Source organism: Gordonia sp. N1V, assembly GCF_029269935.1.
Lineage (GTDB): Bacteria > Actinomycetota > Actinomycetes > Mycobacteriales > Mycobacteriaceae > Gordonia > Gordonia polyisoprenivorans.
The window spans coordinates 1-56,447 of the sequence record NZ_JARJDD010000028.1; the positions used below are offsets into that span (position 1 = coordinate 1).

Annotated in this window: 57 protein-coding genes, 1 tRNA gene and 1 pseudogene; 25 read left to right on the top strand and 34 right to left on the bottom strand. The window is 67.0% G+C overall.

Annotation, left to right across the window (positions count from 1 at the left end; genetic code table 11):
* Positions 1–231: 231 nt before the first annotated feature.
* From P3L18_RS24775 to P3L18_RS24790, 4 genes are all read right to left on the bottom strand, one after another.
* Positions 232–1,797: an APC family permease gene (locus tag P3L18_RS24775; protein WP_276115561.1), complete on the bottom strand. Its 1,566-nt coding sequence runs from the start codon at positions 1,795–1,797 to the stop codon at positions 232–234.
* Positions 1,797–2,684 (bottom strand): universal stress protein, encoded by an 888-nt coding sequence (locus P3L18_RS24780; protein ID WP_035728497.1) that lies wholly within the window; start codon positions 2,682–2,684, stop codon positions 1,797–1,799. Before P3L18_RS24780 ends, P3L18_RS24775 begins: the two co-directional genes overlap by 1 nt.
* A 163-nt stretch (positions 2,685–2,847) precedes the next feature.
* Positions 2,848–3,750 (bottom strand): universal stress protein, encoded by a 903-nt coding sequence (locus tag P3L18_RS24785; protein WP_006371595.1) that lies wholly within the window; start codon positions 3,748–3,750, stop codon positions 2,848–2,850.
* 165 nt (positions 3,751–3,915) lie between these two features.
* Entirely contained in the window at positions 3,916–5,766 is a 1,851-nt protein-coding gene (locus tag P3L18_RS24790) for an NAD(P)/FAD-dependent oxidoreductase (protein WP_276115563.1), read from the bottom strand.
* Positions 5,767–5,950: 184 nt separating this feature from the next.
* On the opposite strand from P3L18_RS24790, the gene P3L18_RS24795 reads away from it, so the two are divergent.
* The 3 genes from P3L18_RS24795 to nucS all read left to right on the top strand — a co-directional run bounded on the left by P3L18_RS24795 (position 5,951) and on the right by nucS (position 9,501).
* The gene (locus tag P3L18_RS24795; RefSeq protein WP_035728495.1) at positions 5,951–7,180 is read left to right on the top strand and encodes a GAF domain-containing protein; all 1,230 of its coding nucleotides are present in this window, start codon (positions 5,951–5,953) and stop codon (positions 7,178–7,180) included.
* Positions 7,181–7,265: 85 nt separating this feature from the next.
* The gene (gene glsA, locus P3L18_RS24800) at positions 7,266–8,702 is read left to right on the top strand and encodes a glutaminase A (RefSeq protein ID WP_006371592.1); all 1,437 of its coding nucleotides are present in this window, start codon (positions 7,266–7,268) and stop codon (positions 8,700–8,702) included.
* A gap of 100 nt (positions 8,703–8,802) precedes the next feature.
* Positions 8,803–9,501, top strand: a complete 699-nt coding sequence (nucS, locus tag P3L18_RS24805) for an endonuclease NucS (protein ID WP_265077847.1) — start codon at positions 8,803–8,805, stop codon at positions 9,499–9,501.
* Positions 9,502–9,519: 18 nt separating this feature from the next.
* On the opposite strand, the gene P3L18_RS24810 is transcribed toward nucS, so the two are convergent.
* Positions 9,520–10,599, bottom strand: coding sequence for a hypothetical protein (locus tag P3L18_RS24810; protein WP_276115564.1), 1,080 nt, complete (start codon positions 10,597–10,599; stop codon positions 9,520–9,522).
* Between the two features lie 81 nt (positions 10,600–10,680).
* Positions 10,681–11,166 (bottom strand): methylmalonyl-CoA epimerase, encoded by a 486-nt coding sequence (mce, locus tag P3L18_RS24815; RefSeq protein WP_020171638.1) that lies wholly within the window; start codon positions 11,164–11,166, stop codon positions 10,681–10,683.
* An 80-nt stretch (positions 11,167–11,246) separates the two neighbouring features.
* On the opposite strand from mce, the gene P3L18_RS24820 reads away from it, so the two are divergent.
* From P3L18_RS24820 to P3L18_RS24840, 5 genes are all read left to right on the top strand, one after another.
* Positions 11,247–12,476, top strand: coding sequence for an acetyl-CoA C-acetyltransferase (locus P3L18_RS24820; protein ID WP_079929362.1), 1,230 nt, complete (start codon positions 11,247–11,249; stop codon positions 12,474–12,476).
* A 184-nt stretch (positions 12,477–12,660) separates the two neighbouring features.
* Complete coding sequence (locus P3L18_RS24825; RefSeq protein ID WP_014359651.1) at positions 12,661–13,026, top strand: DUF3817 domain-containing protein; 366 nt, start codon at positions 12,661–12,663, stop codon at positions 13,024–13,026.
* Between the two features lie 43 nt (positions 13,027–13,069).
* Positions 13,070–13,378, top strand: coding sequence for a thiamine-binding protein (locus tag P3L18_RS24830; protein ID WP_276115565.1), 309 nt, complete (start codon positions 13,070–13,072; stop codon positions 13,376–13,378).
* Entirely contained in the window at positions 13,375–14,661 is a 1,287-nt protein-coding gene (locus P3L18_RS24835; protein WP_276115567.1) for an MFS transporter, read from the top strand. Before P3L18_RS24830 ends, P3L18_RS24835 begins: the two co-directional genes overlap by 4 nt.
* 94 nt (positions 14,662–14,755) lie before the next feature.
* Positions 14,756–15,673, top strand: a complete 918-nt coding sequence (locus P3L18_RS24840; protein ID WP_020171635.1) for a tetratricopeptide repeat protein — start codon at positions 14,756–14,758, stop codon at positions 15,671–15,673.
* Between the two features lie 64 nt (positions 15,674–15,737).
* Here P3L18_RS24840 and P3L18_RS24845 read toward each other — a convergent pair whose 3' ends face one another.
* The 9 genes from P3L18_RS24845 to P3L18_RS24885 form a co-directional block, all read right to left on the bottom strand.
* Positions 15,738–16,499, bottom strand: coding sequence for an ABC transporter permease (locus tag P3L18_RS24845; protein WP_276115568.1), 762 nt, complete (start codon positions 16,497–16,499; stop codon positions 15,738–15,740).
* Complete coding sequence (locus P3L18_RS24850) at positions 16,499–17,278, bottom strand: ATP-binding cassette domain-containing protein (RefSeq protein ID WP_006371582.1); 780 nt, start codon at positions 17,276–17,278, stop codon at positions 16,499–16,501. The genes P3L18_RS24845 and P3L18_RS24850 overlap by 1 nt, the downstream gene beginning before the upstream one ends.
* Positions 17,275–17,652, bottom strand: coding sequence for a DUF1048 domain-containing protein (locus tag P3L18_RS24855; RefSeq protein WP_006371581.1), 378 nt, complete (start codon positions 17,650–17,652; stop codon positions 17,275–17,277). Before P3L18_RS24855 ends, P3L18_RS24850 begins: the two co-directional genes overlap by 4 nt.
* Positions 17,652–17,987: a PadR family transcriptional regulator gene (locus P3L18_RS24860; RefSeq protein ID WP_276115569.1), complete on the bottom strand. Its 336-nt coding sequence runs from the start codon at positions 17,985–17,987 to the stop codon at positions 17,652–17,654. Before P3L18_RS24860 ends, P3L18_RS24855 begins: the two co-directional genes overlap by 1 nt.
* A gap of 167 nt (positions 17,988–18,154) precedes the next feature.
* Positions 18,155–20,449 (bottom strand): 1,4-alpha-glucan branching protein GlgB, encoded by a 2,295-nt coding sequence (glgB, locus tag P3L18_RS24865; protein WP_020171631.1) that lies wholly within the window; start codon positions 20,447–20,449, stop codon positions 18,155–18,157.
* 22 nt (positions 20,450–20,471) lie between these two features.
* Entirely contained in the window at positions 20,472–22,472 is a 2,001-nt protein-coding gene (locus tag P3L18_RS24870; protein WP_006371578.1) for a maltotransferase domain-containing protein, read from the bottom strand.
* Positions 22,473–22,593: 121 nt separating this feature from the next.
* Positions 22,594–24,762 (bottom strand): ATP-dependent DNA helicase, encoded by a 2,169-nt coding sequence (locus P3L18_RS24875; protein ID WP_020171629.1) that lies wholly within the window; start codon positions 24,760–24,762, stop codon positions 22,594–22,596.
* 9 nt (positions 24,763–24,771) lie between these two features.
* The gene (locus tag P3L18_RS24880; RefSeq protein ID WP_006371576.1) at positions 24,772–25,386 is read right to left on the bottom strand and encodes an isochorismatase family protein; all 615 of its coding nucleotides are present in this window, start codon (positions 25,384–25,386) and stop codon (positions 24,772–24,774) included.
* A gap of 66 nt (positions 25,387–25,452) precedes the next feature.
* Positions 25,453–26,709, bottom strand: coding sequence for a nicotinate phosphoribosyltransferase (locus P3L18_RS24885; protein WP_210739326.1), 1,257 nt, complete (start codon positions 26,707–26,709; stop codon positions 25,453–25,455).
* A 68-nt stretch (positions 26,710–26,777) separates the two neighbouring features.
* On the opposite strand from P3L18_RS24885, the gene clpS reads away from it, so the two are divergent.
* Genes clpS through P3L18_RS24900 form a run of 3 tightly spaced genes read left to right on the top strand, consistent with a single transcriptional unit; the run spans position 26,778 to position 28,789 of the window.
* Positions 26,778–27,101 carry an ATP-dependent Clp protease adapter ClpS gene (clpS, locus tag P3L18_RS24890; protein WP_026920197.1) on the top strand — a complete coding sequence of 108 codons (324 nt, stop codon included), beginning with the start codon at positions 26,778–26,780 and terminating at the stop codon, positions 27,099–27,101.
* Between the two features lie 6 nt (positions 27,102–27,107).
* Positions 27,108–27,683 (top strand): DUF2017 domain-containing protein, encoded by a 576-nt coding sequence (locus P3L18_RS24895; protein WP_276115570.1) that lies wholly within the window; start codon positions 27,108–27,110, stop codon positions 27,681–27,683.
* Between the two features lie 20 nt (positions 27,684–27,703).
* Complete coding sequence (locus tag P3L18_RS24900) at positions 27,704–28,789, top strand: P1 family peptidase (RefSeq protein ID WP_276115571.1); 1,086 nt, start codon at positions 27,704–27,706, stop codon at positions 28,787–28,789.
* Positions 28,790–28,835: 46 nt separating this feature from the next.
* On the opposite strand, the gene P3L18_RS24905 is transcribed toward P3L18_RS24900, so the two are convergent.
* Both P3L18_RS24905 and P3L18_RS24910 read right to left on the bottom strand, forming a co-directional pair.
* A complete protein-coding gene (locus P3L18_RS24905) occupies positions 28,836–29,228 on the bottom strand; it encodes a DUF4189 domain-containing protein (RefSeq protein ID WP_276115572.1) in 393 nt (130 codons plus the stop codon).
* Between the two features lie 27 nt (positions 29,229–29,255).
* The gene (locus tag P3L18_RS24910; RefSeq protein ID WP_014359663.1) at positions 29,256–30,047 is read right to left on the bottom strand and encodes an LppX_LprAFG lipoprotein; all 792 of its coding nucleotides are present in this window, start codon (positions 30,045–30,047) and stop codon (positions 29,256–29,258) included.
* Positions 30,048–30,338: 291 nt separating this feature from the next.
* Here P3L18_RS24910 and P3L18_RS24915 point away from each other — a divergent pair, with 291 nt between their 5' ends.
* The 10 genes from P3L18_RS24915 to P3L18_RS24960 all read left to right on the top strand — a co-directional run bounded on the left by P3L18_RS24915 (position 30,339) and on the right by P3L18_RS24960 (position 37,817).
* Positions 30,339–30,746 (top strand): M67 family metallopeptidase, encoded by a 408-nt coding sequence (locus P3L18_RS24915; RefSeq protein ID WP_006371569.1) that lies wholly within the window; start codon positions 30,339–30,341, stop codon positions 30,744–30,746.
* Positions 30,747–30,752: 6 nt separating this feature from the next.
* Positions 30,753–31,037 carry a MoaD/ThiS family protein gene (locus P3L18_RS24920; protein WP_006371568.1) on the top strand — a complete coding sequence of 95 codons (285 nt, stop codon included), beginning with the start codon at positions 30,753–30,755 and terminating at the stop codon, positions 31,035–31,037.
* Positions 31,034–32,008: a cysteine synthase gene (locus tag P3L18_RS24925; protein WP_006371567.1), complete on the top strand. Its 975-nt coding sequence runs from the start codon at positions 31,034–31,036 to the stop codon at positions 32,006–32,008. Before P3L18_RS24920 ends, P3L18_RS24925 begins: the two co-directional genes overlap by 4 nt.
* Positions 32,009–32,172: 164 nt before the next feature.
* Positions 32,173–32,748, top strand: coding sequence for a rhomboid family intramembrane serine protease (locus P3L18_RS24930; protein WP_276115573.1), 576 nt, complete (start codon positions 32,173–32,175; stop codon positions 32,746–32,748).
* Complete coding sequence (gene murI, locus P3L18_RS24935; protein WP_276115608.1) at positions 32,745–33,551, top strand: glutamate racemase; 807 nt, start codon at positions 32,745–32,747, stop codon at positions 33,549–33,551. Before P3L18_RS24930 ends, murI begins: the two co-directional genes overlap by 4 nt.
* 83 nt (positions 33,552–33,634) lie before the next feature.
* Positions 33,635–34,399, top strand: a complete 765-nt coding sequence (locus P3L18_RS24940) for a cyclic nucleotide-degrading phosphodiesterase (RefSeq protein ID WP_276115574.1) — start codon at positions 33,635–33,637, stop codon at positions 34,397–34,399.
* A gap of 43 nt (positions 34,400–34,442) precedes the next feature.
* On the top strand, positions 34,443–35,195 hold the full coding sequence (gene rph / locus P3L18_RS24945; protein WP_006371563.1) for a ribonuclease PH: 753 nt from the start codon (positions 34,443–34,445) through the stop codon (positions 35,193–35,195).
* Entirely contained in the window at positions 35,192–35,833 is a 642-nt protein-coding gene (gene rdgB / locus P3L18_RS24950) for an RdgB/HAM1 family non-canonical purine NTP pyrophosphatase (RefSeq protein ID WP_276115575.1), read from the top strand. Before rph ends, rdgB begins: the two co-directional genes overlap by 4 nt.
* Before the next feature lie 7 nt (positions 35,834–35,840).
* Complete coding sequence (locus P3L18_RS24955) at positions 35,841–36,449, top strand: TetR/AcrR family transcriptional regulator (protein ID WP_014359666.1); 609 nt, start codon at positions 35,841–35,843, stop codon at positions 36,447–36,449.
* 66 nt (positions 36,450–36,515) lie between these two features.
* Positions 36,516–37,817, top strand: coding sequence for an NAD(P)/FAD-dependent oxidoreductase (locus tag P3L18_RS24960; RefSeq protein WP_276115576.1), 1,302 nt, complete (start codon positions 36,516–36,518; stop codon positions 37,815–37,817).
* A gap of 51 nt (positions 37,818–37,868) precedes the next feature.
* Here P3L18_RS24960 and P3L18_RS24965 read toward each other — a convergent pair whose 3' ends face one another.
* From P3L18_RS24965 to P3L18_RS24985, 5 genes are all read right to left on the bottom strand, one after another.
* A complete protein-coding gene (locus P3L18_RS24965; RefSeq protein WP_020171620.1) occupies positions 37,869–38,225 on the bottom strand; it encodes a DUF3817 domain-containing protein in 357 nt (118 codons plus the stop codon).
* Positions 38,222–38,683 carry a hypothetical protein gene (locus P3L18_RS24970; RefSeq protein ID WP_006371555.1) on the bottom strand — a complete coding sequence of 154 codons (462 nt, stop codon included), beginning with the start codon at positions 38,681–38,683 and terminating at the stop codon, positions 38,222–38,224. The genes P3L18_RS24965 and P3L18_RS24970 overlap by 4 nt, the downstream gene beginning before the upstream one ends.
* Positions 38,684–38,763: 80 nt before the next feature.
* Positions 38,764–39,738: an NAD(P)H-quinone oxidoreductase gene (locus tag P3L18_RS24975; RefSeq protein WP_020171619.1), complete on the bottom strand. Its 975-nt coding sequence runs from the start codon at positions 39,736–39,738 to the stop codon at positions 38,764–38,766.
* A 47-nt stretch (positions 39,739–39,785) separates the two neighbouring features.
* Positions 39,786–40,709: an acetoacetate decarboxylase family protein gene (locus P3L18_RS24980; RefSeq protein ID WP_020171618.1), complete on the bottom strand. Its 924-nt coding sequence runs from the start codon at positions 40,707–40,709 to the stop codon at positions 39,786–39,788.
* Between the two features lie 101 nt (positions 40,710–40,810).
* The gene (locus P3L18_RS24985; protein ID WP_276115577.1) at positions 40,811–41,383 is read right to left on the bottom strand and encodes a TetR/AcrR family transcriptional regulator; all 573 of its coding nucleotides are present in this window, start codon (positions 41,381–41,383) and stop codon (positions 40,811–40,813) included.
* Between the two features lie 158 nt (positions 41,384–41,541).
* Between P3L18_RS24985 and P3L18_RS24990 the strand changes: the two genes are divergently transcribed.
* The 4 genes from P3L18_RS24990 (at position 41,542) to P3L18_RS25005 (ending at position 43,094) form a co-directional block, all read left to right on the top strand.
* Positions 41,542–42,225 carry a type 1 glutamine amidotransferase domain-containing protein gene (locus P3L18_RS24990; protein ID WP_006371547.1) on the top strand — a complete coding sequence of 228 codons (684 nt, stop codon included), beginning with the start codon at positions 41,542–41,544 and terminating at the stop codon, positions 42,223–42,225.
* A gap of 51 nt (positions 42,226–42,276) precedes the next feature.
* A tRNA-Leu gene (locus tag P3L18_RS24995) sits at positions 42,277–42,361 on the top strand.
* A gap of 151 nt (positions 42,362–42,512) precedes the next feature.
* Positions 42,513–42,695 (top strand): hypothetical protein, encoded by a 183-nt coding sequence (locus P3L18_RS25000; protein WP_276115578.1) that lies wholly within the window; start codon positions 42,513–42,515, stop codon positions 42,693–42,695.
* A 30-nt stretch (positions 42,696–42,725) separates the two neighbouring features.
* Positions 42,726–43,094, top strand: coding sequence for a hypothetical protein (locus P3L18_RS25005; RefSeq protein ID WP_276115580.1), 369 nt, complete (start codon positions 42,726–42,728; stop codon positions 43,092–43,094).
* Positions 43,095–43,283: 189 nt separating this feature from the next.
* Here P3L18_RS25005 and P3L18_RS25010 read toward each other — a convergent pair.
* From P3L18_RS25010 to P3L18_RS25065, 12 genes and pseudogenes are all read right to left on the bottom strand, one after another.
* Positions 43,284–44,183, bottom strand: a pseudogene (locus P3L18_RS25010) (recombinase family protein); the annotation flags it as partial.
* A gap of 558 nt (positions 44,184–44,741) precedes the next feature.
* Positions 44,742–45,437: a hypothetical protein gene (locus tag P3L18_RS25015; protein ID WP_276115581.1), complete on the bottom strand. Its 696-nt coding sequence runs from the start codon at positions 45,435–45,437 to the stop codon at positions 44,742–44,744.
* A gap of 33 nt (positions 45,438–45,470) precedes the next feature.
* Positions 45,471–46,307: a replication-relaxation family protein gene (locus tag P3L18_RS25020; protein ID WP_276115582.1), complete on the bottom strand. Its 837-nt coding sequence runs from the start codon at positions 46,305–46,307 to the stop codon at positions 45,471–45,473.
* Between the two features lie 223 nt (positions 46,308–46,530).
* Positions 46,531–48,645 (bottom strand): type IV secretory system conjugative DNA transfer family protein, encoded by a 2,115-nt coding sequence (locus P3L18_RS25025; RefSeq protein WP_276115583.1) that lies wholly within the window; start codon positions 48,643–48,645, stop codon positions 46,531–46,533.
* A 119-nt stretch (positions 48,646–48,764) separates the two neighbouring features.
* The gene (locus tag P3L18_RS25030) at positions 48,765–49,022 is read right to left on the bottom strand and encodes a hypothetical protein (RefSeq protein WP_006372116.1); all 258 of its coding nucleotides are present in this window, start codon (positions 49,020–49,022) and stop codon (positions 48,765–48,767) included.
* Positions 49,023–49,221: 199 nt separating this feature from the next.
* A complete protein-coding gene (locus P3L18_RS25035; RefSeq protein ID WP_276115584.1) occupies positions 49,222–49,422 on the bottom strand; it encodes a hypothetical protein in 201 nt (66 codons plus the stop codon).
* Complete coding sequence (locus P3L18_RS25040; protein WP_276115585.1) at positions 49,419–50,003, bottom strand: MT-A70 family methyltransferase; 585 nt, start codon at positions 50,001–50,003, stop codon at positions 49,419–49,421. Before P3L18_RS25040 ends, P3L18_RS25035 begins: the two co-directional genes overlap by 4 nt.
* Positions 50,000–51,034 (bottom strand): DNA cytosine methyltransferase, encoded by a 1,035-nt coding sequence (locus P3L18_RS25045; protein ID WP_276115586.1) that lies wholly within the window; start codon positions 51,032–51,034, stop codon positions 50,000–50,002. The genes P3L18_RS25040 and P3L18_RS25045 overlap by 4 nt, the downstream gene beginning before the upstream one ends.
* 275 nt (positions 51,035–51,309) lie before the next feature.
* Positions 51,310–52,044, bottom strand: coding sequence for a VWA domain-containing protein (locus P3L18_RS25050; protein ID WP_276115587.1), 735 nt, complete (start codon positions 52,042–52,044; stop codon positions 51,310–51,312).
* Positions 52,041–53,114, bottom strand: coding sequence for a hypothetical protein (locus tag P3L18_RS25055; protein WP_276115588.1), 1,074 nt, complete (start codon positions 53,112–53,114; stop codon positions 52,041–52,043). Before P3L18_RS25055 ends, P3L18_RS25050 begins: the two co-directional genes overlap by 4 nt.
* Positions 53,111–53,674: a hypothetical protein gene (locus tag P3L18_RS25060; protein ID WP_276115590.1), complete on the bottom strand. Its 564-nt coding sequence runs from the start codon at positions 53,672–53,674 to the stop codon at positions 53,111–53,113. The genes P3L18_RS25055 and P3L18_RS25060 overlap by 4 nt, the downstream gene beginning before the upstream one ends.
* 799 nt (positions 53,675–54,473) lie before the next feature.
* Complete coding sequence (locus P3L18_RS25065) at positions 54,474–54,923, bottom strand: hypothetical protein (RefSeq protein ID WP_276115591.1); 450 nt, start codon at positions 54,921–54,923, stop codon at positions 54,474–54,476.
* Positions 54,924–56,447: the final 1,524 nt, after the last annotated feature.

A 56,447-nucleotide genomic window follows, 5' to 3' on the forward strand; every position in this document is an offset into this window, starting at 1 on the left:
AGCGCCAATGGTACTGCACCCTAATCAGTGTGGGAGAGTAGGACACCGCCGAACATTACTTTCAGGGATGCCCCGCAACACCTAGTGTTGCGGGGCATCACCCATTCAACCCTTATTACTCGACGCCCGGTCGCACACAGCTCGACCACACATGTGTATGTGTGCCGGCTCCGACGTTGTGTGCCCTGCAGGACACACAACGTCGAAGTCGACACACAAACTCCCACCGACTTACTGCGCTGGTACCGATTCCTCGGGCGTCGTGTGTGGCAGTGTCTCACCGCGGAAGAACGCAGGATGGCGTGCGCGAAGATAGATCATCACCACAGCACCGACGGCGAGCAGTCCGAATCCGATGTAGAAGACCAGGCCGATACCGAAAATGGACGCGCCACTGCCATTGTCGGGATTCATGCTCTCGCCGACCGAGATGACGAACACGACGATGAGTGCGAGTCCACCGAGAAACGGGAACAGCAAGCGGTAGACGAAGTTCCGTGCGGACGAGAACAGCGTGCGCCGGAAGTACCACACGCAGGCGAATGCGGTGATGCTGTAGTACCAGCAGATCATGATGCCCAAGGCGGCGATCGTGTCGATCAATGTGCGTTCGGACAGCACCGTCACCACCGTGTAGAACACTGCCGTCACGATCCCGGCCACCAGTGCGGCGAACGCCGGCGACAGGAATCGCGGATGGATCTCGGCGACCTTCTTCGGGAATGCGCCGTACGTGCCCATCGCGAGCATGGTGCGGGCGACGGGGAGAAACGTCGTTTGCAAGCTCGCGATCGATGACACCAGGATCGCGGCGAAGAGCAACAATCCGCCCCATCGACCGAGGATCGGTGTGGCCAGGGCACCGAAGACGTTCTCGGCGTTGGCCTCCGAACCCAGACCGACCCCGTCGGTGCCGACGCCGGCGTACATCATCACCGCGACCGCGACCAGCAGATAGGTGAGCAGGATCGACAGGACACAGAGGATTCCGGCGCGCCCCGGGGTGCGTTGCGGGTCCTTGCACTCCTCACCGAGGGTGAGACAGGTGTCCCACCCCCAGAACGCAAAGATCGAGCCGGTGAGTCCGACGGCGAATGCCGAGATCGTCAAACCGGTGAACGGGTTGAACCAATCGATGTCGAAGGACAAGCCGGCGGGGGCGTCGCCGGCGCCGACCTTGACGAAAGCGATGATCGCGAAGGCGAATAGCACGATGATCTGAAAGCCCACGAGCACGTACTGGATACGTTCGCTGGTGGTGATCCCGTGCATCGACACCCAGGTGGCGATTGCCAGGAGAACAAGCGTGGTGAGGATGTTGACGAGCTTGTTCGTTCCGAGATCGGCGATCGAGGGGCGGTCGGCGATCTGGGCGATGATCAGGTAGAAGAATTGCACGCCGATCGCCGCCAGATTCGAGAGCACGATGATCGTCGCCACCACCATGCCCCATCCACACATCCAGCCGACGTAGGGCCCGAAGGCCTTGGTCGACCAGGTGAACGAGGCGCCACAGTCCGGGGTGTCGGAGTTGAGCTCACGGTAGGCGTAGGCGGTCAGGAACATCGGGATGAACCCGGCGATGAAGATCGCCGGCATCTTCAGACCGACCGCTGCGACGATCAAACCGATGCTGGCGGTGAGGGTGTAGCCGGGAGCCACCGTCGAGATCCCGAGGATCGCCCCGGAGAGCACACCCACCTTGCCGGTGGCGAGTCCCTTCTCGTTGGCGAGGTGGGAGTCGGGAATCGTCGGGGTGGCAGCGGGGCGAGACACGGCGGGATCGTTGGGTTTCATCAGGCGTCCTTCGGAACGACGATCATCGGAACCGACAACGCGCGCAACATCTTTGCTGCAGTCGAGCCGAGGAACAGGTGGCGGGGCTGGGCGAGTCGGCTCGAACCGACGAAGATCAGGTCGCCGTCCTCCCAGTGCAGCGAGGTGATGGCGTCCTCGGTGGTGCGGGCGGGTACGACGGCCGAGGTGATCGGATGGTCGTCACCGAGCTCGGCGCGTGCCTGGGCGAGGACGTCGGCGAGGTGGGCAGCTGCGGCAGCGCGCGCGGCATCGTCGTCGGCGTCGCGGCGCCAGGGGGTCACGTGGTCGTCATCGGTGACCAGGGAGACCAGCCGCAACGGCAATCCGGTACGGGCGCACGCGTCGACGGCGGCACGCACCAATGGTGCGGTACCCGGCCGTCGGCCGATGGCACAGGTGATCCGACGCGGTGCGCACGCCATGTCCCGGCTACCGCGTGGCGTCAGCACCACCGGTGTCGTCGACGCGTGCAAGACGTCGTTGACGACCGACCCGAGTGAGTGGCGTCCGACCAGTCCGCCTCCGGATCCGCCCACCACGATCGCCGCGCAGTCGGTCGCCTGTGCTTCGGCCACCAGTCCTTCGGCGGCATTGTCGTGGAAGGCGACCCGGGTGGTGGCGGTGACGTCGTCGGGAACCCGGTCGGTGGCTTCAGTGAGCCATCGTGTTGCCTGTTCGTCGAGGATTTCCGCGAAGTCGGCGTTGCCGGTGGCTGCGATCTGTGCCGTCGCAGACGGCGGCGGCAGGACCATGCAGACGTCGAGGTCGGCGTGCAGGGATCGTGCGAGGACGACGCCGAGTGCCAGTGCGTCCTGTCCGCCCGGCGTGGACAGGTAGGCGACCAGCAGTGTGCGGCCGGTGGTCATGATGTGGGCTCCCATCGGTCAGGGTTCGTTACGTCGGATCCGCCCGTTTCGGATCACGAACCCCACTGTGCGCCGCATCACGTCCGGAACGCACCAGCCACCGTGTCGAATCGACGCCCCTGCCGCTGGACATCATGGTGAAGCCACTCGGGAGGGTGTCCGCTCAGTCGGGATCCTTGGGTACCACGACCATGGGAATGGCCAACGCACGCAGCATCTTCGACGCCGTCGCCCCGAAGAACAGTTGCTGTGGGCGAGCGAGGCGGCTGGAGCCGACGAAAATGATGTCCTCGGCGGTCCACTCCAGCGATGCGACGGCATCCTCGATGGTGTCGCCCGTGATCACCTCGGAGGTGATCTCCTGACCGTCGGGCAGTTGTGCGCCGATGGTCGCCACATGCTCGGCGAGCTGTTCGGTGGCGTGGGCCACTGCTTGTTTCTCGTCATCTCCTGTCTTGTCACCGTCGCGATGGGCCGTGGCATCGTCGCTGGTGACCAACGAGACCAGACGCAAAGGGAGACCGGACCGCGAACACGCGTCGACCGCGGCGCGCAGCAGTGGTGTCGCCCCGGGCCGGCGGCCGATGGCACAGGTGATCCGACGCGGCGGGCGGGCGGTTTCCTGTGCCCCGAGCGGCGTGATCACCACCGGCTTCGTCGAGATGTGCAGCAGGTCGTTGACCACCGATCCGAGTGCGTGACGTCCTCGGATGCCCCCTCCCGAACCGCCGACGATGATGGCCGCGCTTCCGGTCGACTCGGCCTCGGCCACCAGGCCCTCGGCGGCGTTCTCGTGAAAGGCGATGTGCCCCTCGGCGACCACCTCGTCGGGAATGCGGCCGACCGCCTCCGACAACCAGTCGGCGGCTTGGGCGTCCAACATCTCCGTGGTCTTCCGGACCGGGTCGGCGTCGGCGCCGCCGTCGCCGCCCTGCGGTGGTGGGGGCAGGACCATGCAGACGTCGAGTGCTGCATGGAACGGACCGGCGAGAGCGATCCCGAGGGCCAGCGCGTCCTCGCCGCCCGGCGTCGGGAGATAGGCGGCGAGCAGTTTGCGGGAGGGCATGGCGGCTCCGATCGGCGGTGTTCGGGGTGTGCGCTTCGATGCTCTCACTCTCGCGCGCCCGGCACACGCGTCTGGCACACGCGTGTGGGTTCCGAATACGGACACGACGCGAGCCGGGCCGCCGCGGGGATTCCCGAAGCGTCCCGGCTCGGCGTCGGCGGCAACTCAGCTCAGATGATGGACCTCTTGCAAGCCGTACACCGGGGTGGGAATTCCCTCATACCGCGCCTTGAGCTGCAGCGCCAGATACAGCGAATAGTGCCGCGACTGATGCAGATTGCCGCCGTGGAACCACAGACCGGGCTGCTGCGTCGGCTTCCACATGTTGCGCTGTTCGCCTTCCCACGGCCCGGGATCCTTGGTGGTCTCGGACCCCAGTCCCCACACCTTGCCGACCTTGTCGGCGATCTCCTGGCCCATCAGGTCCGCGGCCCACCCGTTCATCGAGCCGTAGCCGGTCGCGTAGACCACGACGTCGGCCGGCAACTCGGTGCCGTCGGCGAGAACGACACTGTTCTCGGTGAGATGGTCGACGTCGCCGTGCTCGAGTGTGATGGTGCCGTCGGCAACGAGTTCGCAGGCGCCGACGTCGATGTAGTAGCCCGAGCCGCGCCGCAGGTACTTCATGAACAGGCCCGAGTCGTCGTCACCGAAGTCCAGGTCGAAGCCTGCCGCCTCGAGGCGAGCGTAGAAATCCTTGTCGCGTTCGCGGATCTGGTCGTACAGCGGGATCTGGAACTCGTGCATGATCCGGTAGGGCAACGAGGCGAAGGTCAGGTCGGCCTTCTTGGTGGTCATCCCGCCCGCCACCGCCTGCTCGCTGTACAGGGCGCCGAGACCGATCTCCATCAGCGAGTCGGATTTCACGATGTGCGTCGAGGACCGCTGCACCATGGTCGTATCGATGCCGTTGTCCACCAAAGCTTTACAGATGTCGTGCGCGGAGTTGTTGGAGCCGATCACCACCACCTTCTTGCCGACGTAGCCGTCGGGCCCGGGGTGTTGACTGGAATGGTGCTGCTCACCGGTGAACACGTCCTGGCCGGGGAAGGTGGGCACGTTGGCCTTGCCCGACATACCGGTCGCCAGGACCAGCTGATCGGGGTGCAGGGTCAGATGCTCGCCGTCGCGATCGATCTCGACGGTCCAGCGGCCCTCGTCCTCGTCGTAGGTCGCCGATTCGCACGTCGTCTTCGACCAGTAGGGCACCTCCATGACCCGCGTGTAGAACTCGAGCCAGTCGCCGATCTTGTCCTTGGGTGCGAAGACCGGCCAGTTCCCCGGGAAGGGGAGATACGGCAGGTGGTCGTACCAGACCGGATCGTGCAGGCACAGCGACTTGTAGCGGTTGCGCCACTGATCGCCGGGGCGATCATGACGGTCGATGACGATCGACGGAACGCCGAGCTGGCGTAGTCGGGCGCCGAGTGCGATGCCGCCCTGACCGCCACCGACGACGAGGACATACGGCTGACGCGTGCGCCCCAACTCGGCCTCCTCGTCGGCCTTGCGCTCCGCCCAGGATCGGGTGTCGGGGTCGGATCCGTGAACCGCTCCCATGACCCGGGTCGGGCCGCTGTGTTCCTCGTGGCCCTTGAGTTCCTGCAGGGTCGTCAGCAGGGTCCACGCCTGGTCCTCGCCGGAGTCGGCGTCGGGTCGTAGACGCAGATGCCCGACGCCCCGGCCGGTCGCCGTCTCGAACTCGATGAACGCCGAGACCACCCCCTCGTCGTCGGTGGCCGGTTCGCTGGTGGCAAAGCCCGACGGGGCGGTGTCGGAAAGGCGCTCGCCGAGCATGTCGGCAATCTGCTCGCGGCCCTCGACCGTCTTCAGATTCCAGGTGAACGACACCAGGTCGCGCCAGAACGAGTCCGTCGCGAACATCGAGGTCACTGCCGGGATGTCGCGTGCGGCGAGTGCGGTCTCGAATCGATCGAGCCACCGGGTGGCGCGCTGTTGTGGTGTGGGCGGTTGGTCTGCGGCGGTCGCCACATCGGGTTCGAGTGTCTGGGTCATGCCAGCTCCCTTCGGTCATCTCTGATGTGACTCACAGCACACGCGCCGGCAGTGCGTGACGGCAAGGGTTGCATCCCGTTGCGACGTGCGGGGCAGTTGCGACGTGCGGGGCACGGGACTGCAACCCGATGCAACCCCGGTGGGGTCTTTGCGAATTGGCTGTGACCGAGCGCACAATCGTGAGGTGTCGACACTGCCAGCCGGACTCGAGCCCGCCGTCGCCGCCGGCGACGATCCGCGCCAGTTCGCGGCTGTCCTCTCGGCGGTGTACGACGCAGCGATGGCGGGCGACAAGCCGCCGGCCCGTCCCCGGCAGGTCATCAGCGAATCGTGGGGACGTGTCCTCGGCGCCGGGGTCGACCCCGACCACGGTCCGGATGCGGCAACTCTCGACGTGGCCGAGATCGAGGTGCGTCGAAACGAGTCGGGACTGCACGAGGTCCTCGACGACCTGACCTTCGGCCTCGATGCGGTGATCTCCGACGGCCACAACATTCTCGTCGTCGCCGACGCGGCCGGGCATGTGCTCTGGCGCAGCGGTGCCAACCAGGTGCTGCATCGGGCCGACCGGCTCGGTTTCGTCGAGGGTGCGTGCTGGGCGGAATCGTCGGTGGGTACCAACGCAATCGGCACCGCCCTCGAGTCGGGGCGGGCGGTTCAGGTGTTCTCCGCGGAGCACTTCGTGCGCACCCATCACACATGGACCTGTGCGGGTGCGCCCATCCGCAATCCACGCAGCGGCGACGTGCTCGGGGTGGTCGACGTCAGTGGTCCGGCGGCCACGATCCACCCGACCACGCTGGCCCTGGTCGACACCGTTGCCCGGCTCGCCGAATCCCGGCTGCGCGAACACCATCGACGCGTTCTCGACCAGCTCCGGGCGGTCGCCGCGCCCATACTCGCGCGGACCGAGGGTCCGGCCATGGCCGTCGACCGCGACGGCTGGGTGGCCGCAGTGGGATCGGTGGCACCGCGGGCGCGACTGAGCATCCCGACGGGACTCGCACCCGGCCGCACGGCCGTACCCGACCTCGGCCTGTGCGAGATCGAACCACTGCCCGGAGGATGGCTGCTCCGGACGGTTGAGGCCACCGATCCGAGCCGGCCCACCGAGGTGGTGATCGGCGCCGACGGCACCGGCGTGGTGGTGCGCGTCGAGGGATTCGCCGGCAGCTGGACCCAACGCCTCTCGCCTCGGCATGCGCAGATTCTCGGTATGCTCGCCGCCGCGCAACCCGGTGGGCTTCGCGCGGCCGAACTGTCGCAGAACCTCTTCGGCGTCGCCGACCGCACGATTACCGTGAGAGCCGAGATCTCCCGTCTCCGTAAGCATTTCGGCGGTCTGCTGTGTGCCAACCCGTACCGCTTCGCTGACGGTGTGGTGGTGCGTGACACGCGTTTCGCCCCGAACTGATGGGCGGCGCCCGCCGTCGATGTCAGCGGTCCGCCTCGCCGCGGGATCGGCGCGGGATGACTGCCGCACCGGATAGATTGGTGCCGTGCCGATCTCCCATGTCCACGGATACCTGCGCCACATCATGGATGAATGCGCGCCCGATCGTTCCGGAGCGGTTGCCGACTACATCCCCGAACTCGCCGCCGTCGACGCCGATGGCTACGCCCTGTCGATGTGCATGCACGACGGCAACACCTATTCGCTCGGTGACGTCGGCGTCGAGTTCACCATCCAATCGGTGTCCAAGCCGCTCACCTATGCGCTCGCGCTGACCCGCCTCGATGTGGCGGAGGTGGATGCGAAGATCGGCGTCGAGCCGTCGGGCGAGGCGTTCAACGAGATCAGCGTGGACGAGCGGCGCCGTCCGCGTAATCCGATGATCAATGCCGGCGCGATCCTGGCGTCGTCGATGCTGTTGCCGCCGGTCCGGTCGCTGCCGGCCGGTGCCGTGGACAAGGCGTTCGACGAACTCGTCGAGTTCTACTCCGGTTGCGCCGGGCGACATCTGACGATCGATGAGCAGGTCTACGCCTCCGAGGCCGCCACCGGTTCCCGTAATCGCGCCATCGTCTACATGCTCGACAGTTTCGGCGCGGTCGACACCGACCCCGAGGCGGCCCTCGACCTCTACTTCCGTCAATGTTCGCTGCGGGTGACCAGCGACGACCTCGCCGCGATCGCCGCGACGATCGCCGCGGGCGGGGTCAATCCGCGCACCGGTCGGCGGGTGCTGAGCAACGAGGTGGCCCAGCGGCTGTTGAGTGTGATGACCACGTGCGGCATGTACGACGGCGCAGGGGACTGGGTCACCTCGGTGGGTCTGCCGGCCAAGAGTGGGGTCGGTGGCGGCATCCTGGCGGTGCTCCCCGGCCAACTCGGGATCGGTGTGTACTCACCGCGCCTCGATCAGCACGGCAACAGCGTCCGCGGTGTCGATACCTGTCGCCGGTTGTCCCGCGACCTGGGCCTGCACATGTTCAATGTGACGCGCGAGAGCCGGGTGTCCATCCGGTCGGTGTACTCGATCGGTGAGTTCGAGGTCGGCGCGGACTGGGACGAACTGCAGCGCAGTTACCTGCGAACCTGTCGCGACCGGGTACGGGTATATGAACTGCAGGGGGATCTGACCTTCGCCGGCGCCGAGCGTGCCCTGCGTCGCATCGAGTCCGATCTCGACGACCTCGATGTCGCAATCGTCGAGATCTCGCGCGTCGGGGTGATCGATCCGGTCGCCCGGACGATGCTGCTCGGTATCAAACACACCACCGATGTGCGCGGGCAGCGCGCCATGCTCGTCGATCCCGATGGCGTGGTACGGGAGAGCGTGGACAGTCATCGCTCCGACTTCGTGGTGCCGAATCTGAATGCGCCCGAACAACTCCGGGGTCTCGATCCCACCCTGCCGCACGTGCACTCGACGATGGAGGCCGCGGTCCGCGACGCCGAGGAATTCCAGCTGGAGTCCTTTCGGCGCCCGTGACGTGTGCGTGTTTCGGCCGCGGATCACCGGACGGGATTTCCGCCGCCGCACTCGGAGTGGGGTTCTTCGAGACGTAGGGCGAGCAGTTAAGCTGCCGACTGTGCGTCTGGTGATCGCGGAATGCCAAGTGGACTATGTCGGACGGCTCACGGCCCATCTGCCGATGGCGCGTCGGTTGCTGCTCATCAAGTCCGACGGGTCGTTGAGCGTGCACGCCGACGACCGCGCCTACAAGCCGCTGAACTGGATGAGTCCGCCCTGCTGGCTGGCCGAGGAGCCGGTGCCCGAAGAGGTCGCCTGCGCGCACGACGAGGTGGTCGCCTACTGGGTGGTGACCAACAAGGCCGGTGAGGAGTTGCGGATCACCATCACCTCGATCGAACACGATTCGACCCACGAACTCGGCGTCGATCCGGGGCTGGTGAAGGACGGCGTCGAGGCCCATCTGCAGGAGTTGCTCGCCGAACATGTCGAGACCCTGGGCCCCGGCCACACCCTCATCCGCCGGGAGTACATGACGGCGATCGGCCCGGTCGACATCCTTGCGCGCGACGCCGACGGCGCGACCGTCGCAGTGGAGATCAAGCGGCGCGGCGAGATCGATGGTGTCGAGCAGCTCACGCGGTATCTCGAATTGCTGAACCGCGATCCGCTCCTCGCCCCGGTGAGCGGGGTCTTCGCCGCGCAGCAGATCAAGCCGCAGGCGCGCACCCTGGCCCAGGACCGCGGAATCCGTTGTCTCGTACTCGATTACGACGCACTCCGCGGGGCCGAGAGCACGGAGTTCCGACTGTTCTGATCGGTTGTGCTCAGCCGATCAGTTCTGCTCGACCTCGAGTGGGGCGGTATGGATCGGTGCGGTATCGGCGCGCTTGCCTGCGTGGCGGCCGTTGTGGCCGGTGGCCTTCTGGAACGGCTCGGTGTCGATTTGCGCGTCGCGTGACAACAGGGTGTTGAGCAGTTCGGCGTCGCTGTGTTCGGACGCGGTGGTCAGCTCGGCATCGACCTCGGTGTTCAACAACGCCGGGAGTTCGGCGAGACGCTCGGAGATCCGCGAGAACTCGGAGACGATCTCGTCGCGTGCCTTCGTGACGCGGTCGCCGAGTTCGCGCGAGCGCGCCACCCGTTCGGTGGCGATGGCCCGCGCGGTGCTCTCGATGTCGGCGGCGAGGGCGTTCGCCTCAGATCGCTGGGCGGACAGTTCCGCGTCGTGTTGAGTCCGCGCGTCCTGCAACTCCTGTGCCGTGCGGCGCCGGAGATCCTCGGTCTCGGTGCGCGCCTTGGTGAGGATCCGTTGCGCCTCGGCCTTGGCTGCGGCCATCGTCTTCTCGTGTTCGGACTCCATTGCGGCGGCGCGGTCGGCGCGTTCGGCGGCAGCGCGTTCGGCGTCCGCGGCGGCCTCGGCCTTGATGGCGTCGGCCTCGTTGCGCGTCTTCGCCGAGTACTCGTCGGCGTCACCGACGATCTTGCTCGCCCGGGCGCGCGCGTCGGCGACGATCCGCTGGGCCTCCTCGGCGGCGTTGCGCTGGGTGTCCTCGGCCTCCTGGCGAGCCACGGACACCGTCTCGGCCGCTTCGGCACTCGCCTCGGCACGCATCTCCGAGGCCTCGTCGGAGGCCAGCTGCAACATCCGTGAGAGGCGTTCACTCATGCCGGTGACCGACGTCGGCGGCACCGACAGCTTGTCGACCTCGCGGCGCAACTCCTCGATCTCGTCGCGGGCATCGGCCAGGTGCGCCGCGAGTTCGCGGGCATGCGCGGTGGCCGCGTCGCGATCCGCGGCCAGCACCCGCATGTCGGCGTCGATGCGCCGGAGGCGGTCGGCGACCTGTTCTCGGTCGTACCCGCGCATCACGATCGCGAACGGTAACTGCTGCTTGGGTGCAGGGGCTGACATGCGGGCCAGTCTAATCGCAGCACCCGCACGTGCCGAGGAGGACGAAGGTCCCTCCCCGGCCACGCAGACGACCCGGTGGTCTCAGTGGGCAGACGCCGCGGGCTCGACCAGTTCGAGGAGCACCCCGCCGGCGTCCTTGGGGTGTACGAAGTTGATCCGGGAGCCGGCGGTGCCGCGACGCGGCTGTGGGTACAGCACGCGGACGCCGTTCGCGGTCAAGCGGTCCATCACCGCCACGACGTCGGTGACCCGTACCGCGAGCTGCTGCAGGCCGGGGCCGTTGCGATCGAGGAATTTCGCGATGGTCGACTCCGGGGTCAGCGGCGCGAGGAGTTGGATGACGGCACCGTCACCTCCTTGCGGGCCGATCATCGCCTCACGCACGCCCTGCTCGTCGTTGGTCTCCTCGTGGAGCTCGACGAATCCCAGATTGTCGGCGTACCACTGCTTGGCGGCGTCGAGATCGGGCACGGCGATGCCGACGTGATCGATCGCGAGGACGAGATCGGAGATCAGTGCGGCCGGGGATTGGGCGGTGGTGGCGGGGTCAGCTGCGGAAGTACTCATGGCCTAACGGTAGCGTTAGAGGCGACAAAATACAGAGCGACCGCTCGGTTGGTGCCGCGGTCAGAGTCGTGGAGGTCCCCATGTCCCCAGATCAGACGACGTCGGTGATCGTCGCCGGCGCACGCACGCCGTTCGGCCGGATGCTCGGCTCTCTCAAGGGTTTCAGTGCCGTCGACCTCGGTGCCATCGCCATCAAGGGTGCGCTCGAGCGCTCGGGGGTGGCCGCCTCGGAGGTTCAGTACGTGATCATGGGTCAGGTCCTGACCGCCGGTGCCGGACAGATGCCGGCACGCCAGACCTCGGTCAAGGCCGGCATCGGGTGGGACGTACCCGCGCTGACGATCAACAAGATGTGCCTGTCGGGAATCGACTCGATTGCACTCGCCGACCAGCTGATCCGCGCCGGGGAGTTCGACGTGGTGGTCGCCGGCGGTCAGGAATCGATGACCCAGGCGCCGCACCTACTGCCGGGCAGCCGTAGCGGCTTCAAGTACGGCAATACCGAACTCGTCGACCACATGGCCTACGACGGCCTGTTCGACGCGTTCACCGACCAGCCGATGGGTGCGCTGACCGAGCAGGGCAACGACCTCGGGGCGAGCGGAGCGACGGGGAATGAATATCGTGGGTTCTCCCGCGCCGAGCAGGACGAGTTCGCTGCGCGCAGCCATCAGCTCGCCGCCACGGCCTGGAAGAACGGTGTCTTCGCCGACGAGGTGGTTCCGGTGTCGATCCCGCAGCGCAAGGGCGATCCGATCGAGTTCGCCGAGGACGAGGGCATCCGTGCCGACACCACCGCCGATTCGCTGGCCGGCCTGCAACCTGCCTTCCGCAAGGACGGCACCATCACCGCGGGCAACTCCTCGCAGATCTCCGACGGGGCGGCCGCGGTCGTCGTGATGAGCAAGGCCAAGGCCACCGAACTCGGCGTCGACTGGCTCGCCGAGATCGGTCCGCACGGCGTCGTCGCCGGTCCGGATTCGTCGCTGCAGCAGCAGCCCGCGAATGCCATCCGCAAGGCCTGTGACCGCGCCGGGATCGCGCCGACCGACCTCGACCTCATCGAGATCAACGAGGCGTTCGCGGCCGTCGGGCTGGCCTCGACGAAGTCCCTGGGCGTCGATGAGTCGATCGTCAACGTCAACGGCGGGGCGATCGCCGTCGGCCACCCGATCGGCACCTCCGGAGCACGCATCACCCTGCACCTGGCGCTGGAACTGCAACGGCGCGGTGGCGGCGTCGGCGCCGCGGCGCTCTGTGGCGCCGGTGGACAGGGCGATGCGCTGATCGTCCGGGTTCCCAAGGCCTGATCTCCAGAGCCTGATCTCCAGAGCCTGATCGCCGGAGGTCTGAGCGCCGGAGTCTGATCTCCCCGGGTCTGACCTCCAGGGCCTGATCGACACCGCAACCATCCCGTGGTGCCCGTGATGTGGGTCACGTCGGATCGCGTACGGCTACTACGGGATGTCGTAGGTTGTCCGCGGCTCCGGCACAATGGAGCGCATGAGGCAATTCTTCGACCTGTCCACGCCCGCCAAACGATTCCGCTTCGTCGCCGTGCTCGAAGCCATCACGTGGGCGGCGCTGCTCGTGGCGATGTTCTTCAAATGGGTGCTCGGCCACGACGAGGCCGTGCAGATCCCCGGCATGACGCATGGGATCGTGTTCATGGTGTTCGTCGTGGTCTCGCTGCTGACCGCGTTCTCCCTGCGCTGGAGCGTGAAGGTCACCGGGCTGGCCCTGTTCTCGAGTATCCCGCCGTTCGGGACCCTGGTCTTCGAGTGGTGGGCCCGGCGCAACGGACACCTCGCCGAGCTGTCGGTGTCGGAGTCGACGAGCAACGCAGCGGCCGCTGCCTGAGATACTCGGCTGCCTGAGATACTCCGCTGATGGGGACGCAACGATGATCGTCGCATTCAGCATCACGCCGTCGGGCGGCGACGCGGTCGAGGACGACGGCGGCATGAGCGCCGCGGTGGCGCAGGCGGTGCGCGTGGTTCGCCACTCCGGACTGCCGCACCAGACGACCGCGATGTTCACCTACATCGAGGGTGACTGGGACGAGGTGATGGCCGTGGTCAAGCAGGCCACCGAAGCTGTCGCGGCGCTCGCCCCGCGCGTCGGGCTCGTGCTCAAGGCCGACATCCGGCCGGGGCACACCGGCGAACTGGCGGGCAAGGTCGCCCGGGTCGACGCCCATCTGGAGAATTGACCGATTCCGGGCGGTCGACGGCGCCCGAGCATCTGGGTCGATCTCGTGCCGGTGTGACCGCGATCTTCTGCCTCAACGGCTTTCTGGCCGCGCTCTGGGTGGCCCACATCCCGGTCATCACCGAACGCACCGGCACCTCGCACGAGTTGTTGGGCGGGTTGCTGTTGCTCGTGGGCGCGGCGGCCTTCGTCGGGATGCAGGTGTGCGGGCATCTGATCGACCGCGTCGGCTCGCGAACTACCACGATCGCCGCAGCGGTCGTCCTGTGCCCGGCCATGCTGGGTCCGGTCCTGGCCACCGACCCGGTCGGCCTCGCCTGCGCGCTCGCCCTCTTCGGGTTCGCCAACGGTTCTCTCGACGTGTCGATGAACGCGCAGGCCGTCGTCGTCGAACGGATCTATCGACGCCCGATCATGTCGGCGTTTCACGGTTTCTTCTCCGTCGGTGGACTTCTCGGTTCCGGTGCGGTGGCCCTGGGGCTGTGGATTCAATGGCCGGTGGTGGCGACGGTGGCGGTGCTCGCCGGCATCGGGCTGGTCGTGGTTGCCGTCGCGGCACGGGGAATCGTCGCCCGGGGTGGTGCCCCGGTCTCGGTTTCGGCGCAGGGCGCCCCCGGCGGTGACGCCGACACGGAGTCGCCCCAACCAGGTGTCCCGGCCTCGCCGGATGCCCCACGTGTTCGCTGGTGGCGCGAGGTGGACCTGCGACGCCTGTCGGTGATGGCGGCATTGGCGTTCGTGCTGATGCTCGCCGAGGGCACGTCGTACGACTGGAGTGCGTTGCACGTCGTCGAGACCTTCGGCACCCGGGAGGCGGTCGGCGCCATCGCATTCGCGAGTTTCAGCGCGGCGATGATGGTCGCCCGGTTCGTCGTCGATCCCATCGCGGCACGTGTGGGACCGGTGTCGGTGGTGCGTGGGGGTGCGGTCATCGGAGCCGTCGGGATGGTCATCGTGTTCGTCCCGTCGACGCCGACCACCTCCTCGGCGATCGTCGCGATCATCGGATGGACGATCTTCGGCATCGGGTTGGCCGGGCTCATCCCGCAGATCTTCACCGCCGCGGGCAATCTCACCGAGCACTCGAGCGGGCGGGCGATCTCGATGGTGGTGGGCTGTGGCTATCTCGGCATGCTCGCCGGGCCCGCGATCGTCGGCGTGATCAGCGGCCACTCGAGTCTGCGTCTCGGCCTCACACCGGTGTTGGTCGCCCTCGCTTTCGCGGTCGTGGCCGCCGGGGTGGTCGCCGCGCCCGACAGAGGTGAGCGCACCTCACGCGTGTGAGCGCGACGCGCGGTCATGACACACTGTAGGGGTGAGCAGACCTTCCAACAGGGCACAGGCAGCCGCAGCCCAGCAGGCGGCCGCAGCTGTCGCGATGTCCGGTGCAGTCGACCTGTCCGCACTGAAGGAACGCGCGGAAGCCCAACGCGCGCAACCACAGCGTTCCGCAGCTCCCGGCGGACCGCCGGCATCCGGCCCGAGCTCGCCGGGTTCCGCCTCGCCGGGATCGGTGGTGGACGTGACCGAGGAGACCTTCGAGACCGACGTGCTCGCCCGGTCGACACGGCAACTCGTCGTCGTCGACCTGTGGGCCACCTGGTGTGAGCCCTGCAAGCAGCTCTCGCCGGTGCTCGAGCGGATGGCGGCCTCGGCCGGCGGGCAGTGGGTGCTCGCCAAGGTCGACGTCGACGCCAATCCCCGTATCGCCCAGGCCTTCCGCGTGCAGTCGATCCCGATGGTCGTGGCGATCGCCGCGGGCCAACCGGTCGCCGCGTTCAACGGGGTACGCAGCGAGCAGGAGATCACCGCGTGGATCGATGAGATCCTCTCCCAGGTCGGCGGTCACCTCACCGGGGTGCCCGACGCCGACGAGCCGGAGCCCGAGGCCTCAGATCCACGGATGGACGCCGCCGAGGAGTTGCTCGACTCCGGGGACTTCGACGGCGCACTCGGCGCGTACCGGGCCATCGTGGAGGCCGAGCCCGACAACGTCGAGGCCGCCTCGGCGGCACGCAACCTCGAGTTCGTGCTACGGGCCCAGGCCCACGATCCGGCCATCGTGGAGACCGCCGCGGCCGCAGATGTCGACGCGCAACTGGCGGCGGCCGACGTGCTTCTGCTCGCCCAGCAGCCCGAGGCGGCATTCGATCGGATCATCGAGGTGGTGCGCGCGACCGCCGGTGACGACCGCACCCGCGCCCGCACCCGGCTGCTCGAGCTCTTCGAGTTGTTCGATCCGGCCGAGCCGTTCGTCGTCGCCGCCCGGCGCAAGCTCGCGAGTGCCCTGTTCTGAGTCCGACCCGCGCTGAACCGATAGCGGTTCGACCAGAGCCGTGCCGGAGCGCGGGTCATGGAGTTCACGACACCTTGCGTCGGTAGACGACCATCGCGGCGGCGTAGGCGATCACCAGGATGCCGACGCACCATCCCAGGGCGATCCAGAGGTCGCCGCCGACCGGCTGCCCGGCGAACAGTGCGCGAATGCTGTTCACGATCGAGGTCACCGGCTGATGCTCGGCGAAGGCCCGCACCGGTCCGGGCATCGACTCGGTCGGCACGAATGCGGAGCTGATGAACGGCAGGAAGATCAGCGGGTAGGAGAATGCACTCGCGCCGTCGACGCTCTTCGCGGTGAGCCCGGGGATGACCGCGACCCAGGTCAGCGCGAGGGTGAAGACGACGAGGATGCCGGCCACCGCGAGCCACCCGAGGACGCCGGCACTCGACCGGAACCCCATTGCCACCGCGACCAGCACCACGATGGCCACGGCCACCATGTTGGCCAGCAACGAGGTCAGCACATGCGCCCACAGGGTCGCCGAGCGTGCAATCGGCATGGATTGGAAGCGCTCGACCATCCCACCGGCCATGTCCGAGTACAGCCGAAACGCGGTGTAGGAGATCCCCGACGCCACCGTGATCAGCAGGATGCCCGGCAACAGGTAGTCGATGTAGGGGCCCGAACCGGTCTGGATCGCACCGCCGAGGACGTAGACGAACAGCAGCAGGAAGGCGATCGGCATGACCGCGGTGGTGATGATCGTGTCCGGGCTGCGCGTCACATGCCGCAGGGTGCGGCCGAGTAGGGCAGTGGTGTCGGTGGCGAAATGTGTGGCCATCACGGCTCCTTGGTCGTACGGGTGGTGTCCTCGCCGATCACCGCGAGGAAGACGTCTTCGAGCGAGGGCTGCTTGACGACGTACTCGACCTCGGCGGGCGGGAGGAGCGCGGTGAGCTGGGCGAGGGTGCCGTTCTGGATGATGCGCCCCTGATGGAGGATCGCGATTCGGTCGGCGAGGTGTTCGGCCTCCTCGAGGTACTGGGTGGTCAGCAGCACCGTGGTACCGCGTCGGGCGAGGTCGGTGATCGACTCCCAGACCTCCAGGCGCGCTTGCGGATCCAGTCCGGTGGTGGGTTCGTCGAGAAAGATGACCGGTGGTTCGCCGATCAGGCTCATGGCGATGTCGAGTCGTCGTCGCATCCCGCCGGAGAACGTGGCGACCCGACGGTCGGCGGCGTCGATCAACGAGAACCGGTCCAGCAGGTGCTCGGCCACGGCGTCGGCGTCGGGTAGATGGCGCAACCGGGCGACGAGGACGAGGTTCTCGCGGGCGGTGAGGATGTCGTCGACCGCCGCGAATTGTCCGGTCAGGCTGATGGATTCGCGTACCAGTTGTGGCTGCCGGGTGACATCGTGACCCAGGACCCGGATGGTGCCGGCGTCGGGCCGGGCAAGCGTGGTGAGGATCTTGACCGTGGTGGTCTTGCCCGACCCGTTGGAGCCGAGCAGGGCAAAGATGCTGCCGGGCGCCACCTCGAAGTCGACCCCGCGCAGGACCTCGAGTTCCTTGAACGACTTACGCAGTCCGGCAACGGAGATGGCGGGCTCGGCGGTCATTTCTCACGCTCCGGGGTGTCTGTGTCGGGGTTGCTCGCCTCGGCGGCGATCGCCTGATCGAGCGCCGTGGTCAATCGCTTGCGTTCCTTGCTGATCCACGACGCCTCCGGGTAATTGCGCAGGAATCCCTCGGCGAACTCGATCGGGTCGTCGCCGACGAGGTCGGCGACCGGGGTCCGGTCGGCGGCGGCCTGCTCGAAGAGGTCGGCGAGGTCGGTGAGCAACGACATCAGGGCATCGGTCTCCGAGGAGGCGAAGTAGTAGATGTAGTGCTCGACGGCCTCGAGGACGGTGCGCAGATGGTCCGGTAATGCGTCCCTCCGCGCTTTGTATGCGCGCCAACGTTTCTTGTCGCCGATGATCTTGGTGAGCATCACGGTTGTTCCTTTCGGTGGTGAAGTGTGTCGAGCCGGTCGGTGAGGAAATCCCAGGTGCGCCAGAACTCGTCGAGGTACTCGTGACCGGACACGTTGAGGGAGTACACCTTTCGGGGCGGACCCTTCTCCGACGGCACCTTCTCCACGTCGACCAGTCCGCGCTTCTCGATGCGCAACAGCAACGCGTAGACGGTTCCCTCGGCGATGTCGGTGAAACCCTGTTCCCGCAGTGCCGCGGTGATCTCGTACCCGTAGGCCGCGCGCAGACTCAGGATCGCCAGGACGATGCCCTCCAGCGTGCCCTTGAGCATCTCGGTCATTTGTTTGCCCAACGCGTCCTCCGATACTCGGGTGTGAAGTACTACTCAGTGTTGCTGACTACTAGTACATAGTAACGCTGAATAGTGAAAGCGCAAGGCGTCCAGCAGGCCACACAGACGACGGCGCCGGGTCGAGGATCTCGACCCGGCGCCGTCGGGGGTTCAACCGACGTGGGCGATCACGGGGGCGTTGGAGCGGAATGGGTCGGGGAATCGACCGGCACCGGGGCCAGCCAGATCGCCGAGTTCGCCGGGAGCATCACCGTCGCCGAGACCGGACGGGCATGCCACGGTTGGTCGTCGGTGACGACGCTGCCGAGATTTCCCTGACCGGAACCCGAATACGCCGACGAATCGGTGTTGAGGACCTCGGCCCAGGTGCCCGCCACCGGAAGCCCGACGCGGTAGTTGCTGCGATCGGAGCCGGAGAAGTTGAACAGACATGCGAGAACCGAACCGTCCGCTCCGTATCGAAGGAAGCTGATGACGTTGTTGGCGGTGTCGTTGGCGTCGATCCACTCGTAACCCGCCGGGTCGGTGTCCGCGCTGAACAAGGCCGGGGTCTGTCGGTAGACCCGGTTGAGATCGGTCACGAGAGCCGAGATGCCCGAATGCAATTCGCCTTCCCAGCCCGACATCTGTGACCAATCCAGGCTGCGGTCCTCGGCCCACTCGCCGGTCTGACCGAATTCCTGTCCCATGAACAGCAATTGCTTGCCCGGATGCGCCCACTGATATGCCAGGAACACGCGGACCCCGGCGGCCTTGGTGAACGAGTCGCCGGGCATCCGGGTCCACAGTGTGCCCTTGCCGTGGACGACCTCGTCGTGGGAGAGCGGCAGGACGAAGTTCTCGCTCCACGCGTACATCATCGAGAAGGTGATCTCGTGGTGGTGGAAGCTGCGGTGAACCTGATCACGCCCGAGGTAGCCGAGCGTGTCGTGCATCCAGCCCATGTTCCACTTGAAGCTGAAGCCCAGCCCGCCCAGATCGGTCATGCGGGTCACGCCCGGCCATGCCGTCGATTCCTCGGCGATCGTGACCACGCCCGGGAAATGCTTGTGCACAGTGGCATTGGTCTCCTGTAGGAACTGCACCGCCTCGAGGTTCTCGCGCCCACCGTAGATGTTGGGACGCCAGCCGCCGGCCGGGCGCGAGTAGTCGAGGTAGAGCATCGAGGCGACCGCGTCGACGCGCAGGCCATCGATGTGGAATTCGTCGAACCAGAACAGCGCGTTGGCGACCAGGAAGTTGCGTACCTCGTGGCGGCCGAAGTCGAAGACGTATGTGCCCCAGTCGAGTTGCTCGCCGCGCATCGGGTCGGCGTGTTCGTACAGGGCGGTGCCGTCGAAACGCGCCAATGCCCATTCGTCCTTGGGGAAGTGGGCGGGCACCCAGTCGACGAGTACGCCGATCCCGAGCGAATGCAGGTGGTCGACGAGATACCGGAAGTCGTCGGGGTGGCCGAACCGGGCCGAGGGCGCGTAATAGCTGGTGACCTGATATCCCCACGAGCCGCCGAAGGGGTGCTCGGCGACCGGCAGGAATTCGACGTGGGTGAAGCCCTTTTCGACGAGGTAGTCGCCGAGTTGCTCGGCGATCTCCCGGTAGGACAACCCCATTCGCCACGACCCGAGGTGCACCTCGTAGATGCTCATCGGTTCGGTGGCCGGTGCGGAGGCGGCACGGGTGGCGATCCACGCGTCGTCGGACCACTCGTGCGCCGAGGTGGTCACCACCGACGCGGTCGCCGGGGGCACGTTGGTGCCCAACGCCATCGGGTCGGCCTTCTCCCGGATCACCCCGTCGGCGCCGTGCACCTTGAACTTGTACTGGGTGCCCGCGCCGATGTCGGGCAGGAAGACCTCCCAGATGCCGCTGGAGCCCAGCGATCTCATCGGCGCGGTGCGCCCGGTCCAGTCGAAATCGCCGATCACCGCCACGCCGTGGGCGTTCGGAGCCCACACCGAGAACGCGGTCCCCGACACCTCGCCGTCGGGAGTGGTGTAGCTGACCGGCCGCGCCCCGAGGATTTCCCACAAACGCTCGTGGCGGCCCTCGCCGAACAAGTAGCGGTCGGTCTCGCCGACGCTCGGCAGGAAGCGATAACCGTCGGCGACGACATAGGACTCGTGGCCGCCCGCGCCGTCGGGATACTCCACGCGGTAGCGGTAGTCGATGAGACCCTCGATCGGGACCGCGACGACGAACAGATCGTCGGTCTGGGCGGTCATCGGATAGTCGACGCCGCCGATGACCGCGGTGACCGACGTCGCGGTGGGACGCAGCGTCCGCAGCACGGTGAAACCGGTCCCGGTGTCGTGAGCGCCGAGGAAGGCATGCGGGTCGGGATGGGTCAGGGCATCGATCCGTCGCAGATCGTGGCCGGAGGCGTTCGGGTCGGGCTCGCCGCACGCCGGCGAGGCCGTGGGCCGGGGATCGTCGGGGGTGGGGAATTGCGGGGGATTGGTCACGTCGTCGTCCTCTCCTCGTTCCTCACCGGATGCGGTAGGAAAGCTGTTGCGCGAGCGCCGGATCGAGGGGCGGCAGGGCCAGGATATGGGCCACCGCGCGCCACGGTTCGAGTTGGATGTAGTTCGCCTGACCCCAGGTGTACTCCTCTCCGGTGACCTCGTCGCGGACCCCGAAGTGGTCCTGCCAGTCGAAACCGAGGGCGGGCATGTCGAGCCACAGGGTCGCGGTCTCGGTGCCGAACGGATTGAGGTTGATGACGACCAGTACCCGGTCCCCGGAGGCGGGGTCGATCTTGGAGTAGGCGATCAGCGCCGGGTTCTCGATGTGGTGAAAGGTGATGTTGCGCAACTGCTGCAGAGCCGGATGACGACGCCGGATCGCGTTGAGCGAGGTGATCCACGGTTCCAGGGATTCCCCTCGGGACGCGGCCGCCTTGTAATCGCGTGGGCGCAGTTGGTACTTCTCCGAATCGAGGTACTCCTCGCTGCCCTCCCGGACCGGCAGGTGTTCGTAGAGTTCGTATCCCGAATACACACCCCAGGTCGGGGAGAGGGTCGCCGCCAGCGCCGCCCGCAATGCGAACATGCCCGGGCCACCATGCTGCAGGCTCTCGTGGAGGATGTCCGGGGTGTTGACGAAGAGATTCGGCCGGGCCTCGTCGGCGTGTGCGGCGAGTTCGTTGCCGAACTCCTCGAGCTCCCAGCGCGCGGTCTTCCACGTGAAATACGTGTAGGACTGCGTGAACCCGAGGCGCGCCAGTCCGTAGAGTCGTGCGGGGCGGGTGAATGCCTCGGCCAGGAACAACACGTCGGGATGGCGTTTCTTGATCTCGGTGATCAGCCATTCCCAGAAGTTCGGCGGCTTGGTGTGCGGATTGTCGACGCGAAAGATGTTGACGCCCAAATTGATCCAGTGCAGCACCACGCGTAGCACACCTGCATAGATGCCGGCGCGGTCGTTGTCGAAATTGAGCGGATAGATGTCCTGGTACTTCTTGGGTGGGTTCTCCGCGTAGGCGATGGTGCCGTCCGGCAGGATCGTGAACCAGTCGGGATGCTCGGTGGCCCACGGGTGGTCCGGGGCGCATTGCAATGCGAGGTCGAGTGCGATCTCCATGCCGAGTTCGCGCGCCCGTCCGACGAAGTAGGTGAAATCCTCCTCGCTGCCCAGGCGCGGGTGGATGGCGTCGTGGCCACCGTCGCGGGACCCGATCGCCCAGGGCGAGCCGACGTCCTCGGCTCCGGCGATCAGGGTGTTGTTGGGGCCCTTGCGGTTGACCTCGCCGATCGGATGGATCGGCGGCAGGTAGACGACGTCGAATCCCATGTCGGCGATGCGGGGCAGATCCTGCGCCGCGGTGAGGAAGGTGCCGTGCACCGGGCGCCCCTCGTTGTCCCATCCGCCGGTCGAGCGCGGAAACATCTCGTACCACGAGCCGAACAGCGCGCGTCGGCGATCCACCCAGACGCGGTGGTTGCGGCTCTTGGTGACCATCTCGCGGACCGGGTGTTGGTGCAGCAGTGAGGTGACGGCGTCGGCGATGGCGGGGGCGACCCGCGTCGACAGGGACATGTCCTCGGCGCGCAGCAGGCGGATCGCGTCGGAGAGGACCCCGCGTTCGGTGGGGGCGATCTGGTCGCGGGCCCGGGAGAGCACGCGCGCGCCGATCTCGAGGTCGTTGGCCAGGTCCGCAGCGGACTGACCGGCCTCGATCTTCTTGACGATCGCCGACCGCCAGGTCGTGTACGGGTCGCTCCAGGCCTCGACGCGGAACGTCCAGTAGCCCTCGGTGTCGGGGACGAAGACGGCGTTGAACTGGTCGGGCTCGATCGACGGCGTCATGGTGATCTCGTAGACGCGTCGGCGCGGGGCCTCGATCCGCACAGTGACCCCGAGTGCGTCGTGGCCCTCGCGCCACGCGGTCGCACTGATCGGGATCGTTTCTCCGACAACGGCTTTGGCTGGATACTGGCCCGCCGAAACCAAGGGTTGGATGTCGTCGATGCCCATCCGGCCGATCACAGACGGTCTCCCTTCTCACCCCGACCGCGTGTCGGTGCGAGGATGCGTCGTTGCTCACCGCGGCCTCTGCGCCGGGGCGTGGTACCCATTCTTGTCGCTCGGAGCGCTCCGCGCGCCAGGATCAGCGTACGGGCACCCCTGTCAGCCTGCTCAGTGCCGACCGGACCACGGTGGGGTCGGTGGTCCGCCAGAAGGGTGGTAGCGACGCCGCGAGGTAGCCGCCGTATCCGGCGGTCGCCAGACGCGAATCGAGCACCGCGACCACACCACGGTCGTCGACCGAACGCAGCAGCCGACCGGCGCCCTGCGCGAGCAGCAGCGCGGCATGGTTGGCGGCGACCGACAGAAAACCGTTGCCGCCGCGGGCGTCGACGGCGCGCTGACGGGCGGTGAGCAGCGGATCGTCCGGCCGGGGGAACGGAATCCTGTCGATGAGCACCAGACTCAACGACGGCCCGGGCACATCGACGCCCTGCCACAGCGACAACGTGCCGAACAGGCAGGTCTCCGGGTCCTCGGCGAATTGCTTGACCAACGTCGAGGTGGTGTCGTCACCCTGGCACAGGATCGGCACCGACACGCGGTCGGCCAATGCATCGGCGGCCGCGCGCGCCGCCCGCATCGACGAGAACAAACCGAGGGTGCGTCCGTTGGCGGCACCGATCAGCGACTCGATCTCGTCGAGGGTCGCCGGGGCCAGTCCGTCGCGCCCGGGCCGTGGGAGGTGGCGGGCGACATAGAGGATCGCCGAGCGCGGATAGTCGAACGGTGAGCCGGCGTCGAGACCGGTCCAGCGGACAGTACCCTCGTCCGACGGGGCGGCCTTGCCCGTCGCGGTCGCCGTCCGCGCGGCCACCGCGGATCGCCCAGACCTGTCTCGCCCAGACCTGTCTCTCCCGGACCCGTCCCGTGATGACCCGTCCGGTCCCGGGTCATCGACCTCGTCGGCGGCCGGGGTGTCTGCACCGCGCCCCGAAGCCGGCAACCCCCAGGTGGCGGCCAGCGCGTCGAACGAACCGCCGATGGTCAGCGTCGCCGAGGTCAGGATCACCGTGGAGGTGGAGAACAGGGTGCTGCGCAGCAACCCGCCGACCGACAGCGGTGCGATGTGTAGCACCGGGCGGGTGCTCGCCGATGGCCCGCGGCCCACCCGCTCGTGGCCCACCCAGACCACGTCACGACGCTTGGCCACCTCCGGCTCGGAGAACGCCCCGAGCAGCCGCACGATCGTGTCGTGGAGATCCTCGAGTCCGGTGAGCGCGGCCGAGCGGGCCGCGGCGGCACCCTCGTCGCCGCTCGCCCCGAGGCCGCGGACCGGCCCGATGGCACCACGCGTGGCCCACAGGCGGTCGCGCAGCACCGTCAGCGTGGCGCCGGCCGCAGGCGGCATGGCCGTCCACTCGCCGGGCGGACATTCCTCGAGGAGCTCACCGAGGTGCTCACCGGCACCGATGAGCGCATCGACGGTTTCTTCGTCGACGAGTTTGCCGACCCGCTTGGACAGGTTGGCCACCGCTGCCGCCGAGACCTCCGCGGTGCTGACCGAGGTGATGCGGTCGACGAGTTCGTGCGCCTCGTCGATGATCACCACGTCGTGATCGGGCAGGACGTTGGCAGGGCTGAGCGCGTCGATGGCCAGCATCGCGTGATTGGTGACGACGACGTCGACCTGGGCGCTGGCTCGGCGTGCGCGTTCGGCGAAACAGTCCTCGGAGTAGGAGCAGTTGGTCGCTCCCAGACACTCCCGCGCCGACACGCTGACCTGTCGCCAGGAGCGGTCGGCGACTCCGGGGGACAGGTCATCGCGGTCACCGGTCTCGGTGTCGGAGGTCCACTCCCGCAGCCGGGTGACCTCGCGGCCGGTCCGGGACAGCTCGAAGGCATCGAAGAGCTCGGTATCGGGTTCCTCGACGGCGCCCGCGTGGATCTTGTGCAGGCACAGGTAATTCGAGCGGCCCTTGAGGATCGCGAAGGTCGGCTTGCGCCCGAGCGGGCCGGCCAGGGCATCGGCGAGCCGTGGCAGATCCCGCTCGACAAGTTGGCGCTGCAGGGCGATCGTCGCCGTCGACACCACCACCGTGTCGCCGGAGGCCACGGCATGCCGGATCGCGGGCACCAGGTAGGCCAGTGACTTACCGGTGCCGGTGCCCGCCTGGACGGCGAGATGCTCGCCGACGTCGATGGCGTGATCGACGGCGTTGGCCATGCGCAGCTGGCCGTCGCGACGACGGCCGGACAATGCGGTGACCGCCGCGTCGAGCAGCTCGGTCACCGAGGGAAGATCGGTCATGGATGCGGCTCAGGACTCCTCGGATGCGCCACTGTACAGCAGATCGCCGTCGAGAGTTATTCCCGCCGAACGCATCTCGTCGAGCGCGGCCTTGGCTGTCGATGTGTCGACGGCGGCGGTGAAGTTGAGCAGCACGCGGGTACGCAGACCGGCGCGCGCGGCGTCGAGGGCAGTGGCACGCACGCAGTGGTCGGTGGCGATCCCGACGACGTCCACCGAGTTCACCCCGGCCACGCGCAGCCACCGTTCGAGGGATACCCCGTCGTCGTCGGCGCCCTCGAATCCCGAATAGGCGGCGCTGTACTCGCCTTTGGAGAAGACATCGGCGACCGTCGAGGTGTCCAGCGCGGGCGAGAACGCCACACCATCGGTGCCGACCCGACAGTGCGGCGGCCACGAGTCGACGTAGTCGGGGTCGTCGGAGAAGTGCGCACCCGGATCGATGTGATAATCGCGTGTGGCCACCACGGTCCGGTAGTCGCCCAGGATGCTGTTGATCGCACCCGCCACGGCGTTACCCCCGCGGACGCCCAGCGCACCGCCCTCGCAGAAGTCGTTCTGGACGTCGACGATGACCAGGGCGTCGGCCGGGCCGGACCATTCGCCGGACTGCGGGCTGCTCATGATTCTCCTCGGGGCGGTGGACAGGCGGCTGGTGACGGGCGACGGGAAGGCGGTGGCCCGGAATGCTCAACCCAGAACGTAGCGCGTCGGCACCGCCGGATCACCGTGCGACAGGCCGAGTCCCTCCCACGGCAGGCTCACGAGGCCGCGGCCGAGGTGGTCGCGCGCGTCGGACAGGTTTGGCAGATCGTCGACGGGCTCGCCGGAACGGACGAGCGGGATCTGCAGGTCGCGGGTGACGAGCCCGTGGGTGTCCGGCAGCGGATCGCCCGTGCGGTGGATGATCTCCTCGACGATGGTGCCGCTGGGTCGGGCCGCGCGGACGGCGGTCTTGGCACCACCCCGCGATTCCTTGTGGCTGGCGCGTTTGGCGACGGGGGTGCCGTCGACCTCGACGAGCTTGTAGACCATGCCGGCGGTGGGTGCACCGCTGCCGGTGACCAAGGAGGTGCCCACCCCGTAGGTGTCGACGGGTTCGGCGCGCAGCGAGGCGATGGCGTACTCGTCGAGATCGCCGGACACGACGATCTTGGTGCCGGTGGCGCCGAGGGAGTCGAGCTGATCGCGGACCTGTCGGGCGAGCACGCCGAGGTCGCCGGAGTCGATGCGCACCGCCCCGAGTTCGGGTCCGGCGACCTCGATGGCGTTGCGGACCCCGGCGGTGATGTCGTAGGTGTCGACGAGCAGCGTGGTGCCGACACCGAGCGCCTCGATCTGCGCGGCGAAGGCCGCCTTCTCGTCGGGGCCGTCGGGCCCGGCGAAGCCGAGGGTGAACGCGTGCGCGGCGGTGCCGGCACTCGGCACCCCGTAGGTGCGGGCCGCCTCCAGGTTGGAGGTGGCCGCGACGCCCGCGATGTAGGCCGCCCGCGACGAGGAGACCGCTGCCCGCTCGTGGGTGCGGCGCGACCCCATCTCGATGATCGGCCGGTTGCCGGCAGCGCTGACCATCCGCGCCGCCGCCGACGCGATCGCACTGTCGTGGTTGAGGATCGACAGGATCAGGGTCTCGAGCAGTACCCCCTCGGCGAAACTCGCGCGCACGGTCAGGATCGGGGATCCGGGAAAGTACAGCTCACCCTCGCGGTAGCCGTCGATGTCACCGGAGAACCGGTAGTCACGCAGCCAGGCGATCGTCTCGGCATCGCAGAAGCGTTCGAGGACCGCGATCTCCTCGTCGCCGAATCGGAAGCGTGCCAGCTCGTCGATGACCCGTCCGGTACCGGCGACCACGCCGTAGCGCCTGCCGTCGGGCAGGCGCCGCGCGAACACCTCGAAGACGCACCGGCGGTGCGCGATCGGGTGGCGCAGCGCTGCGCGGACCATGGTGACCTCGTAGTGATCGGTCAGCAGGGCGGTGTTGTCCACGTTGTTGATCCCTTACCCTTGGACGTATGGCGCCTGACGGAATGCGTGCGCATGAGGCTACTCCCGGTGGTGCGGCCGTCGCCGAACCCACCGTCGCCGAGGGCGCATCGGACCTCGACCGCCCGTGGATGACGGTCGTGTGGGACGACCCGGTCAACCTGATGCGGTATGTCACCTTCGTCTTCCAGAAGATCTTCGGCTACTCCGAGGCCCGGGCGAACGAGCTGATGATGCAGGTGCACACCGAGGGGCGCGCGGTGGTGTCCAGCGGCGGCCGCGACAAGGTGGAGTCCGACGTCCGAAAGCTGCATGCCGCGGGATTGTGGGCGACGATGCAGCGGGATTGCTGAGCGCGCGTGCGCACCTGGAAAAGGCAGGGTCGGGGTTCGCGGATGCGGATCTGCTCCAACCTCGAACGCCATGAGGTCGAGCTGCTCGCGTCGATGGTGACCTCGATGACCGACCTCCTCACCGAACGGGAATCGAGCGCGCCCACCGACGAACTCGCTGCGATGACCGGCATCCGCACGGGCCACTCGTCGCCGCCGACCGATCTCACCCTTGGCCGGTTGCTGCCCGATTTCCATCGTCCCGACCAGGAGCGTGACCTGGAAGCGGAGATGATCAATGGCGACCTCAACGCCGCGATGCGCAGCCTGAACGAGCCGAAGATCATCGACGCCAAACTCGGGGCCGCCCGGACCTTGCTGGATTCGTTGCCCGCCGGCGGTGGCGACATCGCCCTGACCGAGGCACAGGCTCTCGACTGGCTGACCGCGCTCAACGACGTCCGGCTGGCTCTCGGCGCGATGCTCGGTATCTCCGAGGACACCCCCGACCAGCTGCCCGATGGTCATCCGCATGCCGCCCATCTCGACGTCTACCACTGGCTGACGGTGATGCAGGAACTGCTCGTCGAGGCCTTGATGTGACGGGGGAGTCGGACACGCGAATGTCGCAGGCGGGCAACCGCATCACCGATATCGACGGGATCACCGTCGGCCATCACCACCGCATCGATGCCGAGGTGACCGTCGGCGGTGGCGGCCCCGACGACCCGCCGGGGACCGGCTGGTGCAGCGGCACCACGGTGATCCGGATCGACGGGCCGCGCCCGTGCGCGGCCGTCGACGTACGCGGTGGTGGTCCGGGTACCCGCGAAACCGATCTGCTCGATCCGGCGAACACCGTCACCACCGCCCATGCCGTGGTCCTGACCGGTGGCAGCGCCTACGGGCTGGCCGCCGCGGACGGCGTGATGAGCGAACTCGAGCGCCACGGTGTGGGCCTGCCGATGGACGCGCACGGGCACGTGGTCCCGATCGTTCCCGCCGCGGTGATCTTCGACCTCCCGGTCGGGGCCTGGGAGAACCGTCCGGACGCGGGGTTCGGTACCGCGGCGGTGCGCTCGGCGGGTCGCGAGTTTGCGGTGGGCAGCGTCGGTGCCGGTGCGGGTGCGCGGGCCGGTGCCCTCAAGGGCGGTGTCGGCACGACGAGTAGACGGATCGAGGAGGGCCCGGCCGCCGGGATCCTGGTGGGCGCGCTCATCGTCGCCAACCCGGTCGGTGCGGTGATCGACCCGGATACCGGATTGCCTTGGGGGGTCGGCCAATCCGAGCTGGCTCGACTGGGTCTGCAGCAGCCGGCGCCGGCCGAGGTGGCCGCGCTGGCAGACGTCGTCGCCAAGCCGACCGTCCTCAACACCACGATCGGCGTCGTCGCGACCGACGCGGCGTTCGCCCCGGCGTCGTTGCGGCGGGTGGCGATGTCGGCGCACGACGGGCTCGCCCTGGCGATCCGTCCGGTGCACTCGCCGCTCGACGGCGACACCATCTTCGCCGTGAGCACCGGAGCGCACCCGGTGGCGCCGACACCGGCGATCCCGCCCGGCATGAACCCCGACACCGCGGTGCTGGCGCAGGTGTGTGCGGTCGCCACCGAGGTCACCCGGGATGCGGTCATCGCGGCGATCGTCGCCGCCGAACCGGTTGCAGGCATCCCCGCCTACCGACGCGTGATGGCGTCAGCATTGCGCTGACGCCATCACGGTCTCCGGTGGCCCGCCGGTGAGAGCGGGGCGGTGGTTATTGGTGGTCCGAGGTGCAGACCCAGGTGTAGATCTCGCCGCCGCCTGCGGCGTAGAGCGCGTTCGACTGGGCACTGTAGAGGCTGGGGCCGCGGCCGTAGCCCCAATACGACGGTGACGAGGCGACCGCGCCGCAACCGTTGACGAACTGGACCACGACCTTGCAGCCGTAGCCGCAGGCATCGAGGGCCGCGTTCGAGGCCTCGGCGGAGGAGTCGTAGTCCCACGCTCGTCCGGCGTCCCCGGTCGAGGTGTTCAACGCGATCGCGCCGTAGTAGTTGCCATAGGCGTGGGCGGCGGGGGCGGTGTCGAGGGCGGCGGGAGCGACGAGCGCTGCACCCACCGCGCCCACGGCGACGGCCGAGGCAACCAGACGCTTGCGAGTACTCATGAGCTGTCTCCTTGCGTGAGCGGGTGATCAGGCCGGCGCGCGCGAGGCGTCGGACGGGTTGGGGGTTCCGGAGGGGGACGGGGTGGCGATCGTCGCCGGTTTGGTGACCTCGACGGTGTTGTTCCAGTTCGACAGGTTCATCGTCATCGTGGAGTTGGTCGCCGGTATGAGGACCACTCGGGCGAGCTGGTTGTCGGGAGTGATCCAGACGTTCACCGGAACCTGGGCGTCCTGGTTCTTGGTGATGTTGGTCCCGGTCAGCGCGGCGAGTTGCTTGGCGGCGACGGTCCCGGTGACGCGGGTGGCCTTGACGCCGCCGATGTCCTCGGTGCCGGAGGTCTTGGGGTCCTGCATGTTCCGCAGCAGATTCGCCAGGCCCTTCTCGGGGTTGAGAACGACCGAGACGTCGTAGACGGAGCGGCCGTCGCCGTAGTCGACGTAGCCCTTGTTGCCGATGTCGGCGTAGAGGTGCTGATCGACGTAGACGAACGGTGCGGCGCTGTCGGTGGTGCCCAGCATCACCGTCGCGGTGCCCTTGGCCGCGGTCTTGGGCTTGGTCACCAGATCGGCGTCGACCTTCTTGACGGTCACGTTGGGAACCTTGCCGTCGACGGTGAGGCCCAGATGGGCGCCGGTGAGGGCGGCGGTCTTGTCGGCGGCGGCGTTGATGAGGGCGGCCGGATCGTTCATCGACGACGAGGCGGTGGTGTTGTTGCCACCCGAGCCGCTGTCGGAATCCGACGAGCAGCCGGTGAGTGTGATGGCAGCGGCGATACCCGTGGCGATGGCGGCCGTGGCAACACGGTGGGCACGGTGCATGTGGTGAGCTCCTGATTCTCTGAGGTTCCCCCGGGGGCCGATGTCGGTTGTCGAAGTCGGCACCGCAGATCGTGAACTGTGGCGAAACGCTACAGCGCCGGACGACGGTGTGAAAACAGCTGTAGTTCGCACGGATGACGGGTGTGCGGCGCGGGCGCGAGCCGCCCGGGCGCGGCTCTGACCTGCGAGAGCATGCGATCGGACAGGCGACCGGAATAGCGTCGCCGAGCCGGACGTTGGGTAGCCACGATGTGCGGAGTGCACGTGTGACGATGAGAGCGAGGAGTGGCAGTGCTGCGGATCAGCCGCGAGCTGGTGGACCAGATGATCGCGCATGCACGTGCCGATCATCCTGACGAGGCGTGCGGGGTGATCGCCGGTCCCGAGGGCTCCGACGAGCCACAGCGGTTCATCCCGATGGTCAACGCCGAACGGTCACCGACCTTCTACCGATTCGACTCGCTCGAACAACTCAAGGTGTGGCGGGAGATGGACCGCCGGGACGAGGAGCCGGTGGTGATCTACCACTCGCACACCGCAACCGAGCCCTACCCCAGCCGTACCGACGTGTCGTACGCGAGTGAGCCGGGCGCCCACTACGTCCTGGTGTCCACCCGCGAGCCCGACACCGACGAGGTCCGCAGTTACCGGATCCTCGACGGGGTGGTCACCGAAGAAGAGATCGAGATCAGGAGCTGAGCAACCATGGCGGTAACCGTGTCCATCCCGACGATCCTGCGTACCCACACCGGTGGTGAAAAGCGGGTCGACGCAACGGGATCGACGTTGAGTGAACTCATCGACAACCTGGAGTCGGCGAACCCGGGGCTACGCGAACGGCTGGTCGCCGACGGCAAGTTGCATCGTTTCGTCAACATCTACGTCAACGACGAGGATGTGCGCTTCTCCGGTGGTCTGGACACCACCATCGACGACGGAGACGAGGTCACCATCCTCCCCGCGGTGGCCGGCGGTAGCGCCACGTCGTGACCCGCTACGACTCGCTGATCGCCTCGGTCGGCAACACTCCGCTGATCGGTCTGCAGCGGCTCTCGCCGCGCTGGGACGACGATCCGACGCAGGGTCCGCACGTGCGGCTGTGGGCCAAACTCGAGGACCGTAACCCGACCGGCTCCATCAAGGACCGTCCCGCATTGGCGATGATCGAGGCGGCCGAACGCGACGGCACCCTGAGGCCCGGGGCGACGATCCTGGAACCCACGAGCGGCAACACCGGGATCTCGTTGGCGATGGCCGCCAAGCTGAAGGGCTACCACCTGATCTGTGTGATGCCGGAGAACACCTCCGAGGAACGCCGATCGCTACTGAAAATGTATGGCGCCGAAGTCATCTCGTCGCCGGCCGCCGGAGGTTCGAACACCGCGGTGCGGGTGGCCAAGGAACTTGCCGCCGAGCACGACGACTGGGTGATGCTCTACCAGTACGGCAACGAGGCCAACTGGCGCGCGCACTATGCGGGCACCGGTCCCGAGCTCTACGCCGACCTCCCCGAGATCACGCACTTCGTCGCCGGGCTCGGCACCACCGGCACCCTGATGGGGGTGGGACGCTATCTGCGTGAGCGCGACCCCGACATCGAGATCGTGGCCGCCGAGCCGCGGTACGGCGACGAGGTGTACGGGCTGCGCAACATCGACGAGGGCTTCGTGCCCGAGCTCTACGACGACTCGGTGCTGACCCGCCGATTCTCGGTGACCGGAATCGACGCCGTCGCCCGGGTGCGCGAACTCATCGACACCGAGGGCATCTTCGCCGGGATTTCCACCGGTGCGATCCTGCAGGCTGCGCGAGGGATCGGACGCAAGGCGCTCAAGGCGGGTCGGCGCGCCGACATCGGTTTCGTCGTGCCCGACGCGGGATGGAAGTATCTGTCGACCGGGGCCTACGACGGTAGCCTGGAAGAAGCAGAGCAGGCCCTGGAGGGACAGCTCTGGGCCTGAGGGCCCGATCCGCCCCGACTGCACCTGACCGACCCCGCATCTGACCGACCGAACCCGACCGACAAGGCACCGGCACCGGCGCCGAGGAGAACACCATCAACGCGACCCAGACACCGGGAGCGCCGCCGACGCGGCGCCCGTTGTGGCATCGCTCGGCGCTGGTCATGGTGTTCATCGTCATCGGCCTGATCATCGTCGAGGCCATCGATGCCGCGACCCATTACGACCTCGATTCGGCCGGCATCGAGCCGCGTCGTATCGACGGACTCGACGGCATCGTGTGGTCGCCCTTCCTGCACGCCAACTGGGACCATTTGTGGACCAACCTCGCGGTCGGGGTGGTCCTCGGATTCCTGTTGCTGCTCGCCCGGCGATTCCTGTTCGTCACAGCGGTCGTCTGGATCACCTCCGGACTGGGCGTGTGGCTGTTCGCGCCGAGCGGATCGGTGACCGTCGGGGCCTCCGGGGTGATCTTTGGCTGGCTCGCCTATCTGCTGGTTCGTGGATTGTTCAATCGCAACCTCTGGCAGATCCTCGGTGGCCTGGTCTTGCTGCTCGTCTACGGGTCGGTGCTGTGGGGCGTGCTGCCGACCGACCCGACCGTCTCGTGGCAGGGACATCTGTTCGGGGCCATCGGCGGCGTTCTTGCCGCCTGGTTCCTCGCCGACCGCGACCGGCGTCGTCGATCTCCGGGTAACGCGGCCGCAGGCGGTCCGCCGATGCCGGGGGTGTCGCAATAGTCGCCCCCGGACCCGACGCCCCGATCGGCATCTTCGATTCCGGCGTCGGCGGGCTCACCGTGGCCCGCGCGATCATCGACCTGCTCCCCGACGAGGACATCGTCTACATCGGCGACACCGCCAACGGCCCCTACGGGCCGCTGACCATCCCGCAGATCCGCAAGCACGCGTTGGCCATCGGCGACGAGCTCGCCGAGCGCGGGGTGAAGGCCATCGTCATCGCGTGCAACACCGCGTCGGCGGCATGTCTGCGCGACGCCCGCGAGCGGTACGCGCCGATCCCGGTGATCGAGGTGGTCCTGCCGGCTGTGCGGCGTGCGGTGGTGGCCACCAAGACCGGTCGTATCGGGGTCATCGGGACCGAGGCCACCATCGCCTCGCAGGCCTATCAGGACTCCTTCGCCGCCGCCCGGGACGCGGAGATCACCGCGATCGCCTGCCCTCGGTTCGTCGACTTCGTCGAGCGCGGCATCACCAGCGGACGCCAGATCCTAGGCTTGGCGCAGGGCTACCTCGAGCCGCTGCAGGACGCGGGCGTCGACACCGTGGTGCTCGGCTGCACCCACTACCCGCTGCTCTCGGGCGTCATCGCCCTCGCCATGGGCGACGAGGTCACACTCGTCTCCAGCGCCGAGGAAACCGCCAAGGACCTCTTTGCCGTATTGACCCGCTCCGACATGTTGCACCCGCACACCGATCGCGCCGCCGAACGAGTGTTTCAGGCCACGGGAAATCCGGAATCGTTCGCGCGCTTGTCAACTCGGTTCCTCGGCCCGACGGTCGGCTCGGTGGCCCGCATCTGAGGTGACCGGCGGGAGTCGTTCACACACCGACTTGTGATCGGATACCCGGCCACCATGACGCCCACGCATGGCAAGGTAGGGCTATGCGTGTCACGGTGCTCGGTTGCTCGGGAAGTGTGGGTGGACCGGGTGCAGCCTGTTCGGGCTACCTGTTCTCGGTGCCCGGCGAGCAACCCGTGCTGATGGACTGCGGACCCGGCGTCTTCGGCGAGCTGATGCGGGTGTCCGATCCCGACAACATCGCGGTCGTGCTCTCCCACATGCACGCCGACCACTGCCTCGATCTGCCGGCGATGATGGTCTGGCGCCGCTATGCCCCGCCCGGACCGGCACCGGAGAAGGCCCCGCTCTACGGCCCGTCGGGGGTGGCGATGCGAATCGGCGCGGCGTCCTCGGAATTCCCCGGCGAGATCGACGACATCAGCGACACCTTCGACGTGCACGAGTGGGCCGACGGGATGGAGATCACGCTGGGCGGGATGAACATCCACGCGATCAAGCTCGATCACCCGCCGGAGACCTACGGGCTGCGCGTCACCGGTCCGGAGGGTCACGTGATCGCTTTCAGCGGAGATACCGGGCCGTGTGACGAACTCATCGATCTCGCCGTCGACGCCGACCTGTTCCTGTGTGAGGCGTCGTGGACCCATGATCCCGGCAACCGCCCCGAGCATCTTCACCTGTCGGGTATCGAGGCCGGTGAGGCCGCTGCGAAGGCCAACGCGAAGGCCTTGGCCATCACCCATGTCGCGCCGTGGTGTGACGCGTCGGTGATCATGGCCGAGGCACGCAGCACATTCTCCGGTCCGGTCGAACTCGTCCGGCAAGGACAGATCTTCCACTTCTGACGCCCCGACGGCGTCACCGCGCTCGGTGTCTACAGTTGATCGGGTGACGACACGCGCTGACGGCAGGGCCGACGACGAACTCCGACCGATCACCTTCACCCGCGGATTCACCTCCCATCCGGCCGGATCCGTACTGGTGGAATTCGGACAGACCCGGGTGCTGTGCACCGCCAGCGTGACCGAGGGTGTACCGCCGTGGCGTCGGGGATCGGGCCTGGGGTGGCTGACCGCCGAATATGCGATGCTGCCCGCCGCCACCCATGAGCGGTCTCGCCGCGAATCGGTCGCCGGCAAGGTCGGAGGCCGCACCCACGAGATCAGCCGACTCATCGGACGCTCGCTGCGTGCCTGCATCGACCTCGCCGCGCTGGGGGAGAACACCATCGCGCTGGACTGCGACGTGTTGCAGGCCGACGGCGGCACCCGGACCGCCGCGATCACCGGTGCGTACGTCGCGCTCGCCGACGCGGTGACCTGGCTGGGTGCCGCGGGCAAACTCTCCGACCCGCAGCCGTTGTCGTGCATGATCGCCGCGGTCAGCGTGGGCGTGGTCGACGGCCGGGTCCGGCTGGATCTGCCCTACGAGGAGGATTCGCGGGCCGAGGTCGACATGAACGTCGTGACCACCGACGCCGGCACCCTGGTGGAGGTGCAGGGCACCGGTGAGGGCGCGACCTTCCCGCGCGCCACCCTGGAGAAGCTGCTCGATCTCGCCGAGATCGGCACCGCCAAGCTCTTCGAGGCGCAACGCGCGGTGCTCGACGAGCCGTACCCGGGCGAGTTGCCGACCGCATGAACGCTCCTGATTCGACACCCCGCCGCGTTCTGTTGGCCAGCCGCAACGCCAAGAAGCTGGCGGAGCTGCGACGCGTCGTCGGCGCCGCGGGCATCGTGGGACTCGACGTCGTGGGACTCGACGCGGTCCCGGAGTACCCCGAGGAACCGGAGACCGGTGCAACCTTCGAGGAGAACGCGCTCATCAAGGCACGCTCGGGAGCGCGTGCGACCGGACTGCCTTGTCTGGCCGACGATTCCGGGTTGTCGGTGGACGCCCTCAACGGTATGCCGGGAGTGCTCTCGGCTCGCTGGAGCGGACGCCACGGCGACGACGCGGCGAACAACGAGCTGTTGTTGAGTCAGATCGCCGACGTTCCCGACGAACGTCGCGGGGCTGCATTCGTCTCGGCCTGTGCACTCGTGGTGCCCGACGGTACCGAGACGGTCGTGCGCGGCGAGTGGCGCGGGACAATCCTGCGAGAAGGTCTCGGCGCCAACGGTTTCGGCTACGATCCGTTGTTCGTCCCGGACGACGCCGCGGCGGCCGGGCGCACCTCGGCGGAACTGTCGGCGCAGGAGAAGGATTCGCTGAGTCACCGCGGGAAGGCGTTGGCGCAGTTGGTGCCTGCGCTGGCGGCGCTCGCCGCCTCCGACTGAGTCCGCCGTGGTTTACGTCGAGGCGTCGGAACGGAGCCGTCGGTCGGTCGCCGCGGCCCGGGCGGTGATGGCGCGAGAGGGCGTGGCCGCCACGACACTTCGCGCCGTCGCGGCCGAGGCCGGTGTACCTCTCGGAACCCTGCAATATGTCTTCCCCACCAAGGAAAAGCTGGTCAAGGCCGTCATCGAGGATGTGGTGGAGGAGATCGCCGCGTTGCTCGCCGAGTCCCTGCCGGTGAAGGGCGGGCTCGCGAGGGCGATCCGCGACGGCGTCGCACTGTTCTGGTCGACTCTCGTGACACCCGATGTGCGACTGCAGATCGTGCAGGGTGAGCTACTCAACCACAGCCTCCGCAAGCCGGGGTGGGAGCACCTCGCCGCGTGGCAGTACGAACGCTATTGCAGCGTGCTCGTGCAGTGGTGTGAGCGGGCGGCGCAGGGGGCCGGCGAGGCCACCACGGTGCCGATCGAGCGGCTGGCGCGCACTCTGCTCGCCGGAATCGACGGCATGACCCTGCAATACGTCTGCGACCCCGACGACGAACGCGCCGAGAGCGATCTGGCGTTCTTCGTCGAGACGATGATCACCGCAGCCGGCATCCGACCCGCACGCTGAGAAACGCCATTGCCTTTCGAGCCCGTCCGGCCCTAAAGTCAGTCATACGACTGACTGAGGAGTTCGATGAGCAACGATGTCGATGTAGTGGTGGTGGGCGCGGGGCTGTCGGGGCTGATCGCTGCCCGCGCACTTCGGCGATCAGGGGCCGCCGTCCTGGTACTCGAGGCCGGCGACAGATGCGGTGGCCGGGCGTATTCGGTGACGTCGAGTCTCGGCTCGCCACTGGACCTCGGTGGTCAATGGGTGGGGCACGATCACCACCGGCTGATGGCTCTGGCCGACGAACTCGGTGCAACCCGATTCACGATGCACACGCCGACGATGCCCAGCTTCGCCGACGGCTCCCGACGTGTGCGGGTGACCTCGCCGTCGATGCTCGCCGCCGTCTTCGGTCTCGCCGCAGTGAGTGCGGGCCGACGCGTGCGACGTCGGCAGACGTGGGCGACGACGAGCGTGCAGAGCTGGCTCGACCGCCTACCCGGGCGCGCCCGACGACTGCTCGAGGTCGTCGCCGCGATCTCGTGGACCGCCGACCCGCAACGGTTCTCGGTGCGGACCATGATGAGCCTCATCGACGTACAGGGTGGTCTGGTGACCATGCTGTCGACGAAGGGGGGTGCCCAGGACGGGCTGGTCGTCGAAGGGATCGGATATCTCGTCGACCGACTCGTCGACGATCTCGGCTCGGCGGTACGCACGAACTGCGTCGTCACCGGGATCGAGCGGTCCGATGACCGCGTCGTCGTTAGCACCGCCTCGGGTGACATCGGCGCCCGCGAGGTCATCGTGGCCGTACCGCCGCCGGTCGCGGCGCGGATCACCCACCACCCGCCACTGCCGGCCGGGCGGATCTCGATGGAGCACGGCACATTCATGGGCTCGGTGTACAAGGCGATTGCGGTGTACCCGACCCCGTTCTGGCGGGAGTCGGGCGAGGCCGAGATGATCCTCATCGACCGCCCCGGTGTCGCCGTCTTCGACACCTCGCCCCCGGGCGGCCCAGGCCATCTGTGCCTGCTCGTCGGCGGTGCCGAGGCGCATGACCTCGATGATCTCGATCCGGTGGAACGACGGCGACTTCTGTTGGGCAGGATCGCCGGTCATCTCGGGGATGCCATCCGCGAGCCGGTCGACTGGCACGAGAAGGCGTGGCACCTCGACGATCACGTCGGCGGCGGCTACATTGCCGTGCCGCAACTCGGCGCCGGTCACGATGAGCTGCCGATGTCGTCGCAGGCAATCGGGCGCGTCCACTGGGCCGGAGCGGAGACCGCGAGTGAGCACCCCGGGTATCTCGACGGCGCAATCGGTGCCGGTGAACGAGCGGCCGAGGAAGTGACACGCGCGCTGCGAACACGGGTCTGAGCGGCTCGCGGGATGGATGCCGACGGGGCGCGACCGCCGGCGCGTCAGGGCCTACAGCGACTTACCGCCGAGGCCGTACTCCCGCTTCACCTCACGGGTGCGGATGTGCTCGAAGTAGAACGACAGGAACGGGATCGTGCCGGCGATCGCCGTCAGCACGATCTTGCCCAGCGGCCAGCGCACCTTGATGGCCAGATCCACGGTCATGATCAGGTACACGAAGTACACCCAGCCATGCACGATCGGGACGAAGTCCAACGAGTCGACGCCGAAGCCGTACTTGACGATCAGCTCGACCACCAGCAGCAGCAGCCACAAGCCGGTGACCCACGCGAGGATGCGATATCGCAGGAGTGCTCCCTTGACCTTCTCGACGGGAGTGGCGGTGGGTTGGGCGGTCTGGGTCACTTGCGGCGGTCCTCACTGACAGATGAATCGGGTGTGGCGGTGGCCAGGTGTCCGTCGCCGTGTGCACGATCGGCGGCGCTGAGCTCGGCCAGGTACCTGTTGTACTCGCGGAGTCCGGCGTCGTCATCCGCGACGGTCGATTCGCGCAGCGACGAGGCGCTCGGGGTGCTCGCGCGCTCGGGGAGCAGATCCTCGGGGATTTCCGTCATCCCCTTGGCCGCGGTCGCCCTCTGCAGTTCCTCGGGGTCGCTCTCCAGGACGACGAACCGTCGGTAGGCCCAAAGGAACGCGAAACCGAAAGCAGGCCACTGCAACGCGTAACCCAGGTTCTGGCCGGTCCCGCCGGCCTCATAGGTGTCCCACTGCCACCACGCCAGGCCGAGACAGACAATCGCGGCAACCACCACCAGCACCAGGAGTGCGGGGCGGTGCCGTCGACGGCCGGGCTGCGCGGACATACCTACGACGGTACCTGGCCTGCGCCGATGAGCTGCCGGGCGGTCCGGGTGATCTCTGTCTACATCGCCTTCCGTGCGGGTCACTGCCCGGTCAACAGGAGGACCTTCCCGACGGAGTCCGCCGATTCGAGCAGCGCCTGCCCACGCTCGGCATCGGCGAGCGGAATCCGTGCGGAGATCACCGGCGCGACGAGGCCTTGTTCGACGAGCGGCCATTCGTCGGCCGCCACCGCCGCCACGATCTCGGCCTTCGATCCCGGACCGGTCAGGGGACGGTTGCGGACGTTGAGTCCGATGATCCGGGCCCGCTTGCCGATCAGTGCGGCGACGTTGACCTCGCCGGTGAAGCCGCCCTGCATCCCGATGATCACCAGTCTTCCGCCCACGGCGAGGGCGTCGATGTTGCGCGACAGGTAGCTGCCGCCCATGATGTCGAGGATCACATCGGCGCGGCCGGCCAGCTCGGCGGCGAAATCCTGTTCGCGGTAATTGATCACGAGGTCGGCACCGAGCGCTCGGCAGCGCTGGGCCTTGTACTCGGAGCCGACGGTCACCGCGACGCGAGCTCCGAGCGCCTTGGCCACCTGGATCGCGTGGGTGCCGATGCCGCTGCCACCGCCGTGCACGAGCAACAGCTCGCCCGCGCGGAGCCCGGCGTCGGCGACAACCGTGGACCAGACCGTGCTCGCCACCTCGGGCAGCGCCGCGGCGTCGATGAGCGACACCGCCGATGGCACGGAAAGCACCTGGGTCACCGGGGCGACGGCGTAGTCGGCGTACCCGCCACCGGCGATGAGGGCGCACACCTGCTGCCCGAGCGCGGGGGAGTCGGGGCCGACGTCTCGACCGAGCGCGACGACGGTGCCGGAGATCTCCATGCCCATGACGTCGGTGATGCCGGGCGGTGGTGGATACAGCCCCTGGCGCTGCATCAGGTCGGCGCGGTTGATCCCGGCGGCGGCGACGCGGACGAGTACCTCGTCGGGTCCTGGTGTGGGAGTGGGGATGTCGGCGACGGTGAGGTTCTTTTCAGCGTTGACGACGATGGCTCGCATGGTGGACGGAACCGAGCTCGTCGGAGTGGGGCTCGTCGGAGTGCGGCTCATCGGGCCGACCCGACCGAGAAGGGGACCGGCATGTGCAGCGCGGCCTGCGCCGACGTCGTGGCGTCGAAGCGGATGGTCCGCAGTGGCTTGAGGGAACGCAGAGCGTCGGCCATCCGGCCCTCGCCGACGGTCAACTCGAAACCCCGTGGAAACAATGATGTCCCGGTCGTCAGGAGGTTGGTCTGATTGAGCGTGGAGTGCCACGCTCCGTCGCGCCGGGTGTAGGAGGTGAGGGTCGAGACCCGCGCACCACTGGTGAAGTTCTTTTGCGCGGGAGTCGATGCCGTGAACCGGAGGTCGGTGCCTCCGGCGTCGTTGGCGATGCGTGCCGAGGTACGCGTCGAGTCGATGCTGACCTGAAGGTCGGTGACCCACTTGGGAAATCCGTATCCGTCGTGGCCACGCACCTGCGCGATCTCGGTGTTGACCGGTAGCGAGAGCACATACGAGTGCAGGTGATCGTTGGCGAGGGCCGACGCGAGGTCGGCAATGCCACGCCCACCGTGGCGGGCCGGACGCACCGCGACCCCGACAGCCGCCTCGGTGTAGAAATCGATGTCGCACACGTCATATCGGAAGAACATCACCGACACCAGTCCGAGGCCGGGTGCGATCTCCAGGGGGGCGAGCTCGCTGGGGATGCGAGCGCGGATCGCGCGACTCGGGGCGAGCATCGTGAGCCGAGCCGAGGCCATCGCGTAGTAGAAGTTCGGCGTGCGAGTGGTTCCGATCGGTGACTGCACCTGCGTTTTCGGGAGAGTCCGGAAGAAGTCGACGCCGGGCACGCCGGGCATGGCCGCCACCTCGTCGAGTGGCGCGTCCATCCGGTAGCGGTCGAACATGCCGTCTCGCGGAACCGTGACCAGGCGTCCGCCCAGGTCGACGTCGACGGTGTCATCAGTGGTGCTGGGGGTGCTCATGTGGTTGCTCCTCGCGCATAATGTATGCATTGCTCACATGAGGGTATGCCTGCGAAGTGAACGATGTCAACATTGACTGCGTCGGCCCGGATGGGGTGAGGTCAGTGACGCAAGGACGCCAGCACGACGGAGCGGATGGTCGAGTCGATCGTGTCCGGGGTCGACGAATCGAGCTTGCCGTCGAGGAAGAGGAATGCGAGGCCGTGCACCAGCGCCCACGCGCCGGTGGCCGTGGCATCCGGTGTGTCCGAGGGGATTGCGCGCTTCACGACGTCGCGGAGATAGGCGTGGATGGCCTCGACCGCCTCGACCCGCTCGGTGTTGTCGGTGTCGCAGACGCCGCCGAACATGATTCGGAACAGGCCGGGTCGGTCGATGGCGAAATGCACGTAGGCCACCGCGATATCGGCGAGATCTTGAGTCGAACTCGGATTCCGTTGCGCTGCTTGCAGAGTGGTGGCCAGTTCGCGATAGCCCACCGCAGCCACCGCGGACAACAGCGCGTTGCGGTCGGCGAAGTGGCGATAAGGGGCGCCGGTGGAGACCCCGGCCCGGCGCGCCACGGCTCGCAGCGACAGATCGGCGTCTGCGCCCTCGGCGTCGACGAGTTCGATCGCGGCACGGACCAGCGTGGCGGGCAGATCGCCGTGATGGTAAGCCGAACGAGAGGGCATGAAGCGAAGTGTATCCAGATCGATTCGCGAAGCGCCTCGCCGCCCGCGGGTGCGAGCGTCGGTTGACGTAGGGGAGCGCGAACGCCTAATGTATGCACCGTATACATTGCGCCCGCAGAACGCGGACGCACGAAACCGAACCCACAGGAGCGTGTCTCATGGCGACTCGCATTCTCAACGTCGTCACCAACGTCGGGCATTACGACGACCCGTCCCACCCGACCGGCCTGTGGCTGTCGGAACTCACGCACGCGTGGCAGGTTTTCGACGACCGCGGCTTCGAGCAGACGATCGTCAGCCCGCGCGGCGGCCATGTCCCATTGGAGCCGCGATCACTGAAGTTCCCCAACTACGACAAGACCGCGAAGACCTGGCATGCCGATCCCGCGCGCATGCAACTGCTCGAGACCACCGCGTCACCCGACGAGATCGACTCCGCCAACTACGATGCCATCTACTTCACCGGCGGCCACGCGGTGATGTACGACTTTCCCGAAAGTGAAGGGCTACAGCGGATCACACGTGAAATCTTCGAGCGGGGAGGGGTGGTCTCCTCGGTCTGCCACGGCTACTGCGGTCTGCTCAACACCACCCTGTCCGACGGCACCCTCCTCGTCGCCGGCCGCAAGGTCACCGGCTTTGCCTGGCAGGAAGAGGTGCTCGCGCGAGTGAACAAGCTGGTGCCCTACAACGCCGAGGCGGAGATGAAGAAGCGCGGCGCCCTGTACGAGAAAGGCCGACTGCCGTTCGTCTCGTACGCGGTGGTCGACGGAAACCTCGTCACCGGCCAGAACCCCGGATCGGCCAAGGAGACGGCTCTCAAGGTTGCGGCGCTGCTCTGATCGCAGTCGATTCCGTCGATCGCCGACGTGGGCGGTAGTCTGGTTCGGCACGCGCGAGTGGCGGAATTGGCAGACGCGCTGGATTTAGGTTCCAGTGTCCTAGGACATGGGGGTTCAAGTCCCCCCTCGCGCACCATAGAAGCCTTACTAGAATCAGAGCGTCCGTGGACGGATTCGAGTAGGTCATCAATCAGCAATGTGGCACCGCCCGGGAGGGCGGTGCCTTCGTCTTGTGCCCTGTGGCCTCTGTACGCGGCGTATGCGGCCTTTTTGCCTGCGTCCAGGTCATGAGTAGCGTTCACGATCTGAGCGCCGGTGTCGGCGGCGAGAAGCTCGGCGAGAGGGCTGTTGATGTCGTGGGCGGTGATCTCTTCGTCGTGGATGTAGAGATGTTTGAAGATGGCCTGGTTCAGCCGTCGCCGGGTCTCGTCGCTGGCTCCGGCGTAGAGCTGGTACGGATTGGCGAGTAGTTCGAGGCAGAGGTCGATGTACTGGGCGCCTTGCCCAAGGTCGTCGAGGACCTCCTCGAGCTGGGCGGTGATGCGCCCGCGCTGCTCGGCGACCTCGCGCAACCGCCGCTGGACTTTGGCTGTCGCCATCGTTCCGTCTGCTGCCAGGTCGAGCAGGTTCTCTTCCTTGACGTCGAGAGACTTCAGCTGCGTGGTGAGCTGTTTACGGTGCAGTCGAGTTGCTGCCGTGGTGTCGGCGAGCAGTTCTTCCATGACCGTGCGCAGTCCTTCGATGAAATCTGGACTGAAGTGGATGGTCTTGTAATGTTCCTCGATCGCGGCTTCAACAAGGTCTTTGTTGTTGTAGGGCGCGTCGCAGGTGTTGTCTTGGGTGCCGGCGCAGAAGAAGTAGTGATATAGCTTGCCGTGGCGACCGACGGCTTTCTGCATGATGATCCGTCTTTCGATCCCCGCCGAGTGGCATTTGCCGCAGAACAGACTGCCCTTCAGGTAATGGTGTAGCTTGCGTCGCCGTTCACCAGCGAACCCGCGCTCTTCGAGTAGGAGTTGGACGCGGTCGAAGAGTTCTTCGGAGATGAGTGGTTTGTGCCGCCCTGGGAACTCGTCGCCTTTGTATTTGACTCGTCCAAGGTAGTAGCGGTCTCTGAGCATGGCGGCGACTTTTGTGTGGGAGATCGGCCCGGCGGGGCGGCTCAGCGTTGGTCGGGTGGTCAATCCTCGTGTGGTGAGTTCGTCGGCGATGTCCTGGATAGTCATGGCGCCGTCGGCGTAGAGCTCGAAGGCGAGTTTGACGAGGGGAGCGCGGTCAGGGTCCAGTTCGATTGATCGGATCTCCCGTCCGTCTTGCCGGTCGATTGTGTTGAGGTATCCGATCGGTGCTTTGCCGATAGTTCCTCCCTTCCTTGCTTTCTCGCCCATTTTGTAGGCGATGTCGGCGCCGTCTTCGCGGGAGCGGTATTCGTTGAAAGCGGCGAGGATGCCGTGCATGAGTTGCCCGACGGGGGTGTCGTCGATTTGCTCGGTAGCCGAGATGAGGGTGACGCCGCGCTTTTGGAGGTCGGCCATGACGACGGCGTCGTCGATGCGGTTGCGGGCGAACCTTGAGAGCTTGTACACGATGACGTAGTCGACGTCTTTGTCTTGGCGGATGCGGGAGAGCATCTCCTGGAACTTGATCCGTTTGGTGATCTCGGTGGCTGACCGTCCTGGTTCGACATATTCACCGACGATGGTGAGTCCGAGCTGGTCTACCTTGCGGACGCATGCGACGCGTTGGGCGGGGATGGAGATGCCCTCGGGGTCGTAGTCGGTGTTGACTTGTCCGCTGGAGGACACGCGCAGGTAGACGACCGCACGGGTGCCAGGCGGTGCGGTGAGGCCGGCGATGGCGTCCGAATCTGCTGGGTCGTCCTGAAGGTCCTCCAGGGGTGCTTCGGCTTCGTAGATGGCAGCTCGGCGTTCGGTGGTGGGCAGGTAGGCGCTAGGCATCGAGTGGTTCCTTTTCAGTGGTCACCGCGTGCTCCCGTGGTCGTTTGCGGAAGTGGTTGCGCTGGCGGGTGATGGGTGGTGACGCCGTAGTGCTCGAGCAGTGGTGCCAGGAGGGTTAGCAGTGCTGGATTCGTCGGTGTCGCGTCCCTGTCTGCTAGGTAGCAGTGCTGGATTTCGCCGGCGTGAGCCAGTCGGAGGAGGTCTGCGATTCCTGGTGGGATCGCTCCAGTGGCGGACTGTCCCACATCGACGAGGTCGATGAAATGTGGTGAATCGTGCCGGGCGGTTATCTCGGCATGGAGTAGCTCGAGCTGCGTGGAGAGCTCTTGTTGCGCAGTGGCCGGGTTGCTGGCGATGCTTCGCGCGTAGCACGCGATGGGGAGCGCGCCCTTCTTGCTCTGGTCTCGTGTGTCTGTCATTTCTCACCTCCGTTTCTCGTATTATGTTGCAGGACAATGTATTACTGTCCGATCTGTCTGGATTATAACTCTCTTCACTTCTTCTGCCGATACTCCAAGCGATGCGGAATTTACCTCACTCGCAACGGATTTCGTGGTGTCAGTCGAAGACGTGGTAGCGCCCGCCGTACGGGATGACGTCCCACGAGTTGATGATGTGCTGGATGAGTGCGGCCTCGTCGAAGCGGACGTAGTCGCGGCAGCCCTGCTCGTCGGCCACGGCGTAGATGGCGGTTTCCCAGTCGTCGAGGGGGCTCATGCCGCGCACCACGGCCGCAGCGTCGGGAAAGCTGCCGCGGTAGATCGCGGCGAACTCCTCAAGACGTTGATCGGCGTCGCCGGGGGCAGGCATGTCCGGGCGAATGTAGGCGAGGTAGACGTGCAGGCCATCGCCATCGGTCGGCAGTTGTTCGGACAGTGCGGGATCGGCGTGGGCGTGGTGCAGCAGCAGCCAGCATGCCCAGCGCGGCAGTGGATCAGGCAGGTCACCCGCGTCGAGCTGGTGCAGGAGTTCTTCGCGAAGCTGTGGTGCTCCGTCGGCGCCGAGCAGGATGAAACGCAGGAGCTGGTCCTGGCACGCCGGCGCGGTCAGGTCGTGGACTGCGGCGGCGACGGCCCGGGCGATCTCGTGGTCGATCGACCGGCGCTCCCTGATGGCCTCGCCGATGTGGCGGTCGATCAAAGTGCGTAGCCGTACCTCGTTGTCGGGTGGTGGCGATTCGTGTTCACCGGTGGCGTCGCTGTCGTGGTGGTCGCCGGGGTGCTCGTGGCTGCCGGGGTGTTCGGGTGTGTGCATGGGCTCGGTTCCTCCTTTCTGAGGTGGTGATGGTTATGGGTGTGGTGGGTCGGCGGACAGGACACCGGGTAGCGGGACGGTTTGGGGGCCAAGGGTTTCGGCAATCACGATGTCTATGAAGGCATCCGGTAGGCAGTAGCGGAAGACGTCGGTGGGTAGTGTGAGCCTGCTGGTGAGCCGGGTCAGTTGTCGGAGACGGTCGGTGGTGGGTGCGACCCACAGAACGGTGGGAAACAGGTCGTGCGCGGCTTGGTAGGCGCCGGAGCGGTAGTAGGTGGCGTAGATGCCGAGTTTTCGTTCGAGGTGCGGTGTGTGTTCTGTGGCTCGGTCCAGCTCGATGAACCAGTGGTGTTCGAAGTCGTCGCTGGCGGTGACCGCTCGCAGGTCAGGGCGTAGCCAGACAGGGGAGCCGTGGGCGCCGAGGAAGCGTTGCCAGGCGCGGCGTTCAGCGTGAAGCTCCGTCACTTCGATCTGTCCAGTCCGTTGAGTTTCGCATAGGCGCACACCGAGTTCGGCGGCCTCGAGCGTGTGCGCGACGAACGTCGTCGTGGGTTCGGTAAAGCGGCGTCGGTGACCACCACCGTGTATCGCCCGTAGTAGCCGTTCGCCGGTGGCGGCGAGTTGCCAGGTCATGGCGGCTGAGCCTTGTCGGACGCCGCCAATGCGCCGGCTCAGGTGGGCAATCAGGCCGAGGTCTGCCAGTCGGGAGAGCACGCGGGTGCAGGCGCGGGTACCGGCCGAGGTGGTGCGGTGGCCGTCGGCGAAGTGCAGCCGCTGGATCTGGCGGGTGGTCAGGAGCCGGAAGTTCTCAAGGTCGTGCAGGATGGCCAGGTCCCGTTCGGACAGCTTGTCTTTCAGCTCGGAGAGCAACCGCATCATGGTGGTGGCCTCCGCCTGCCGTCGTGACGGGTGCCGGGCGAGCCCAGATCGGCCGGTGCGTGACCGCTGGAACAGCGGTCAGTTCCATCCCGGAAAGGCCGACTGAGGCGGAATGTCCTGCGATAACGAAAATGGGTGAGCAACGTGGCCGGATGAGCGGTCGGACATCGCTGCCCTTGACCACTGCGGTCGCCACCACCAGTCATCGTCTCCGTCATTTCTGTCCTCCTTCGGCTTGCTCCGCCTCTGGTGTGCGGTCACCCTTCTTTTGGCGTCGTTTGCGGCCAACTGTCGGTGCTGGTGGAGTGCCGACAGGCGAGACGTTGCCCCGGTCGGGAGTCGTGAGGATCGGGCTGGGTGCGGGACTGCTGGCACTGCCGTAGCGATCGCGGCTGGCCGTGCGGATGAGGTTGGCCAGCCCGGTCGGTGGCGGGGGTGCCAGGGTGGCGATCATGGTCCAGCCTGAGGATTCGCCGTCGGTGACGATGCGGGCGTAGGCGGTGTGGCGCGGCAGTTGCTGGAAGTCCTCGGCGGCGAGGTGGCCGTGGGTGAGCTTGGCGGCGTCGCTGGCGTCTTTGCTGCTTTCGAGGCGGAAGAAGATTTTCGAGCGGGCGTTGGTGTCGATGCTCTCGCGCAGTTCTGCTGGCAGCTGGGCACGGGATTGGTGGGCCAGAATCCAGCCGACGCCATAGCTACGGCTTTGGCTGAGCGCGTCTCCGAACGAGGTCGGGAGGTTGACGAACCGCTGACACTCGTCGACGACGACGAATCCGGGCCGGTCAGTCGGCCGGTCTTCACCGGCGCGTTCCTGGGTAGCGTTCCAGGCTTCGGCGACGATGAGCGAGCCGACCAGTTGGGCGGTGACCGGTCCGATCAGGCCTTCGTTGAGAGGAACGAGGACGATCTTGTTGTCCCGGAAAATGTCCCGTAACCGGAACGACGGCTCGGCCTGCCCGAGCATGCGGCGCACCGCCGGGCGCATCAGGTAGCGGCGCAGCTTGTTCAGCGGCGCGGCGATCATCGCGGCCTGAGCGGCAGGCGACAGCTCGCCGTAGGTTGCCCAGAATCCGGCCAACGTCGGGTCGCCTGCCACGTGGCCGATCAGGCGCAGCCGGAACGATTCCTCGGTTAGCAGACGCGGGAGATCGACAAGGGTGAACGGTGTGCCGATGGCTTGCCCTGCCCGGACGAGCGTGAGCAGGCTGGCCAGGAAAATGTCCTCGGTCCGCGGGCCCCAGCCGTCGGCGAAGACCGCTTTGAATACCGCCAGCAGGCTGTCGACGACGACATCGGGGTCGCGGTCACCAGCATCGAGCGGATTAAATCCGGGGACGTGGGGGTCGGCCAGGGAGATGATGACGACGTCGTCGACGCGGTCGTCGCCGACGGCATGGTCGAGGATGTCGTCGATCAGCTGTTGTTTGGGATCGATGACGAGCAGGGGCCGTCCGGCACGAATGTCGGCCGCGATTTGAAGAAGGAGCACGTTACTTTTGCCGGAGCCCGTCGGGCCGAGCAGCACCTGGTGCATCAGGGCGTCGGTAGCGTTGACGCCGACCCGAATGCCGCTGCCGGGCAGTGCCGTTTCCCCCATATCGCGCCCCTCCGGCGTGGGTGTGCGGACGGGCAGCAGCTGGCGTGGGTGCAACGGTGGGACGCCGGGAAGATCGTGCTCGCCGAGTGGCCAAGCCAGCAGCCCTGTCAGCTCATCGGGCGTCAGGGACAGCGGCCAGCGGCGCGGCAGCCGCGGTTCGGTGATGGCGTCCGGGCGCTGCGCAGTCAGTGATAGCCGGACGCCGGCCGGGCGGGCCCGGCCCAGTGCGCCGAAGATGCCGAGGATCATTCGCCGCCGCCGTTCGGTAGTGCTGGCAGTCGCCGCGATCCGCAGGCTGACCCGGAAGCCATGCAGGGCAACTCGTTCGGCGATCGCCCGCTGCACCGATGCAGGCGCTGGCATCACGCCGCGGGCCAGCAGACTGCCGATCGGTTGCGCGGGGTCGGCGACCGGTCCCCTGGCGATGCGTCCGGCGATCCGGGGTCCGAGCACGATCTGCAGCACCATCACCTCCCCCGCCGACAGGTGCGCACTCAGCGCCGAGAGCAGCGCGGTGGTGACCTCGAGCGGTGGTTGCCCCAGCCCGAGCACCCTGGGCGTGGCCTGCAGAGCCAGCGCCGACTCGACCGGCGCGCGGCCGGCCGCGTCGGCAGCCATGATCGTGATGCCGGGTAGCAGATCTCGCAGTGTGCGCTGCACCCAGCGGACGTGCTCGGCCGGTGTGCCGAGCAGCCAGGTGATGCCGTCAGCGTCGGCGCGCGTCTCCAGCACCATCGAAGGACTCGACGGATCTGCAGCCAGCCGCGTGAGGGCACCAGTGAGGTGTGCGGGGTCGAGTGGCCGGGCCGGCCACACTCGGCTCCATACCCACTCGATTCGTAGGGTGCGGCCGATCACGATCCCTCCTCCCGGGCCGTGCGGGATCGTGTGGCCGAACCCGGTTCGTGGTCATCGGACTTATCAGCTTGCTGGCGCCGAGCGTCGGCTTCGGCCTGGGCGGCGTCGAGTTCCCGGACGTGCTGGAGCAGGGCACGGGCCAGCCGTAGCTGATCGGGTGGGTCGCGGCGGTCGTCGGTGACGACGATGCGTCGGTCGGCGTTGCGCCGGTAGGCGCGGGTGGGCCGGCGTTTCGGGTGACGGGAGCGGCTCATCGTCGGGGTCCTCCTTTCTGGGTGGTGTGGCGACTGGCAGCGATCGCGGCACATCCCCACACCAAAAGGAGGGCGTCTGTCTCTTCTATGCGCCTACCGGCATGAAATGTCAATGCACGGTGTGGATTTGACAACATCCCACCTCTGGCTGATGGAAAGATGAAATTAGTCTGAAGGCGCGGCGAGGCCGGAATGGGCATCACCATGGCCGACTCCTCGACCGCCACCAGAGCACGATCATCCAGACCACGGCACCAGCTATCCCGATGATGCACAGCCACACCCAGATCCGTGCCAGCAGATCGACGGCGATGGTCAGGGCGACCGCGCCGAACAACACGACCAGACAGAAGCGCCGGAACCAGTCCAGTGGGTTCTTGGTCGGTTCGGTGCCGCTCATCGCCGGCCTCCGTTCTGCCTGCGGTCGGAGGGCACCGGGTACCCGGGAATGGTGATGTCGGAGTCGATCTCGTTCCCCCACGCGTCCCAGCCGGGCTGGCGGCGACGGGCGAACAGTTCCAGGTACGGCCCTTCGGAAATCCGCTCGATCACGGCGTACTGCTCCTCGGGCTTATGGGAATGGTTCTGCAGCGGCGCGAACATCCAGGTCGGTTGGGCCCGGAACTTGACCGGCGCCTTGCCCCGGGTGCCGAGGATGAGGTGTTCGGTGGCGTTGCGCAGGTAATTGCCCAGCCCGAGGCGCGGTTTGACCCAGGTCAGTGGTGAGCGCGGGGTGAAGCCCCACCGCTTCATGACCTCGTAGCCATCAGGAAGCGTCGCATTAGTGACCCACAACCACAGATGCGCGTCGTCTTCGGCCAGCTCGGCGACGGGCATGGCCATGATCTGCGGCAAGGTCATCAGCGAATAATGCTGGGACGCCCCCAGTTTTCCCTTCTGCTCCACATCCCAGGGAGGGTCGGCCATGATCGTGCGGTACTTCGTGGGCGCGGGAGTGGCGGTGGGCGTTGCGGTGCTCATGAGTGAGCCTCCTGGCAGGTGTCGTGGGTGTGGAGCGCGGTGATGACCTGACGGGCGACGGCCGTGGCGACCGGGACGGCAACGGCGTTGCCGATCTGTGCGAGGGCCCGCGCACGTATCGCCGGGAGCAGGAAATCGTCCGGGAAGCCCTGTAGGGTGGCGGCTTCGCGGGCGGTCAGCCGGTGCTCGCGCGAATCCACCAGGTAGGCATCGAAATTGAACTTCTGGCCGACATGCTTGTTGAACCCGGAGGCGAGCAGGGTGTAGGCCAGTTCGCGGTCGCAGTGGCCACCGAAGAGATCGCTCAGTGTGAATCCCAGCGGGGTCGGCTCGGGGAACGTAAACGGTATCGACGGATCGCGGAAGCCCACCATGAACAGCCGGGGCCGCAGCTGTGGCAGGCCGTAGTCACATGCCCGCAGCACCGCAGTGCGAAATGAGTACCCAAGCTGGGTGGTCATCGTCTCGCGGATCGCCGCGAATGTCGTCCCGTGATTGTGAAAGCGCAGTCCGGCAACGTTTTCGAAGATGAAGGCCCGCGGCCGGGTATGCATGATCAGCCGGGCCAGCTGGTAAAACATCACACCGCGCTCATCGTCGAGTCCGCGCTGACGCCCGGCAAAGGAGAACGGCTGGCAGGGGAAGCCGGCAGTGACGATGTCGTGAACCGGAACGTCGGCGGGGTCCACGTCGGCGATGTCGTGGGCGAAATGGCCCGCGGCAAACATGTCCGGGCACCGTGGCCCGAAGTTGTTCAGGTAGGTCGTCCGGGCGAAGCGGTCGCGCTCGGTCGCGAACACACACTGGGCGCCGAGACTGTCGAGGGCGAGATGGAAGCCGCCGATCCCGGCAAAGTGATCGACGAACCGGATCGGCTGGCCCAGCCCGGTGTCTCGGGACGTCGGCAGCTCGAGCGGCCCGGAGACCGCGGCGGCGCCGAGGCGGCGAACCGCCGGGACGACGGTGCCAGGCTCTGGCAGGAGGTCGAGCAGGCTGGTCTGGCGCAGCTCGGGTGAGGTGATAGTGGTCATGGCGGGTGGATTCCTTTCCGTCCCGGTGTTTTAGGGCGCACGAAGCTACGGCGACGACCGTGATGGTCGTGTCCGGAGTAGGTGCGGGTGGTGCCGGGAACTGCCCCTATTACGGGCCGTGCGGCCGATGGGCTCAATCGTCCGGCCGGGTGACGCGTCGCCCGGTCAGACGAGCGGCCGGACACGGTATGTCAGGGGTCAGTGCGGCGATTTTGGCGGTGGGTGTGGCAGTCTGAAATGCGTTGTGAAATAGACAATGTGAGTGGAGTTCAGTGCTACTGCGGGACGGCATCACCTGCCTGCCGAGCATCAAGGAACGCGCGAGCGAGTACCCGCGCAACCGCACCAGGCTCGGAGGCCGGCGTGATCGTCGACACCGCGACGTCGCTGCCGGTAAGCGCGCCCGGCGGCCGGGCACCGAGAACAACGGCATGCCGGACCGCCTCAAGACCGGAGAACCGGGCGAGCACGCGCTCGGGGTCGCTATCGGTGAGCAGGAAATCCGAGAACACCGCGATAACCACCGATCCGGGAGCCCGTCGGACAAGGTGTTCGGCGATGTCGAGCGCCGGGCCGAGATCACTCGACCCCGGCTCCGACGGCATCCGGTCCAGCGAGGCGTAGAGCCGGCGAACCCCGGTACGGGTCAGCGGCTGGCGCAGCACGCTGGCCCAGCCCGGCCGGTCGAACGACAGCAGGCTGACGCGTTCGCGGCGGCAGCGGCACGCCGCCGCCATATGGCCGATCGCCTCGCGGGCTTCTGCCAGCCGGTTGGCAAGCGGATCGGTACCGCCCGAGAGGCTGACGCTCGGCGAGTTGTCGAAAAGCGCGACGACCTCGACGGCGTGCGCCGGGCAGGGACCAAGATCAGGAAGCGCGAACGACCCATGGTCATGGTCGGCACCGCGTGAGGGCGTGACGCCGCCGTCGCTGGTCGGGATGACGCTGTCCGGCAGTGCCACCGAGGGCAGCACCACGGCCACCGGTTGCCAGAACTGCTGCGAGGTCACCGGGTGTCACCCCGTCCCACGGGACGAGGCTTACGCCCAATCGGTGCATCCGGTCGGCCATGGCCAACAACGTCCGGGCTTTCCATCAGGGCACGATTCATATCGGCAGTGAGATGCTCGCTCGCCGCTGAGCCCAGCGCCTGGTGCTCGCGACCGACCGAATCGGCGACCTCGCCCGCGCGCAGTCCGACAAGCAGGCGGAGCCCCAGCGTCAGGCGCAGATGGCGGCGAACGGCCCGCCGGTAATTACGCTCGGCCGCGTCGAGCAGGTCGGCCACCGCGTCGGCGTGCACCCACGCGTTGACGAACGAAGCCGCGGCGATCCCCAACGACAAAGCCGCAAACGTCCATCCTGAGGCGGATCCTTCGATCGCCGTGCGCAGGGTGAAGATGCCGGCGCCGATCAGTACGACGATGGTTAACGCCAGCAGCAACAGGCCGGCCAGCCACGGCGTCACCGTCCGCCGCCCATCGAGCAGATGGCAGTACGGCTCCAGCGCCTTGGGTACCTCGTCGGGCTGCTTGCGGAGCCCCGCCTGAGCCGCCCGTCCCAACTGCTCGCCCGCCAAACCCGCAGTGACGCAGGCGACGCCGGCTGATCCGCCCTGGACCAGCGCCAGCATCGGGATCTCACCCAGGCTGATCGCCGCCATCGAGGTGCCGACGATATCCCCGAGCAGCAGGCCGACCATCCGCGCCAGGTAGCCGACGTGCGAGCGCGTCGAACGCAGCACCAGCGGCGACAGCGCCTCCTCGACGGCCAGGAGGCGATCCCGGGCGGCAACGACCAGCGGATCGTCACTGGCGACGAGCGTACGTACGCCCTGGACGTGCAGGCCGAGCGCCGCGGCGAGTGCCCGCGTGCCTCGCGACCGGGATTCTCCTTGGGCCGCATGCAGATGTAGCTGCTCGCGCCCCTGGGCAAGGTGCGCTTCCTCGAGATACGTCGCGCCGGTCAACGCCTCCGGACGGGTGACCGCGCTGGCCCCCTCGACGTGCGGCAGCCGGTTCCTTCCGGCACCGGCGCTCTGGACAGCCCCGCGGCGCGGCGTCAACGACAGCCGGCTCATTTCGCCCCACCCGCCCCGGGATCGGTCACGATCAGGCAGGAGGCAGCGTCGGTCTTCGCGCAGACCGCCGACTGGAAGGCCTTGACGGCGCCGACGTAGCTACTCGGGCGCTGCTCTCCATCGGCCGTCCGGCCTACGCCGATCATCCGCACGTTGACGCCCGGAATCTGCGCCGGCGTGATGGTGTCGGCCACAGCGTCGGCGCGAGCGGCCGCGAGACCAGGATCAGCGATGTCAGGCGGGACCGTGCTGATGCCGTCGGTCAACACCGAGAAGACCCGCGTCGCTTTTCCGAAAGGACTCTGCTGCGCGAAATACTCAGCCGCCACCTCGTACTGCCCCGTGATATCCGTGCCATCACCCGGCAACGACGCCCGCGCCGCAGGCAGTGCGCGGCCGATCGTGGCCATCGTCTGATCGACCAGCTTCGGGACCTTCCGCAGCCGCGACGTCTCCGTCGCACCCATCGTCGTCAGATCCCCGTCGAAAACCACCTGGCCAACGACCGACCCGGAAAACACCGTCACCCGGACGTGACCACCACACACTGCTGTGCGCATCACCTCATCGCGGATGACTTGCAGGCGAACCGGCTGAGACGTCGCGCCGCGCGAGGTGTCGGACTCGTCCGAAGCGATCAGCGACATCCGCGAAGCGCCGTCGCAGTGATTCGCGATGGTCTCAAGGTCAGCCAGGCCGCCTGACGTGGCCGACGTCGAGCACGCCGGCCCGACAACAGCGAGCGCCGTGGCAGTTGTACCCAGCAGCAGCCGGCAGAGCGGCCCAGGGCGTCGCCGTGAGTGGGTCGGAGTGATCGGCCGATCTTGGGCTTCGCCGTCACCGGTCTGGGCGCTCCGGGGCGCGGACGGCTCGGGCACTCCGATGGACTGCGCGTAGTGGCGCAGTGCGGCGCCTGCCTGATTCGGCTCCGGATTGAGGTGCCAATCCGCAGAGCGTTCACCGTGTCGGCGAGCGCGGATAAGCGGTTGCGAGTCAGGTGTAACAGGCGGAGGAGACATTGGAGTGTCCGTTTCTATCGGTGGGAGCGGACTAGGGGTTCCTGGACCACTTCCGACGCTGACACGTGCCCGGATAGGCCGTCTACCTGGGCCTATGAGGATCGATTCGGTACGTTCTGCCATCTGCCTGACAGCGGTATGACCGGATTCCGACACCTCCTGATCGATGCCTTCAAACATCTGACGAACTCTTGTCGTACCCCCGATAGGTGATATGCGTCACATGGGTTGCCGAAAATTGAAAGGCCCCTGCTGCCGCGCCGAATGACGCAACAACAGGGGCTGATGCTGGGGTGTGCGATGAGTATGGGTGTGTATGGCTGTTGGCGCAGTGCTGGAGCTATTGCGTCTCGGGCAGAAGCTCGACTCGCATCACGCCGGTAACCGGCCATGATTCCGACGCGCCCTGAAGCAAGTAGCCGATGCAGCTGACTTCGCTTGCGTCGCCACCATCAGGTGGCTGCGGCAGGATGCCGGTGAACTGGCTGTAGAGCGCGGGTACGCCCCAGATGACGTCAATCGCCGATAAGTAGATGGCCGGAAGGAACTCGAGGTACCACTGCCAGGCCGTCTGGCGGTCCTGTTCTTTCACAAAAGGTGAGCTGTACAGCTGGTCGCTCTTCTCCGCCAGCCAGTCGCCGAACACTGTGAACAGCGGCAGAGTGGCGCTGCCAGGTTCTTGAGCGGCGATCTGACTTCGGAGGTATGCGACGAACTCGTCGCGTTCGGCAACGACCCTGTCGGCTGCGCGGAGCACCCGATTCTGGTCGAATTGCTCTTGTATGTACATCGAAAGCCTCCTTCGCTTTCGGTGCACACCCTCTGCGTACTATGCGGCAACGTTGACGAAGGGTCAAGCATAAGAAATACTGATTGACCTGCACATATGCGGACGTCATGAAGAACGTGGAGTGGTATGGCGAGCAGCAAGGACTTAGATCTCGATCCCATCCTGGAGGCCGCAGTAGCTGACCTCAGGATGTTGATGAGTGCCGCTGATCTGGGCGTGTTCAATCCGGCGGCCCTTCGAGCCGCATCCGGGCTGAGAGACTGGATCGCGGCCGTGCCCGGGCTCGAGGATCTGGAACTCGATGAGCCCGAAGTTCTTGCCGCCCTCCTGAGATCAGTCGACCGTCATGCCACGGAAAACGAGACAACTGCGAAGACGGTCGGCAGAGGCAATCGATACACGGTGACGCAAGTTGTGCAAGCGGTCGGTTGGTTGATCCGAATAGATGACGATCGCGGAGAGGGACGCGGTCTTGAGTCTCGACGACATGACGCTGCACACGCATGCAACATTGACAAGCGGCAGCTGGCCGCTGATCGGTGGCAAGCATGGCACGCGATGGGTAGCGCGTACCTGCACTACCTTCGTCTTGCTCTTGAAAATCAAGCAGTGCTCGTACAGGTGCTCGGCGCGCTGCCATCCAACGGCGACGACAGGAAAAGCGCTCTTCAAAGGCATCGCTGGGCGGTCATGGTGGCGATAGGGGTCTTTGCCTTGCTCGTGAGCATGGCGGGAATGACGGCAGCCTTGTGGCCTCAAAGCCACGACCCTCTGTCAACAGCTGTCGAAGTGCAGGCTGAGCAAACCCGGTACGATCACAAAGATCCTCGTGGCGACGGCACATCGAGCAGATGCGCAGACCCGCCCCCGAGTGAGACGCTCGCGGCAGCCACTCAGCCTCCAGTTACAGGCCCAGAAGGTGAGATTGTCGGACAAATACAGTTAAGGACTTCGCCCATCTGCCCACACGTCATATGGGCACGCGTTCTATGGGGCGGGCAAGATAACAAATTATACACGATACCGGATGGATGGACGCTCCATACGATCTTGAGGCGACCCGATTCGGGGACGACGGCGGAGTCACTTGACGCAGCGACTGACGCACCAATTCCATACGGACTCAGTGCGATGCTGACCACGGTGGGCGGGAACTGCGTGTACGCGGAAGTTTACTTCACGTCCACTCGTGGTCAAACACCGTCCGCGCGAACTGGATGTGTAACCGCGGGGCAACAGTGAGTTAACCAACGAGACTCTGGCCGATCGTCCTCCGAACGTATGAAATACGGTTCCATGGGGCCGACACGTCAGCTGGAACAACCTCAAGCGTGGTGAGCCTAGCGAGAGTGGTGTTAGATCAACAGATGGACTTTGATAGCACGACTCTCGCCGCACCGCTGTGGACGCGCCAGCGCCCCCGTCCTGACGGCTCGCTGGTGGTGAGACCGTCCCACCGGCTACGCACGAAGCATCACCCCAAGACTCTTAGTCATCCGATAGCCCGTCGTGACAAACTCGGGC

Coding starts and splice junctions, on each gene's coding strand:
- P3L18_RS24775 (WP_276115561.1), bottom strand. CDS start 1,797: ATGAAACCCAACGATCCCGCCGTGTCTCGCCCCGCTGCCACCCCGACG.
- P3L18_RS24780 (WP_035728497.1), bottom strand. CDS start 2,684: ATGACCACCGGCCGCACACTGCTGGTCGCCTACCTGTCCACGCCGGGC.
- P3L18_RS24785 (WP_006371595.1), bottom strand. CDS start 3,750: ATGCCCTCCCGCAAACTGCTCGCCGCCTATCTCCCGACGCCGGGCGGC.
- P3L18_RS24790 (WP_276115563.1), bottom strand. CDS start 5,766: ATGACCCAGACACTCGAACCCGATGTGGCGACCGCCGCAGACCAACCG.
- P3L18_RS24810 (WP_276115564.1), bottom strand. CDS start 10,599: ATGTCAGCCCCTGCACCCAAGCAGCAGTTACCGTTCGCGATCGTGATG.
- mce (WP_020171638.1), bottom strand. CDS start 11,166: ATGAGTACTTCCGCAGCTGACCCCGCCACCACCGCCCAATCCCCGGCC.
- P3L18_RS24820 (WP_079929362.1), top strand. CDS start 11,247: ATGTCCCCAGATCAGACGACGTCGGTGATCGTCGCCGGCGCACGCACG.
- P3L18_RS24825 (WP_014359651.1), top strand. CDS start 12,661: ATGGAGCGCATGAGGCAATTCTTCGACCTGTCCACGCCCGCCAAACGA.
- P3L18_RS24830 (WP_276115565.1), top strand. CDS start 13,070: ATGATCGTCGCATTCAGCATCACGCCGTCGGGCGGCGACGCGGTCGAG.
- P3L18_RS24840 (WP_020171635.1), top strand. CDS start 14,756: ATGTCCGGTGCAGTCGACCTGTCCGCACTGAAGGAACGCGCGGAAGCC.
- P3L18_RS24845 (WP_276115568.1), bottom strand. CDS start 16,499: ATGGCCACACATTTCGCCACCGACACCACTGCCCTACTCGGCCGCACC.
- P3L18_RS24850 (WP_006371582.1), bottom strand. CDS start 17,278: ATGACCGCCGAGCCCGCCATCTCCGTTGCCGGACTGCGTAAGTCGTTC.
- P3L18_RS24855 (WP_006371581.1), bottom strand. CDS start 17,652: ATGCTCACCAAGATCATCGGCGACAAGAAACGTTGGCGCGCATACAAA.
- P3L18_RS24875 (WP_020171629.1), bottom strand. CDS start 24,762: ATGACCGATCTTCCCTCGGTGACCGAGCTGCTCGACGCGGCGGTCACC.
- P3L18_RS24880 (WP_006371576.1), bottom strand. CDS start 25,386: ATGAGCAGCCCGCAGTCCGGCGAATGGTCCGGCCCGGCCGACGCCCTG.
- P3L18_RS24885 (WP_210739326.1), bottom strand. CDS start 26,709: ATGGTCCGCGCAGCGCTGCGCCACCCGATCGCGCACCGCCGGTGCGTC.
- clpS (WP_026920197.1), top strand. CDS start 26,778: ATGGCGCCTGACGGAATGCGTGCGCATGAGGCTACTCCCGGTGGTGCG.
- P3L18_RS24900 (WP_276115571.1), top strand. CDS start 27,704: ATGTCGCAGGCGGGCAACCGCATCACCGATATCGACGGGATCACCGTC.
- P3L18_RS24905 (WP_276115572.1), bottom strand. CDS start 29,228: ATGAGTACTCGCAAGCGTCTGGTTGCCTCGGCCGTCGCCGTGGGCGCG.
- P3L18_RS24910 (WP_014359663.1), bottom strand. CDS start 30,047: ATGCACCGTGCCCACCGTGTTGCCACGGCCGCCATCGCCACGGGTATC.
- P3L18_RS24920 (WP_006371568.1), top strand. CDS start 30,753: ATGGCGGTAACCGTGTCCATCCCGACGATCCTGCGTACCCACACCGGT.
- P3L18_RS24930 (WP_276115573.1), top strand. CDS start 32,173: ATGGTGTTCATCGTCATCGGCCTGATCATCGTCGAGGCCATCGATGCC.
- P3L18_RS24940 (WP_276115574.1), top strand. CDS start 33,635: ATGCGTGTCACGGTGCTCGGTTGCTCGGGAAGTGTGGGTGGACCGGGT.
- rdgB (WP_276115575.1), top strand. CDS start 35,192: ATGAACGCTCCTGATTCGACACCCCGCCGCGTTCTGTTGGCCAGCCGC.
- P3L18_RS24960 (WP_276115576.1), top strand. CDS start 36,516: ATGAGCAACGATGTCGATGTAGTGGTGGTGGGCGCGGGGCTGTCGGGG.
- P3L18_RS24970 (WP_006371555.1), bottom strand. CDS start 38,683: ATGTCCGCGCAGCCCGGCCGTCGACGGCACCGCCCCGCACTCCTGGTG.
- P3L18_RS24975 (WP_020171619.1), bottom strand. CDS start 39,738: ATGCGAGCCATCGTCGTCAACGCTGAAAAGAACCTCACCGTCGCCGAC.
- P3L18_RS24980 (WP_020171618.1), bottom strand. CDS start 40,709: ATGAGCACCCCCAGCACCACTGATGACACCGTCGACGTCGACCTGGGC.
- P3L18_RS24985 (WP_276115577.1), bottom strand. CDS start 41,383: ATGCCCTCTCGTTCGGCTTACCATCACGGCGATCTGCCCGCCACGCTG.
- P3L18_RS24990 (WP_006371547.1), top strand. CDS start 41,542: ATGGCGACTCGCATTCTCAACGTCGTCACCAACGTCGGGCATTACGAC.
- P3L18_RS25000 (WP_276115578.1), top strand. CDS start 42,513: ATGAGTAGCGTTCACGATCTGAGCGCCGGTGTCGGCGGCGAGAAGCTC.
- P3L18_RS25015 (WP_276115581.1), bottom strand. CDS start 45,437: ATGCACACACCCGAACACCCCGGCAGCCACGAGCACCCCGGCGACCAC.
- P3L18_RS25025 (WP_276115583.1), bottom strand. CDS start 48,645: ATGGTGCTGGAGACGCGCGCCGACGCTGACGGCATCACCTGGCTGCTC.
- P3L18_RS25030 (WP_006372116.1), bottom strand. CDS start 49,022: ATGAGCCGCTCCCGTCACCCGAAACGCCGGCCCACCCGCGCCTACCGG.
- P3L18_RS25035 (WP_276115584.1), bottom strand. CDS start 49,422: ATGAGCGGCACCGAACCGACCAAGAACCCACTGGACTGGTTCCGGCGC.
- P3L18_RS25040 (WP_276115585.1), bottom strand. CDS start 50,003: ATGAGCACCGCAACGCCCACCGCCACTCCCGCGCCCACGAAGTACCGC.
- P3L18_RS25045 (WP_276115586.1), bottom strand. CDS start 51,034: ATGACCACTATCACCTCACCCGAGCTGCGCCAGACCAGCCTGCTCGAC.
- P3L18_RS25055 (WP_276115588.1), bottom strand. CDS start 53,114: ATGAGCCGGCTGTCGTTGACGCCGCGCCGCGGGGCTGTCCAGAGCGCC.
- P3L18_RS25060 (WP_276115590.1), bottom strand. CDS start 53,674: ATGCGCACAGCAGTGTGTGGTGGTCACGTCCGGGTGACGGTGTTTTCC.
- P3L18_RS25065 (WP_276115591.1), bottom strand. CDS start 54,923: ATGTACATACAAGAGCAATTCGACCAGAATCGGGTGCTCCGCGCAGCC.